Raw genomic sequence first — 54,530 nt, 5'->3', positions numbered from 1 at the left:
AGAGTTCACCTTTATCTGTGCGCTTAATTGTCCCCTTTACGCCTAAAATGTCCCCAATGTCTGTGAATTGCTTGAGATTGTTGAAGGGATTTGGCAGATCAGTCATTGTTGCCGTAATCCGCTTTTTGTCTAGATAAAGTTGAATCGTTCCGGTTTCGTCTTGGAGATTGAAGAATGCCAACTTGCCAAAGACACGACGCGCTAGAATACGACCTGCGATCGCGACTTCAAAATCGACTTCTTCACCATTCCCCAGAGCCGCGAATTTCTCTTGCAGTTCAGTCGCGTGGTGAGTAGACTGCCAGTGATACGCATACGGCTCAATTCCCAACGCTTTAAGCTGTTGGACTTTTTCCAAACGGGTAGCACGAATTTCTTCCAGAGTGTTTTGGCGTTCGGGTGGGGACTGCTCAGGGGACATAGTAGGGAACTGCTCGATGCTAATCTTGTATGATCTCGGAAATCTATCTTAACATTGGACACAACAGATGACCGGAGCCTCACGCGATCGCAGCGAACAACCTGATTCTCGCCATGCTGTAACCAAACGCGGCAAATGTTACAAGATGGAAAAGAAATACGGCTGGACGTTGCTGCGAATCGAACGGACTGGAGATAATACACTCAAATATGATTGTGTGTTTGAGCGCAAAACGGAATTTCCTAATTACCTGGAGGATTAACCATGGGCAGAAAATACATCATCTTTCGTGCTGACTGGAGTGAGGAAGAAGGCGCTGAAAACCGGATACTTGCCCATACGGGAGCCATCACAGATATCCTAGCCGAACACTTTGACTCTTCGAGTAAACCGATTCCTGAACCAGGTTATCGCCTGAGGGAATACCACCGGATTGACAAGTTCGCCCAAAAACAATTCCCAGATGCTAGCACCCACAGCCGCATCGGAGATTGGGAAGTAACCAAGGTTGAAGAGTACAAGACAAAATCCCCCAGCAGTGATTTTGATGCAATTGTCGTCTGTTATTGCCAATACTCTCCCATCAGTACGGCGTTAGAACCATTGCCAAATATTCAAGGTTCCCAGAAATTGCAGGAAGTTTAGTAAGGGTGATTCTATCGCCAAACCAACCATAACTTGTTGAAGTTACTGTTTTTACTGCGTTTTTTATAGTTATGGTAGATGTGTACTAATTCCAGTTAGTTTAACAAAACTTATTCAGTTGAAAGTATAAATTTGATCACAATTGAGTTTATTTTCAGCCGTAAGCGGATAGAATAAGGGAATATCTGAAGCAGAATTACCGCCATCGTTGGGGCAGTTGGCAATGTCTTCTCACGAACACCTCTGGAAAAAAGGCTTCATTAAGCCCAATTCGACACCTGTGCCGAATCCTTTCAAGACACAGAGGCGTCGTGTCAAAGCATTACCACCACCTTTATCGCAAAAGGAAACACTACAGCTCAAACGACAAGCTGATCAAATCTCCCAGTTAGGTTACAACTCCCACAACATTCCGATTACAGCTCAAAACCCCACAACCGTCGCCAATCCGAGTTCGTCAAAATCCGGTGAGGTTGCGAATCAACCGACAACGCCAGCCGCCGATGCTGTAGACATTCAGACGGATGCGTTAGATGAGCAAGATCAAGAAGAGACGAAAGAGCGCGAAGAGATTTCTTTAGCAGCCGCCTCCGATGATTCCGCCTCAGATGATACTAGAGAGCGTCAGGAAATATCCGATAGTGAAGCCGAGGGAATCGCCGAACCCCAGGTAAACAGCGTAGAGAATCCAGAAGAAGACACTGAAATCCAAGCGAAAGCGCAACAACCAACTCGTAATTTCCTAGAACTCCCCATCAACGCTCCGGGTACATCGCCATCTTCTATACAAAGACAAGTTAACTTCAGGGGATTAGGCAATTCGATTCAACAACAGTCAGTTGAAACTGAGGAAAAAATAGAGCCAGAAGCTGAGGAAGAGTTACAGGAATCGGATGAAACTATCCAGCGACAGGAAATACCAAACGCTGAAGAAGATAAGATATCATCAACTGAACCTCCAACCATTCAACGTCAATCTGACACACCAGCTCAAGAGACAGAAAAATCAAAAGATAATCACAATTTCCTCGAAATTCCGGTAAACGTTCCAGATACACCGTCATCCTCAATCCCCAGACAGGTGAATCTGGGCAAGTTCACCAATTCCTATTCTCAGCAAATTAAACCCGCCTCTCACCCCCGATTAAATCAACTCAATGCTTTTAAAACTGGCGAATTCGTTCAGCCGCAGCGGATTCAGTCGCCTGTTAAACCAGTCAATCCTATATTGAATCAGCGACAAACTCAAACAAATACAGAAACGGTTCAGAAAAAAGGTACACTGCCGCAATCCTCTGACACCAGTGAAGTCGAGGCTGCACCAAATATAGAGCAGGATATTGAACAGCAACGGGGAAGCGGACAGCCAATTTCCAATAAAATACGCCAGCCAATGGAGCAGGCATTCGGCGCAGATTTTAGTCAAGTTCAGGTTCACACCGATAGTAAGTCGAACAAACTGAATCAGTCAATCCAAGCCAAGGCATTTACCACAGGTACGGATATCTTCTTTAAACAGGGAGAATATCAACCGGATAATCAGCCAGGACAGGAATTATTGGCACATGAATTAACTCATGTTGTTCAGCAAAATGGTAGTAAACTTCAGGCGAAAACCGATAGCCAAGTCGGGACAAAGGGAAATAAGCTACAGACAAAAGAACGCCTGGTATCCGGTTTTCCAGCACAACTGAAAATCCAACGAAAAGAAAATCTCCAAGAACAAACAGTAAAAGAGAATAAGCCCCAACCCGTACAACCCACTCCCGCACCAGCGCCAGCATCCGGTGGTAACGCGGCTCCAGCCACTCCCCTAGTCAATGAAGGTGGGGGTGCAGCAGCCGCCCCAGAGATGGTAGAAAGTGGGGGTGCCGCAGCAGCACCTGAAATGGCAGCAGGTGGCAGTACAGCCGCAACACAGGCAGGCACTCAGCCAGCCGCTTCTGGCGGTGCAGCACCGGGGGCTGGTGGCGGAGCAACATCTCCCGCTTCCCCAGAAGCAGATCCCGGATTCCAAGCCGTGGTGAGTCAGGTGGAGGGGGTTGCCGAACAAGAGCGACAACATGATCCAGCCGAATCCGAGTCTCAGGAAGCCCAAGATGCAGCGCAATCACCCGATAATGAGGTAGAGAGCCAAGCTCAAGACGCCCAGGTTCAGCAAATGGAGCAGCAGGAGCCAGGAACCTTCAATGCAGAAGCGTTCAAGGCGGCGTTGCTGGAACGAATTGCCGCGATTACTCCCACCAATCAAGAAGAAGCCGAACAATTCCAAAACAATAATCAAATCGATTCAGTTAGGCAAGAGGTATCCTCACAAGTTACCCAGGAACAGGAACAAGCCGCAGGAGGTATTCAAGAGACAGTCGAGGCAGAACCGGATACCAGTAGTATTGACGCAAGAGAAGCGACACCGCTAGAGCAGCCAGAGGCGGGAGAGCCAACCGATGTCGATGCCGAGGGAGCTGTTCCCCAACCGAGGAGTGAGGCTGAGGTATCCGCACCGCTACAGGCAAATAGCCAAGAACTCGACCAGCAGATGGCGGCAGAAAATGTCACCGAGGAACAACTGGCGAATTCTAATGAACCCGAATTTATTGCCGCCTTAGATGCCAAGAGACAAGCACAGGATCATGCGGCGACAGCACCCACCGCCTATCGCGCCGAGGAGCAGGGGATATTAACTCAGGGGCAAACTGAGGCTCAAACCATGGCTCAAACCCAATTAGGGGAAATGCATGGTCAGCGGGATCAACAGTTAAATGAGGTGATGGGGCTTCAAAGTGACACCCAAAGCCGAGACGAACAGGAACGGACTAGGGTTGCTAATGAAATTAATGGCATTTATGAGCAAACAAAGACAGATGTTGAAACGATACTCAGTGATTTAGATACAGAAGTCACTAATAAATTTGACGCTGGTGCTGCAACAGCAAAGCAGAAGTTTGAGGCTTACGTCGGTGAAAAAGTGGACGCCTACAAACAGGAACGTTACGGTGAATGGTGGGATGTTACAGGCTGGGATGAACGGGCGAGTGATGCGGTATTTGGCTTACCGCCAGAGGTGAATCAATTCTTTGTGGATGGACGGCAATTATATATCGATGAGATGGATATCGCGCTCACCGATATTGCTAATTATGTTGCTGAAAAGCTCAATGAGGCAAAAGAACGAATTAATCAAGGGAAGCAGGATATTCAGGATTATGTGGCTGGGTTGCCAGACAATCTCCGACAGGTTGGAGAAGACGCAGCACAAAATATTCAGAGCCAATTTGATCAGTTAGAGGAGAGTGTTAATAATAAGCAAAATGAGTTAATTGATTCATTGGCACAGCAGTACAGCACGAGTCTGCAAGAGGTTGACGCTCGCATTGAGGAGATGCAAGCGGAAAATCGGGGTTTAGTCAGCCAATTCACGGATATGATGGGTGGGGTTTTCAACACGATGGGGCAAATCCGCTCCATGCTCGAAGGCGTGTTGGCAGGTGCGGCGGGTGCTATTGGCGCGATTCTATCAGACCCGATTGGGTTCTTGGGTAATTTAATTAGTGGGGTGAAGCAGGGCTTAGATAAGTTTGTTGGTAATATTGCCACCCACTTGCAAGGCGGACTGGTTGCCTGGTTGACTGGAACGATGGGAGGCTTGGGGATTCAGATTCCCGATGATCTGTTCAGCTTAGAGGGTATTTTTAATTTAGTCGCGCAAATACTGGGTCTGACGTGGGATTATATCCGTTCCAAGGCAGTGAGGATGTTTGGAGATCCAGTCGTAGCGGCGATGGAACAAGGGTTAGAAATGTTCCAAGTCTTCCAGTCTCAAGGAGCGATCGCGTTATGGGAACAGGTTCAAGATCAGTTTACTGACTTGAAAGAGCAGGTGATTGACCAGATTAAGGATATGGTGATTACCCAAGTGATTCAGTCCGGTGTGAGCTGGATGCTGGGTCTGTTGACACCAGCCGGGGCGTTTGTCAAGGCGGCGCAGACGATTTATAACATTGTTATGTTCTTCGTCAACCGAGGTAGCCAGGTTGTCGAACTGGTGCAGGCGATAAGCGAATCGATTGGTGCGATCGCATCGGGTTCACTGGGTCAAGCGGCGAGTTTGATTGAGTCGGCGCTGGCTAAAGCCTTGCCTGTGGCGATTGGCTTCTTGGCTTCGTTGATTGGTGTCAGTGGATTGGCTCGGAAGGTACAGGATGTTGTTGAAGGGATTCGCAAGCGGATTGATGACGCGATCGAGTTTGTACTTAACAAAGCCAAGCAGATGGCGGCTAGTCTGTTAAGGCGACTGGGTATTGGCAGAGGTGAGGAAGATCAGCAGAATGCAGAACAGCAGGGTGACGGTCAACCTGGGGATGGTGAAGTTGGTAAAACGATAAATTTCAGGGCTGCTGATGAAAGTCATCGTCTGTGGATAAACACCCAAGGAACTTCAACCACAGTTATGGTTGCCAGTACCCCGACTCCAGTTGAGGCGAAGCTCAATGAGTGGCAAGGAAAGCTGGATTCTGTGCCAGAAGATAAGCGTCCACAGGCTCAATCGTTGCTGGGTACTGCCCGTCAGCATCTGGGTACAACTGAACAGAAAGCCCAAAATACTGCTAAAGAAATGGAGGAGGCGAAGCAAAACTCAGCGGATGAGGCAGCTATTAATGAGGCGGAACAGGCGGATAATCAGACGGAGGCGGCGCAAGAGACTCTAGCAGATGTACTCAAGCAGCTATGTGATTTGTTTGGTGATACTCTCGATGGCGTTAATCTAGTCGAACGTTTCTCCAGCCAGCTACAAGCAGCCGCTCCTCAAGCTAAGGCAGGCTTGCAGGCTGGACTAGAGCAACTGCAAGAAACGGGAGGAAACTATGCAGATTGGAATGCCGTTAAGAACACTCTTATCACATCGGGAGCTTCTAATAAGGCAGGCAAGATGCTACAGAGTCCGCTGAATTTAGACCATGATTACGGTACCTACGGGCATAACAATATGGCTGTTCCAGCACTTGGACTAGCGGTTGAAGAAGTGGAAAACCAGGGTAAGCCAGTGCCAGAGAAAGCGAAAAACAATCCCGGTGGGTATGTGAGCGATCATAAAGGTTCCTTACACAACCACCAAGGGAGTTTTCCAGAATCGAAAGCTCGTCTCCAAGAACACATCTTCGACGCGGGCAGACGGAACCAAGCTGAAGATATTCTCATAGATGAGTTCTTGGATAATCTACTCAGCGACAAAGAATCTACCCACAATCTGTATGAGCCGAAAAACTTAACTAGGTATGACGTAGGAGATGATGGCTCAACGGCGATCGAGTATGATACCCATGGTGGCGCTCATTTCCGGGTAGAGCTTGATCCAAACGCTATGGTCAAGTCTGTTCAGGGCACAAGTCTCAAACTAAAGGCTGATGCTGGAGTAACAGGGCGGGGTTATACTGGCAGGTCACCTGGATACGAAAGAAATGAGGATCTTAATGCCAGTCACTTGATTGCTGACCAGTTTTTGGGTTCAGGATATAAGAATAGTGCCAACCTGATCACCACGAGTGCCCACTATAACCAGGTGGTTATGAAAAGAGCAGAAGACCAGATTATACGGTTTGTCCAGAGAAACAAGGCTGTTGAGTTTAATATGGAGGTCAATGTTACTTGGGGTGAATTAAACTCTCCGGAGGTTATAGAGGAAATTCTTCAGGAACTACCCGAAGAGGGTAAGGATGAAGTCAGGAATGAAGTACAAGCTTTTGTGAACCGAGTGCAGCCTAGCTTTAAGCGTTGTATGAATGTTAATTACTACGTTACTGTTACTAATGAACAGACAGGGAAAGAAGTAGCATTTGACCGTGACATTGGACCAGATGCTTGGCTCGGTCTTGCTCGTCGATAGGTAGGTTGAATTATGGAAACTATAGATCAAGCAGTTGCGTTTATACGTACTTATATTGAGAAGGAGTATGACACGGAAGTTGCACATTACACCGAACGGGACGACAGTGTATTCAAGGCAAAGCTAACTGAACTTAACAAGATGTATGCTGCTGGCTTAACTTCGGAAATCTATCGACCTAAAGGTGTTCCGGAATCTCGGTTCAAGCGCTGGCAAAAGCAGTTAGAGCAAACGCAAAAGCGGGTATTATTTCAGGTAAAGAAATACAATCATCCAGACCACGAGAGTCTATACCGTTTCTATCTCAGCAGTACTCAGTTAGGCGACGATACCTACTTCACCTGTTTCTATCTTGCCAACACAGAAAATGGGTTGAAAATCGTATCCCAGTATAATGTCTCCAGCGATCAAGGTAACGGCATCAGTTGGAATTGGCGAGGTGGTCTCAAATTGGATAAGTTAGGCGAACTCGTTGAAGTTCGCCAATTTCAGACACCCACAGACCCAGAGCATCTGAAGGAATATGAGGCTGAGTAGGCAGAATTAACTTCTTACTTTTATTCCTTCCAAGGAGATGAAATTATGTCAAATGAGTTCCACCAAACCGATGAACGACTAGCTCAACTTCAAATGATTCTGAACCAGGAACCCAGCGACAAAACTTGGAATGAGCTGTGTGAGTTCTTGGATAGTTGGTCTGAAAATGAGGGGCTAGCTGAAGCACTTGACTATACCGAGCAACAGTTGACGAACTGGCTTGATTTTTACCGCAAAGCACCCTGGTCTTGGCGAAAAAACATTCTTAAGCAGGCTAATCCCCGCTTGAGGATTGTGCGAGAATTGAGCTTGTTTGCTCGTAAGATTGGTGATGAGGGAGTATCAGAACTTGCCCAATTGCCTTACCTGAAAAGTCTGACCATACTCTCTCTGGGGGATAACGAAATTAGTGATGTTGGTGCGATCGCACTAGCACAATCCCCTTACCTGACTAACCTGACAAAACTGGAATTGCCTGACAACCAAATTGGTGTAAAAGGAATACAGGCACTGGCTCAATCAACTAACTTCTCCAAGCTTGCCAAACTAAATCTGTATAACAACAAGGTGGGTGATGAAGGGATAATAGCACTGGCGCAATCACCTTACTTAACCACTCTTACCTACCTGGAGTTATTTGATAACGCAATTACGACGACAGGTGTAACCGCATTAGCCCAATCTCCAAATCTCTCAAAATTGACTATGTTGGATCTATCCAAAAACTTAATTGGAGATGAGGGTGCTGTGGCGCTTGCTCAGTCTACCCACCTTGTCAGTTTGGAAGGACTTTATTTAGCTTTTGCACAGATTGGGGATGAGGGTGTGGTAGCTCTTGCACAATCCACTCATCTCTCAAAACTTGTCGAGTTAGATTTACAAGGTAATATCTTTGGTCGTGAAGGTAACGTCGCTTTGAGAAATGCGGGTTTTAGCCTAGACAATCAAATATGGTGTCGCCCCGACTAAACATGACTATTAAGACTGGAACTTGTCACCTAAATAGGGAGTTAATCCTACGCGATCGCACCACTACCCCCCTACCCATCCACGCAATAACCCTAGCCCTAACCACCCAAGACGACGAACTCATTGAATGTCGTCTTACTTTCCAAGTCAACCCCGCACTCTACCAGCGCATCGACACCCAAGCTTTATTCAACCTTAAACCAGAAATACGGGGTAATTTCTCCTTGGGTAAATTCCTCCCTGAACCCGACATCACCATCGAAACCAGTCTAAAACCCGACTTACTTCAACACCTAACAGAATACGCCACCGATGCGAACCAAGCTACAACCTATCTCCTAAATCTCAGCAAAGAACAATCTAATCACCCGCTACTTTTCACGGAAACTTGGTTAGGCTTATCTGTCAAACAGCAACAGGAATTAGGCGAAATAGGTTACAGTACAATCTGGGCTTATATTAATCCTTCCACACTGGCTTCTGGTGCAACATCTAGTGAAGAAATGAATCAAGCCGTTGCTAACTTCTTCAAAGAATGGACTGAAACTAACTTATCTGCAGTCACTCAAAAAGCAACATCTCAGATGCTTGATGGAATGCTCAATTTCTTCAAAGAATTAGCTGATGTCAGCCTGGATGCCCTAGAAAAGCAAGTACCGAGCACCATCGCCGAACCTGAATCATCCAGTGTCTCAATTTTTGCGGAAATGGTCAATTTCTTCAAACAAGATGACTGGTCTTTTTACCAAATAAAAGGACAACCTGTATTACAAATGGGATTTCAGGGTAAAAATGGTCAATGGACTTGCTACGCTAGAGCCAGAGAAAACGAACAGCAATTCGTTTTTTACTCAATTTGCCCAGTTACAGTACCAAAATCAAAGCGTCGAGCGTTAGCCGAATTCATCGCTAGAGCCAATTATGGCATGATTATCGGCAATTTTGAGTTAGACTTTGCTGAGGGAGAAATTGCCTACAAAACCAGCATTGATGTTGAAGGGTCAACTCTCACGTTTACTCAAATGAAGCGCTTAGTTGACACCAACGTGGCAATGATGGATCAATATCTACCGGGAATCAAGTCTGTGATTCAGGGAGATGCATCACCAGAAGAGGCGATTCGCTAACGCGATAGCTTCGCTTCACGCCCAAATCGAAAAGCCGTAATCCGCGATCGCTGATTCACTGATTATGACAGGTTTTGCCGAACTTCCCTTGTATCATCCAACACAACCAATCTCCCTCAACATATCTAAATGCTTCTGTACAGGTGCAAGGGTATTCGCCGCAATCATCCCACTCGCAGCCACCGCCGGTAAACCAATTCCAGGAAAGGTGGAATCGCCACAGCAGTATAATCCCCCTAGAGGTGTACCAACTCCAGGAAAGAAACCCACCCCCGCTTGAATCGCTGGTCCATAGGAACCCCGATAACGTCGCAAAAAACGTTCATGGGTTAACGGTGTACCAACTAACGTCACATCACACCGCGATCGCACGTCGGGTATAATTCGCTCTAAGGCTTGCCACATCACTTGCGATCGCACCTGCTTTTGCTGTAAATAAGTATCACTATGGCGATCAAGTCCCTGCCAAAGTTCGTAAGGTTCATTCCCCGGTGTATACACATGAATCAGATGCTTTCCCGGTGGCGCCAGGGAAGGGTCAAGAATCGAAGGAATTGAGATCAACACCACATTTTGCGGCGCACTCACCCCTTTATCCCAATCGTTGACCACAATATGGTGACAGGCTAAATCTGAAGGTAATCCTTCGGCGTCAATCCCCAGATGCAGATGCATGAAACTCTCACAAGTGGGTGTCGCTTGTCGAGACATACGAAACGCTTTAGGAACTGCATCGTCGGGTATCAGTTTCAGCGTATCCCAAACCGAGGCATTGGACACAACCCCCTGACGCGCCCGGATTTCCTCACCCCCGCGCAATCGCACACCAACCGCCCGATTATTTTCCACCAAAACTTGTTCAACATGAGCATTTAGCCTCAGTTGACCCCCGTGTTTTTTCAGCCCCCGTATCAAGGCTTCCACGAGTGCGCCACTTCCCCCCACAGGATAATCTAAGACAACACCCGGTTGATACCAGTCAGCAAACATAAACGCCATCTCGGCTGCACTTGTTCCATTCGCCGGAAGTCCAGATAGCAGGAAACAGAGTAGATTTAACCAGTTGCGTAAGAAGGGGTCAAACACCACATCATCCATAATCTGGCTAAAGGGTCCCGTCAGCTTCATGACCGCAAGCCCATGTTGCCACATCGATGGCGCAAATCGCCCCACCGTCAACGCGACCCCCAAATCCCAGCGTACCGCCGCCGGGGGAATTGCGATCGCAGCTTGTCCCAACGGTGCCATTACCCGTTGTAATGAACGCCATTCAGCCACCGCCTGATTCCCGCGCAGCTTGGCGAGTACGTCACTAAATTGCAACGCCCCAACCGAAGTATCAAAATCCCCCTCTGGTAAACAGCATCCCCAGGTATCATAAGTCAGACAGGGAAGTTCCTCACCAATCGCATCCAGAACTTGACGCAGGGGGTTCGGGGAAGGACTGTAGGATAAGCCAGAGTATAGCGAAGGACCCGAATCAAAGGTATAACCATTGCGGATAAAACTGTGTGCAGCCCCACCAGGAATCGAGTGGCTTTCACAGACTGTTACATCAAAGCCATAGCGGGAAAGCATTGCGGCGCAACTTAGACCGCCGATACCACTACCAACAACAATAATATCTGGAAAACTCATTGTATATTGTGTTCACAAACTAATTGAGGGACTGGATACATAGGAGCAAAAGGTTCGTTTGTAAATATAATTAGGTATCTACGTGCTGAAAATCACGATTCACCTAATCCTTAAGTGATTATACCCAAACCAGATGTTTATATTTAAATTAAACTAGATTTTCAGGATATATCCTGAAGATTTGGTGGGTTTTTATCCTGTTTAATTTTCGGTATGATGTATGCTACATAAAGTAATTTTTATTCGATTAAACTTATTAAATTTTATATCGTTCTCTCTGATTAGCTTAGTAACTTTTTGGCAAGCTTCAGTTTTAGCATTTCCACTTGAGGAAATAGACGATATTCTAGAGACTATAAATGATGGAATTGAGCAAATTAATCGCACCGGGGAAACGATAGAGCAAATAACAGATTTTTTGGGGATTGATGGAGACGATGATGAAGATGATGATGAAGACGATGATCCTGAGTCAAAGACCGAAAAAGTCTTTAGACTATATGCAACGTGGTATAAAGGCTTATCTCCATCAGAACAACAACTTGTTTCCTGGCTGACCTTAGAATATGCCAAGAATCAAGACGTTACTTTCAACACAATTGCTTCCCGTGAAGGGTTTTCAAAAAAAACGCTTCAAGAACAAGCGAAAATTGGTCACATTTACTATAAGTTTGATGCCATTTATAAGGCTGTAGAAGCAGAGAAAAGTATTTTTTTTACATTTGCTTTTTGTGTAAATAGTGGTTCCGATAGTTGCCCAGTCAATGAATTATTGTTTTGAAGTCTGTCAGAGTCCCCCTTTTTAAGGCTTACTTTTCACAGGATCTGGAAAACCTCTCTCCAAACCTCTCTCCTTCTCTTGAGAAAGCTTTGAATTCTCCCCCTGCTTCCCCTGCTTCCCCTGCTTCCCCTGCTTTCCCTGCTTCCCCTGCTCCCCCTGCTTCCCCTGCTTCCCCTGCTTCCTTCGATGGACAACCTTCCTTAACCGAGCAGTATTGCCTTCCCACCCCTCTCGTTCTCCCGTGGAATAAAAGGCTTCGTCCTCTGGCTTCCCCGTGCAAAAAAAGCTCCCGCATCCTTATGGCGTGAAAAGTCAGAATCTTTATCAATGGATAATTAATAATTGATAATTGACAATTGATTAATTGGATCTAAGACCTCTTCGTTTACGAAGAAATTAAAAAAGATTTTTCTTAATTTCAATCCTCTTCTTTTAAGGAGAGGTCATTATCCATTGTTCATTATCCATTGTCAATTTGTGAAATAAACTAGAAAAAATAACCCGACAATTTTTGTGTAAAGACGTAGCCTGCTACGTCTCTACAGGTTTATGAGGTGTAGCAAATCTTGTGGATACGATGTCAGATTGTATTTGTCGATAATTCAGTCCAATTAAGTTTTTAAAATAAATAGATGTTGGTTCTTTCAAGACAGACCTATAGTCTTTATGGAGTTGAGGAATAACAGAGGTACTATCGCTGAAAAACAGAGAATTTCCAAGTACGAATATAGACTTTTTATTAAGAGACTGAATTAAAGCCGATAAAGTTATCTTTTTTTGCTGATAAATTTGATTCAAAGCGGCTTGATCTTCCGCCAAAATTGCTTTAAATGCCATTAGCTCATCCTCGTTAAGCTGTTGAACGAATGCCATTAAATTCAACCATTTTTGAGGTAAGATTCGAGATAAATTACGTTCAAGTGTTGGCAAAGCCGTTTCAGTTGATGTTAAATTCTGCACCCGTAGGGTTTGCATTTGCTGTTGCAGAGCGGCATAATCGAATTCTAACTGATGTTTAAGCTGTTCTAATCGTGCCAAGTCTTGATTCAGTTGCTTTTGTTGATGATGCTTTTCTGTAAGTTGCTGCTGCATTTGATCCAGTTCCGATTTTAGCGGAGTTAAATTTTCCTGAACCCGTTGTTGCTGTATCCGTAAGGACAAAAATGCTTGATTCAGTTGCTCTAAACGCTGCTTTAATGCCTGAATCTGGGTATGTAAGTCGTAAGCTTCTCCACCTAAGTATTGCTTACGGCGTTCGAGTTCAGCTAAGTCTTGATGAAGATGTTCGTGTTGATGGAGTTTATCCGCAATTTCGGTTTGAAGCTGTTCGAGTTCAGAATGTAAGTGATTTAAGCGAGTTTCCGCTGGCTGAATTTGGGCAGTTTTTGCCCAGAGGGATTGATTGAGTTCACTTTGGTGTTTCTCTAGCTGCTGAATTTGCGATCGCAGGGTATCTATCTCCTCTAGGTGCTGCTGTTTGTGCTGTTGAACTTCACTGATTTCCTGGTACAAGGTATTTCGTTGATTATGCAATTCAGACACGCGACTCAGAAGCTGACTCCGTTCAGTTTGTAAAGCATTAATGCTGGCTTCGAGTTGGTGTTGTGTTTCCCTTCCCTGCATCAGTGATTCATACAGCAGGCTTTCTTCTTCCTCAAATTCTTGGATTTGATGGAGTAAAGCGTTTTTGCGCTGTTTTTCCCCTTGGAGGCGTCGCCGATCCGCTACAATAACGCCAGTATAACTTGCCACAACGGTAACGACTCCATTAACCAAGGCTTTGTTCGGGTTAATGAATAATCCCACACCCACGCTGACGGTAAAAGCAACTGTACCAAGAAGCATTTGATTAACAAGTTGGTTCATGGGTCATTTGTCATTCGTCATTCGTTATTTGTCATTCGTTATTTGTCATACTGGCGCAGCGATAAGTAAGCTACATCCTTTGTCAAAAATTAGTGAACTCATAATTTATCATTCACAGGATGAATCCCTAAATCAGCGCTGAGAAAATCAACAAACTGGCGGGCGCTGCGCCCAGAACGTCCATTGTGGCGGGTTGCCCACTGAATTGCACGGGATTTTAAGTCATTTTGTGGTAAGTGTATGTCTGCTTGCTGGGCTAAATGATAGACTATGTTGAGATAAGTGTCTTGGTTTGCTGGTTCAAAGGTTAAGGTTAAGCCGAAGCGATCGCTAAAGGATAATTTTTCCTGTAAGGTATCCCAGGCATGGATTTCATCATTATCGCTGGGACGAGGGCGATCGGCAAAAAATTCCCGTACCAAGTGGCGTCGATTGGAGGTTGCATAAACGACTACATTTGGGGGACGGGCGGTGACACTTCCTTCTAAGACGACTTTTAATGCCTTAAACGCATCATCATCTTCTTCAAAGGAGAGGTCATCCACAAAGATGATAAACCTCTGTGGTACGTCTCGCAATTGCTCCACAATCATAGCTAGTTCTTTTAAGTCAGATTTAGCCACTTCAATCAACCGCAGTCCCTGATGCTTATACTTTTGTAATAAACCCTTGACTAATGACGACTTACCTGAACCACGACTGCCATAAAGTAAGACATGTAAAGCCGGATAACCCGCGAGTAAGAATTCTGTATTTTTAACTAACGTGGCTTGTTGAGACTCATATCCCACCAATTGAGTTAACTCAATCGGATCAGGGCGGGCGATACCAACTAATTGACCCGACTGCCAACGCAGGGCATGATATTGAGCAAATAACCCAGTACCATGTTGCCGATAGTAGGTGGCTAATTCTTCTATAGATTCTGTCCAATCACTATGTTGGTGTAGAAATGTGGGCTTTACCGTTTCCAGACTCCAGGAAACAGGCTGTAATTCTAACTGAGAGGCTTTTTGCACCCACCGACTTAGCTGTTCGGCGCTGCATTGATACAGATGGTACAAGGCGCGTAAATCCTGTTTTGCCGCCATGACTAGGGCTTCTGGTAAATCTTGCAGGGCTACCTGTTGCACTTGCTGAGTAAAGGGATTATCATCCTGGAGAATTTGCCGAATCAGATAATCTTGCCAGCTTTCTCCGTGGGCGGCTAAAATTTTGAACCAGCTACCATAAGCCACCAAGCAAGCCGTTTGCTCGGCTTCACCCTTGCTTAAGGTTTGCAAAGTATGGATAAAAGCTTGTCCCACGTCGTTATGGAGAACGGATTGATACAGCAGCAGCGACGCGGCTTGGCGTTTGAGAAATTGGCTGGAGGCGTTGGCAGTTGTCTTTGATGATGGCATGACGCCTATTGTAGCGGATTACAGAGGGCAGATGACACAAGGAAAGAGACTCGGCAATACAGCAAAGGATTCCATTGCCTGTTACCAGGGTTTTGCTGTCAGGACTAAAGGCAAAATCCTGCACCTGTTCTGGGTCAAAGGTTGACAGTTAATAGTAGTCAAACCCACCCATACACAAAACTAAAAACTATTTACTCAACGTTAAATAAACTGCCCAAATTGCCATCGCCCGCAGATAATGACCTGCCCGAAATGTACCAGCGCTCGTAATCGCTTCCGGGGTACGGAATTGTAATCCATTCTCATACACCTGTCGCACCACGGATTCTGTCACTTTTAATGCTTCATCCTTCATTCCCAATTGAATTAAAAATGCGGCTATGCCAAAATTAATCCCTGTCCACACTTCTAGGGGATGAGTTGCATCTGGATGTTCGGGAGAACCGTCGGGTTTTACCCCATTCGCTGCACCAAATTGGGCATTATGGAACTTTAAAAAACAAGATTCATAAACAGTTTTCAACGCTGACTGGGTGCATTCTGCTGGAACAATATCCGGCAATCCTAGTAATTGGGCATAGAACTGACCACAGAGTTGATCTGCCATCACCACATCAGAATCACTTTCGCTATCCAGGCGATAATATTGACCATTCCAGAGTTTTCGCTGATAAATCGGTTTCGCCTGTTGCAGCCATTGCTGATAGTCGTTCAGGGTTTGTTGAATCGACTCCGGATCAGGCAGATCAATTGAAAAAACTAGGGTGTAGTTGTCCAGGAGAATTTGTGCGATCGCGCTTCCGGCTTCTAAGGCGGCTAACCATAACCCACCACAGTACGCGCTAACTCCCTGCAACTGCCAATCATCAAAGGTTTGATCCGGTGCGCCTGAGTTTTCCGGAATCCCATCACCATCGTGATCAAAGGTTTTCAGATACGCCAGCGCCCTAACAATTGCTGACCAACATTCGGCTAAAAATTCAATATCCTTCGACCCCGTAAACACAAACGTCCGATACACCTGCAAGACAAAATCACAGGGTAAATCTTTCCACTGATTACAATCTTGATAACTGGTATAGTTTGTCTTTTCCCAAGGATGTTCATTGGGTGCGCCTAAATCGTGAGGTGTCGCATTGGCGGCTTTGCGAATCGCTGTCCCTTGGTTGTATCCAATAATCCGAGGCGTATCATCACTGGTGGGAATCGCCCGGGCAAAGGCTTCCAGTACCGCTTTATCCAATCGCGACCACAACATCGCTAGGGCAAAAGACCCATAAAGCCGCACATCTAAACTTTCGTACCAACGATAATCCAAGGATTCCAAAACCCCGAACTGACCCACCGGATCACCTTCATCGGCGGCACTCCAAATTGTCCCCCCAGCCGATAATAAATAGAGCTCATTAAACAGTGCCATTTTGAACCAATTGGGTAAATCCTGACGCTGTAAAATAGGGTTTTGCCAGGAGGAAATTCGCTCTTGCCAAAGGTCAGTATGTTTGAGGGCAGTGCGGACAATTGACCAGGCATTATTGCCTGTGCGACCAAAGAAATCCGTATAACGGCGGTAATATTTAACCCCCCCAGAAAACTCCGTCACCGGAAAATCCCAGGCGAGGATAAATGGGATTTTGCGCGTTCTTCCTGGGCGCAGTCTTACCCGTACTGCGATCGCGCCAGCAATTTGTTCTCCGGGTTCGGCGGGAGTTTCGTCTTGCACATCACTGAGACTCCCGTCACTGGCAAACGTATTCCACACGTCTGCTCCATCCCCTGTGGGATTCCAGCGACAGTGATAGAATACCTCCTGACTTGGATTCGTCACCGTGGCAAAACAGAGTTGTCCTTCGCCTTCCTCAATCTCATCCCGCAGCCTAACTCGGTCTAACAGACAACCCACCCGGAAATTATCCACAATCCATTGATTATAATTCCCGGTGCTATTTCCCCAACGCGGTTGATACTCGTAAACCGGACTCCCATCATCCCTTACCCGAACTTGGGGATGCTTAATCGCATTGGTAAACCAGCCCACCATATTCTGCCAGGTGAGCATAATACTTAAAATAATCGGCTGATCTGTGGGATTATGGGCAGTCCATTCAAACACCGCCACCGGATAACTGCTTTCTTGATAACAATCTGCCCAAATCGGGGAAAACTGTTGGCAGGTTAATTCGGTTTGAAACACATTCTCGTAGACAAACCAACTGCGGGGATAAAGGGCGTGATAGGTTCCCGTTGGTAGAGACGCGCCATTTTTGGTCTCTACATTAGGCGACGTGGGATACCATTGCCATTTGCCCAGGCTGCCATCCTCTGGGGGTTCGGTACAAAGGGCATAGGCTTGGGCGTCTTGGTTTTCTGGCTGTTCAAAGACGCTAAACTGACAAGCTGGCAGACGTTTGAATGTATGTTCTCCCCCATCCAGATGCCATAGATTAAAGTCTCCCCGTGAAGAGCGCCCCAAACAACCTGCGCCAAATCCGCCAAGGGGCATACCATGCCAGGGTCCATCATCCAGATTACTGGCATAGCGAACTTTGTAGGGATTCTCCCAGCCCTGTCCAATCGGACGTTGCCAGGTACTCTCAGGAATCGTTGGGCGCGGTGATTGATAGATCATGCTTTCGATCTTACGGCGTAGTTGGTCGCTTGCACTATTTTGGATCAATCTCACATCTTGCACCATGTAGGGGCAGGTTTTACGACTATTTTTTCGGTTCCACCCCTATCCAACTAAACCCGCCCCTTTCCAAGGTTGAGGGATTTCCCGTGAAACCATGTAGGGGCGGGTTTTACGACTATCTTTTCGGTTGCACCCCTATCCAAATAAACCCGCCCCTTTCCAAGGTTGAGGGATTTCCCGTGAAACCATGTAGGGGCAGGTTTTACGACTATCTTTTCGGTTGCACCCCTATCCAAATAAACCCGCCCCTTTCCAACCGGGAAACTCTGATGCTATTTGTTCAGGAAGTAGCGCCGCAAGAGGTTATTCAACTACTACTGATTTGACCGGAGCAAACCTGAGTAATGCGTATTTACACGAAGCCCTATTAGATAGCGCCAATTTGAGTCAAGCTAATTTAAGTAATGCCTATCTGCGAGAAGTGGTCATTATTGATGCTCGGTTGGATAATGCAAACTTGGAGGGAGTGAATCTGAACCGAACAGATTTGAGTGGGGTCAATTTAGAGAACATTAATTTAAGTAATGCTAATCTGAGTCATTCGGTTTTCATGGGTGTTAATCAACGAAATTTAAACTCTATGATGGGTTTTTCTAGGCTCTCCCGTACTTGTGGTGGAAAAGCCTATATTAGTGATAGCTTTCCTAAAAACATTGTTTTGAAAGCCTTGCCCCACAAAGTTTCCAACAATAATCAGGTTTGCTTATCACCCTAGGTACGGGAGAGCCACTATTTTTTCATCAATTTTACTCGCAACAGTTCAGAACCCCCACTGACATGGATGTGCGATCGCATCTAGCAAAGACAGCGCCACGACTAACCTCGCTCGATAGTCTGTGTCCTTTTATCCCTGTCTACCAGAATTGCCAATATTATGTGTCTACATGCACCCCATTAACTATATGACACTGAGTGTATTTTTGCCCAGATTGATTTAAACGTAAAGTTTTGTGAATAATATTTAGAGCAACCACTTCTATGAATGTAAATAAATGTAAAGTAAATTGAGCAAATTCCTATCGAATTGTGTCAAACGAGGGCTAAAACGCTGCATGGGTCAGCATTTTCTGGTAAAACCACTAAAGTTGCCCTAACTGTAACGCCAAGCCGATTGTTCCAAGCGGAAGCCAAGCTAACCTTCCCTGGAACCCTACTAATGAGAAGAGAACAAGGATCAAAAGGAGCTAGAACCGCATGTTCACTCACGTCAAGTCCACCATTCGTCACATCACCCCCGATGACCCCAAGAATCGTCACGTACTGAAGGTGGTCTATGTCGTGCTAGAGCCACAATACCAAAGTGCTTTATCGGCGGCTGTCCATTCAATTAATCAAAATCAGCCGGATATCGCCATTGAAATCAGTGGCTACTTAATCGAAGAACTCCGGGACCCCCAAAACTATGAGGCATTTCAGCAGGATATTGCCAAAGCGAATATCTTTATCGCCTCTCTAATCTTTATCGAAGACTTAGCGGATAAGGTTGTCGCCGCCGTCCAACCTCATCGCGATCGCTTAGATGCGGCGGTGGTATTCCCCTCTATGCCTCAGGTGATGCGCCTGAATAAATTAGGCAGTTTCTCCATGGCACAACTGGGTCAATCCAAGAGTGCCATCGCCCAGTTCATGAAGAAGCGTAAAGAAAAGTCAGGCTCATCCTTCCAAGATGGGATGCTGAAGCTATTGCAGACGCTGCCCAAAGTCCTGAAATATATGCCCATCGACAAGGCACAGGACGCCCGTAACTTTATGCTTTCGTTCCAGTATTGGCTAGGGGGTTCCTCCCAGAACCTGGAAAACTTCCTGTTAATGCTGGCAGATAAATATGTGCTTAAGGGAAGAACCCTAGAATTTAAAGATCCGGTGGTTTACCCAGACATGGGACTTTGGCATCCCCTGTCTACGAAAATGTTTGAGGATGTCAAAGATTATCTCACCTGGTATAACAATCGCGACGATATCTCCGAGGATTTAAAAGATCCCTTCGCCCCCTGTGTCGGTTTAGTCCTGCAACGTACTCACCTCGTCACCGGGGATGATGCCCATTATGTGGCAATGGTACAGGAACTAGAAGCCATGGGCGCACGAGTTCTGCCCGTATTTGCTGGGGGACTAGATTTCTCCAAACCCGTGGATGCCTTTTTCTATGACACACCCACGAGTAAGGGACAAGCCAATGTAACTCTGGTGGATGCGGTGGTGTCTCTGACTGGATTTGCCCTAGTTGGGGGTCCGGCGCGACAAGATCATCCCAAGGCGATCGAATCCTTAAAACGCCTCAACCGTCCCTATATGGTGGCATTGCCCTTAGTCTTCCAAACCACAGAAGAGTGGGAAGGGAGTGATTTAGGATTACACCCGATTCAGGTAGCACTGCAAATTGCCATCCCAGAATTAGACGGCGCGATCGAACCAATTATCCTATCTGGACGAGATGGCACCACCGGGAAAGCGATCGCACTTCAGGATCGGATTGAAGCCGTGGCAAAGCGGGCGCTGAAATGGGCAAGCCTGCGCCGCAAGCCGAAACTGGATAAGAAGGTGGCGATTACCGTGTTTAGTTTCCCGCCGGATAAGGGAAATGTAGGCACCGCCGCCTATCTGGATGTCTTCGGGTCGATTTATAAGGTAATGGAAGCCCTCAAGCATAACGGCTACGACGTGGAAGACTTACCCGAATCCGCCGAAGCGCTGATGCAACAAGTCATCCATGACGCCCAGGCACAATATGCTAGTCCCGAACTGAATATTGCCTACCGCATGTCGGTGATGGAGTATGAACGGTTTACCCCTTACTCCACCCGTTTAGAAGAAAACTGGGGTCCACCGCCGGGACATTTAAATAGTGATGGACAAAACCTGCTGATTTATGGTAAGCAATTCGGTAACGTGTTTATTGGGGTGCAGCCCACGTTCGGCTATGAAGGCGATCCAATGCGGCTTCTCTTCTCCCGTTCCGCCAGCCCCCACCACGGATTTGCGGCTTACTACACCTATTTAGAACATCTCTGGCAAGCGGATGCCGTATTGCATTTCGGGACTCACGGGTCATTGGAATTTATGCCCGGTAAGCAAATGGGGATGTCGGGGGATTGTTACCCGGATAATTTAATTGGTTCGATTCCCAATCTCTACTATTACGCTGCCAATAATCCCAGTGAAGCGACAATCGCCAAGCGTCGCAGTTACGCCGAAACCATTTCCTACCTGACCCCTCCGGCGGAGAATGCAGGGTTATATAAAGGGTTGAAGGAACTGAGTGAATTAATTGGGTCTTATCAAACCCTAAAAGACACCGGACGCGGTATTCCAATTGTGAACACAATTATGGATAAATGCCGCTTGGTGAATCTGGATAAAGATATCGCCTTACCCGAAAAAGACGCCAGTGAACTGAACCCAGAAGAACGGGATACCCTGGTGGGGTTAGTCTACAAAAAGCTGATGGAGATTGAGTCTCGGCTGTTACCCTGTGGGTTGCATGTAATTGGCAAACCGCCCACTGCTGAGGAAGCGATCGCGACATTAGTGAATATTGCTAGTTTGGATCGTCCAGAGGAAGAAATCCAGAGTCTACCGGGGATTATCGCCAACAGCATTAACCGGGATATCGACGAGATTTATCAAAATAACGACCGAGGTGTCTTAGCGGATGTGCAGTTACTCCAAGACATCACCCAAGCCACTCGCAAAGCTGTAGCGGCGTTAGTTCAAGCCCAAACCGATGCAGAGGGGCGGGTGTCCAAGGTGACGAGTCTGAATTTCTTTAATATGCGGAAGCGCACCCCTTGGATAGAAGCATTAATTGATGCGGGGTACTGTCAAGTTGACTCCGATGCAATTAAACCCCTATTTGAGTATCTGGAATTTTGTCTCCAGCAAATTGTCGCCGATAACGAACTTGGGGCGATGCTGAAAGCGTTGGAAGGGGAATATGTGCTTCCCGGACCTGGCGGTGATCCCATCCGCAACCCGGATGTATTACCCACCGGGAAAAATATCCACGCCCTTGACCCCCAATCCATCCCCACCACAGCAGCAGTAAAATCGGCAAAAATCGTCGTAGACCGCTTATTGGCGCGACATCGGGCGGAAAATGGCGGGAATTGGCCCGAAACCATTGCCTGTGTCCTCTGGGGAACGGATAATATCAAAACCTACGGGGAATCCCTGGCACAAATTATGTGGATGGTTGGGGTGAAACCCGTTCCCGATGCGTTGGGACGAGTGAATAAATTAGAATTGATTTCCCTAGAAGAGTTGGGGCGTCCCCGAATTGATGTGGTGATTAACTGTTCTGGGGTATTCCGGGATTTGTTTATCAACCAGATGAATCTGTTGGATCAAGCCGTGAAAATGGCGGCTGAGGCGGATGAACCTGAGGAGATGAACTTTGTCCGCAAACACGCGATGCAACAGGCGGCGGATATGGGAATTAATCTGCGCCAAGCGGCGACGCGGGTGTTCTCCAATGCGTCGGGTTCCTATGCAGCGAATGTGAATCTGGCGGTGGAGAATAGCACTTGGGAAAGCGAATCCGAGTTACAGGATATGTACCTGACACGGAAATCCTTTGCTTTTAGTGCGGATAATCCGGGAACGATGGAACAGAATCGCCAGATTTTCGAGTCTTCGTTGAAAACGGCGGAGGCGACGTTCCAGAATCTGGATTCTTCGGAGATTAGTCTGACGGATGTGTCTCACTATTTTGATTCTGATCCGACGAAGGTGGTATCAACCCTGCGTCAAGATGGTAAGACGCCTGCATCTTATATTGCTGATACGACGACAGCAAACGCCCAGGTAAGGACGTTATCGGAGACGGTGCGTTTAGATGCGCGGACGAAGCTACTCAACCCGAAATGGTATGAGGGAATGCTGAGTCACGGGTATGAGGGAGTGCGAGAACTCTCGAAGCGGTTAGTCAATACCATGGGTTGGAGTGCAACGGCTGGCGCGGTGGATAACTGGGTATACGAGGAAGCCAATGAGACGTTTATCCAGGATGAAGAAATGCGGAAGCGGTTGATGAATTTGAACCCCCATTCTTTCCGCAAGGTGGTGTCCACGTTGTTGGAAGTGAATGGACGCGGGTATTGGGAGACGAGTGAGAGTAATCTGCAGATGTTGCGGGAGTTGTATCAGGAGGTTGAGGATCGGATTGAAGGGATAGAATAGTTCGGTAGATAAAGCCCCTGTAGAGAGATTATCAGTAAAATTTCTACAGGGGTTAAATAATCGGAAAGTCACAATCACCATGACTGCTTTAACCCTCAACCTACACTCGATAATTCAACTAACAGATGAGCAATTTTATCAACTCTGTCAGGACAATGAAACCCTCAGATTTGAGCGTACTGCTACAGGGGAATTAATTATCATGCCACCTGTAGGGGGAGAAACGAGTAACCGTAATGCTGGACTAACTGCTCAACTATGGATCTGGAATGAGCAGAATAAATTAGGTAAAGTTTTTGATTCTTCTGGTGGTTTTAAACTACCGAATGGAGCGGATCGCTCTCCTGACGCTTCCTGGGTAAAATTGGAACGCTGGAATTCTCTAACTCCTGAGCAACAAAAGAGATTTCTTCCTCTTTGTCCTGATTTTGTGATTGAGTTACTTTCTCCAAGTGATAGTTTGAAAGACACTCAGGATAAAATGAAAGAATATTTAGAGAATGGTGTCCGCCTAGGTTGGTTAATTAATCGGAAATTTAGGCAAGTTGAAATTTATCGCCCCGGTCAAGAGATTGAAGTCCTTGAATCTCCGGCTACCCTCTCAGGGGAAACAGTGCTACCTGGATTTGTTCTGAATCTTGAGTCTATTTGGTAATATTCAATCTTTAATTTAATTTAATATCCTTATAGGGGATAGGGATTTCTATGGAGTTTGACTTGCGAAAGGCGATCAACGCAATTTCAGATGTTGTTCAGAACCGACCAATCCCTCTTCGCGAATTTGATCAAATATACATGAAGGTCGCCGATATGGTGATCCAAGCAGAGTACGTGGCTCGTGTTTTTGACAGCAAGGATGTTGTATTTGTCGGGGATGGTGATGGGATTGCCCTGTCTGCTGCTCATTTGAAAGCCCAAAACGTCATCAATTATGGACCAAAGTCAATTACTTTACTTGATTTTGATGAGCGGATCGTCAATTCCGTGCGGCGATTCGGCGAGAAGCTTTACCCTAAGATTGAGATTTCAGCCTATCTTTATAATGTGGCAGACGCGCTCCCCCAAAAGCATTTTGGTATGTACGATGGATTTCATATCAATCCGCCTTGGGGAGCAAGTAACAGTGGAGAAAGTGTTATCGCTTTTTTCGAGCGCGGCAGTCAGGCAACTAAGGAAAAAAGCCTGGGCATCGTTGTTATAGCGGACGATCCTGATCTAATGTGGACTCAGGAAGTATTACGCGATACGCAACGCCGTGCGCTTGAACTTGGATATGTAGTGTCCGAACTGCTGCCACAATTGCACTCTTACCACCTAGACGATGCCCCTGATCTGCGTTCATGTTCTTGTTTGTTTCGTCGTATTGATCCCAGTCTTATGGAAACAACATCAGAACCTCTTGAGTTGGCACGACTTGAAAATTTCTACGGTAAGAATTCTCCATTGCGCTTTCGATATGTGCGTGAGCGGACGAGGCTGAACCCAGGAAGAGAATCGGATCAGCTTTACATACTTGAAAAACTTGAGGTGAACCATGGACGACTCGATTAAAAAAGCCGGTCTGATATTTATGAAAGTCGGTTTGCACGCGCAAGAAAGCATCGAAGATATCGTTAAGCGGAAACAACGCGAGTTTGAAGAGGCAGGTTCAATTTTTTGGGGCTATGGCGGTAATACCTGCCATCCTCTGACTATGGTTCAACCGTTTGCCAAAGAGGTGGAAGAAAGCGGCAACCAAGTTCTCATTGTTATGCAAAAAATAGACTCTAAGCATGCAGCCCCGCCAGAAATTGCTAAGCAGTATTCCGATGACGGTGTGAATTGGCAGCCAATTCCCAAAGGCATAGAAGTTCGCGGGTCTCGTTATGCGTTGGTTCTGGATGAGCTGCGGGTGGAGGAATTCGACTTGGCTCTAGGCGAATTACAGGTTGGAGTGGGTCCTAGCCGTGGGCGTAAAGCCGATAAGTATTTGATTGGTCAGGTAGACAAAGGATGCTTTCATTACAAGCATCGAGAGCTATTAGATTCACACAATGAACAGGTTGTAAAGCACATTGAGCTTGTTGCTCGCGTTAAGGAACCTTATGCAGTTCTCCTGAGAAATTAACTTGATGGTAAATAAAGCAAAGTACCAGTTTTGCTCCGTAAGTCATTGATGTAGGAAGCAAAGCCCTGCTTGACTGATTCAAAATCAGCCGGGGCTTTTACTCCGAAGACTATTTTCAACGTCTTATCAACATCAGGTTTGGCTCTTACACGTTCTTGAATGAGGGCAAATTGATAGTCCGCTAACATAGAGAATAGCACTTCTATCGAGACTACACGACCTGTTAGCGCTTTGGAGATATCAGCAACAGAATCATGAGAACAAAGCGCCTTTAGAGAGCGTTTGTCGCCTGTAGTTATGAGTATGTTGCTATTATTAGCACCCACTGCGAACAATAGAGCTTCTCCAGTATCAATATCAGGAACAGCGTTCAGTGTGTCAAACACATCCGGGTTTGCCAATCCAGCACCCACTGCCAATCCAGCATCCAGTTGATTAGAGGTTCTTAGGAATGCTTCCAATCTAGTAGCACTTTCTTCATCTTTACAAAGCTGCAAGCGATTTTTAGCCGGTAAGAGCTTGTATTTAGCCGTTGCAAGTACACTAACATTGGTGGAGGTACAGTTAAATAGAGCTAAGGCTTCATTCAGCAACCCGTAACGAGCGAGTTTGAGCAAGGCATCATTATCGATTGCAAGTGACTGGTTCATGAGCTACCCTAAAGCAACGTATGAACTAGCCACCCGCTCAAATTCAGCGTAAGAATCAGTAATCCTAGTCAGAAATTCAATAGTATCCATTGGTAGTGCTTCAGGGTTAATGCCGCCCCACATCGCTTCACTAATTACAGCCGAGGCAGGTGGGTTCTCTCCCTGCAAAAACTTTGCAGCCTCAATGCCAATACCCCATTGACGAGACTGATTCGCAAAATTCAATACGATGTGTCCGGGATCGATTTTGTTTGCCGTACCAAAATTATATGCAGTATCCGCCAATTCCCTAAAATTAGCCTGACTTGCCAAAGAATAAGTTGCTTCTGTCCTACCGTTTAATAACTCGATCGCAAAGTTATCTGCTGCACGCTCATCCAAATCATTATCCTTTGAGATATATAAATCTTCACTTAGTTTCTCATCGACTAATATGTCACCCGGTAGTACATGCCCAAGCACTATGTGGGCAATTTCGTGAGCCAAGATAAAGAGTTGCCATGCCCAAAGGGGTGACGCTTTTGATAAGATAATGACTGGTCGATCGCTTGTATAAACCACCATGCCATCCATCTTCGCCACACCTTGACCGAGTTGTGCTAAATAAACCACAGGTACGCCATGAGACCAGCAACTCATCAACAAATTTCTCAGCCCCAGCCATTTACCTGGAAAATCAGCAAGCACCTCTTGGCGGAGATTGGCAGCACTACCTACAAACGGACTGAATTTCACCCTTGCAGCTACTGCTACAGATTCAGCAACGCTAACAGCAATTGATGTGGCAGCCGTTAAGTTCTTTGACTGGTTCGGAATTGATCGCTTATACTTAATTTCTCGTCGCCGAAGCGATTCTACCTGCGGATTGGCAGCGAAAAGAGGACTAGCACGAAGACCCAATCGTTTTGCCAGAATTGCCGCAATCTCCGATGACACTGTGGCATCCGATAAAACTTCTGGTGTCACCCACTCCGGCAGCAAGAGATTTTGCAGGCTGCGTGGGAAACCAGCAGACTCCAGTGACCCCAAAATCATATCAATCTGGCGATCAGGCGTGGTCAAGTGAATCTCCTGCGATGTAATCTGTCTTTTTGTTTAGCCCTTTCAGTCCTTATGATAACCATAAGCAACACTCCTTCACCTGCTGGTATGATTTAAGCACTTGGAGACGCATATGACAATGAGCAAATTGCCGCCGGCATTCTGCTGGACAAAAATGGGTACAGAGGCTAGCGAAGAGTTGACAGCAATTATCCGCAGGAAGGAATGGGAACGGCAATTAGGTAACGGGTACTTTTTATGGGGGATTGGGCAGTCTCTGGGTAAAAATGCTCAAGTTGCTGCCCGTGACATACTGTCTTTGCCTGCGATTTTTTCTCCGATGCCCAGCAAACCAAAGATGATCGACGTGGCACCGGCTGAAGTAGTCTTGTGGAACGCTTATGTTGACGCACAAGGACAAACACGAAAATTACCAATTCACTACTTTGTCACCAGCCGTGCGTCTTTGCCTTCTGGCAGAAAAAAGGAGAGCCATTATGCGTTGGCGTGTTTCTCTGACAGGAAATTAAATGTCCAGCAAGACGATATACGCATCTGTCCGAGTCATCTTCGTAACATTACAACTAATAAGCCTCTTGGCTCATCACAGGTAACGGCTGTTGTACGTGTCTTGAGTCAGGTTGATGATAACTGTAATGCCAAAAGCTATTCCGTTAGCTTTACTACCGAACTCCGTCCACCCTATTGTGTACAACTAGCCCAGCCAGTGCTGCTGGATGCAAGCGAACTCGCTGAAATTAAAGCAATTTCAGACGTGGGTGATATCGAATCGTGGAGTACTTTAGTAAGACGTATGCGTTCCCGTATAGTTGATCAGATAGATTGGGTTCAATGCACGCTGGACTTAGGTGAGATGTCTATGCCCCTTGATTGGGAGGACAGAGTAAATTTTTCAGATATTCAAGAATCTCCTTAAAATGCTCTAATGCAACCCAACAGCTCACAAGCGAAAGTTTATCAGGTAAAGCAAGTCCGTGCCGTGATTCTCAAGTACCAGCTAGGAGGTCAAGATGATGCTTCGCTATGAAATTATCCTCTACTGGAGCCCAGAAGACCAGGCATTTATTGCCGAAGTACCAGAATTACCCGGTTGCGCTGCTGATGGCGAAACTTACCAAGAAGCACTGCAAAATGTAGAAGTTATTATGCTCCGAGTGGATTGAAACAGCCAATGAATTAGGGCGTCCGATTCCTGAACCCAAAAGTCGCTTGATGTTCGCCTAATTGCTCAAGACTGAAGTGCGATCGCGTTTCTGTGTCGATGTATGCGATAGCTTAGTCTTGATTCTTTTCCCCAAATAACGCCCCTAGATCGCGATAGCCGCCCACTACCCGCATCACGTCGATTCCATTTGGAACCAGACGATAAAAAATTAGATAATCCTCTAACGGTACACTCCGCAAGTTGGGATATAGTTCATCTCGTTGACGTCCCATTCGGGGGAACTGAGATAGCATTTTGAACTTCGTGTCAATCTTCTCAAGAAAACGCTCTGCCGTTTCAATACTTCCTCTCTGGGCGATATAGTCCATAATACTCTCTATATCTCGGCTTGCTGTCGGTGTAATTCGGCAAACATTGCTCATCAATTAGCCTAAGCGCGACGCTGTTGCAATTTCTCTTGCAGCCCAATTATAACGGTTTCTGCGTCTAACAATTCGCCTCGTTCAGCCTCTTCAACTCCAACCATAATCTCGCGGCGTAATTCTTCAAACCGTCCTTGATAAAGATTTTCTCGTTCCTGTAGCAGCTTAATACCAGCCAAGAAGACTTCATCAGTAGAGGCATACTTGCCGCTAGCAACCTGATTGTTGATAAACTGTTCCAGTTCCGGTGGCAATGTAATTGGCATACTAAAATCAGCCTCAGATTAACCTGCTGCTATTGTAGCGCGATCGCATCTATACTTTCCCGAAGTGCGATCGCGCTTACTGTTCGACGGTAGGGGCGCACCGACGTGCGGCCTTTATTATTGTCGTGCATCCTATATTTAACCAACTATAAGATCACAGCAATCCTCAGTCTACTAAAATCGCGCGTTGGCGAAGCCTGTTCCGAAGGAACGTATCGCACAATACCCAATCAACAGGCGGTTGCGATCCCTAAATGCCTTATTCTCTCATTTTTTTTGTGATTCATAAGCGTAATCACGGTATTTGCAATTGAATAAACTTTTCTTCCTTTTTAGCTATAAAATGATGATCATTCTCTTCTTCCTGACTACCAAAAAATATTTGTTCCTTTAATTGATGAGCAATTTCAGAAACCATGGGAATGCAGACCGAGTTTCCCACCTGCTTGTAACATTCTCCTAAATTTCCGTGGAGTTTAAAATTCTCTGGAAATCCCATAATTCTATAACATTCTTTAATCGTCAATTTGCGAACGGCATTTTCTTCAGGAATATAAATAAAGAATCGCCCCGATGTCTCTTGAGAAGGTATTGTAGGATGTATGCCTTCTACTGAATAAATTCTATTGGGTTGATGGTGAACCCTAGATAAATGATGAGTATTGGGTCTAACTCCTTTTTTCCAAATACTCTTATTATTCCGATATCCTACAAAAATTAATCCCGATTGCTGTTGTTTGGGTTGATCTATTAAGGTATAGCTGTCCGGCTCTAAATATTCAAATTTTTCAGAATCGGATAGAAAACTTTTTAATTTTGCTCTAGAGTTTATGGTTTTCAACTTATTAAAATTAAATCGTTTGTTTTTGGTGGCAACAATAATTATTCTTTCCCGGTTTTGGGGAACTCCAAAATCTTTAGAATTCAGCAGGCTATAATTGACTTTATATCCCAAATCTTCTAAAGAGTACAAAATTACATTTAGTGTTTTACCTTTATCTTGATGCATTAAATGTTTTACATTTTCCAAGAGAATAACTGGAGGTTTTTTTGCTGCAATTATTTCACAAATGCGAAAAAATAATGTACCTCTTGTATCCTGAAAACCTTTTCTTTTACCACATATACTAAAAGGCTGACAAGGAAAACCCGCCGTTAAAACATCAAAATTAGGAATACTATTAATGTCTATTCTTGTAATGTCACCTGCGGGTCTATCTGAAAAATTATTAAAATATACTTCCTGACACTTGGGATCAATTTCACAAGAATACACGCATTTATAGCCCGTTCTTTCAAAGGCAATTCTAAATCCACCAATTCCAGCAAATAAATCAATAAATTTAACTTTTTCCATTCCTGTTATTCAACAAATTTAATTCTCTTATTATAAAACATAGTCGCACCTTCACGCAGCTCCAAGAGGAAGCCAACACAATTATCGAGTTAACTATGCAAGGCTGCATCCCGATTGCACGTACCGTTTCAGTGGATGCGATCTTTCCCTGTTCGACGGTAGGGGCGCACAGACGTGCGCCTTTTATTATTGTCGTGCGTCCTAATATTTGACCAACTATAAAATAACAGCAATACTCACCCTATAAAATCTCGCGTTGGCGAAGCCTGTTCCGAAGGAACGTATCGCACAATGCTTTGAGCTATATGTTAAATCTGCCGCTTTCTTGCTAGACTCAGACTAATCCCTATCCTGTATGGAATTATGGCTTCTGTCGAGCAAGTAATGAAAGACGCTTTATCCTTACCCAGTCCATTGAGAGCATTGTTGGCAGAGAAATTGGTTGAAAGTCTTGAGTTTGATGTGGACGATACAGTCCAAACGCTTTGGCTCAATGAAGCTAAGAGGCGTCGAGATGAAATCCGAAGTGGTGTAGTTCAACCCATTTCTGGAGAAGAAGCATTAGCTCAAGTGAGACGGCTTCTGGAGTCATGAAATACGTTTTTCACCCAGCAGCTTTGACGGAATATAGTGAAGCGGTGGAATTTTATTCACAGCGTCGGGTTGAATGAGCATCAGGCATTTATTAATGCGGTTGAGGAGACAATTTTTCGTATTGTTGATTCCCCGAATCGTTGGGCGTTTGTTGAAGAAGATATTCGTCGATGTCTGACGCGCAAGTTTCCTTATGGAATTTTATACACTGTCGAGGAGGATTGCATTTTGATTGTAGCGGTTATGCATTGTAGCCGAGAACCTGGATACTGGAAAAAGCGCGTTACACAAAAACCATCTGATGGATAAAATTGAAAATATTCGACAGTAGGGGCGCACCGACGTGCGCCTTTTATTATTGTTGTGCGCCCTATATTTAACTAACTATAAAATAACAGCAATACTCACTCTATAAAATCTCGCGTTGGCGAAGCCTGTTCCGAAGGAACGTATCGCACTCTACCCAATTAACAGACAATTGCGATCGCGCTCCCTGATTACGCTTAATTCTAGTACGATAATTTTAGAGCTGTTATTCCCATGTTCCAATGACTTCTACAATGGGGCGTTTTTACCTGCTCAGGTTCGCTCCCCTGCGGCTAAAGAAAGAGGCGGGTTTAGTCAAGTTAGAGGTTGTTTCCAAAACGTTATGGGTAAAACCCGCCCCTACCACCCAGTTGCCTTAAAATGTCACCACACTGCGAATCGATTCCCCTTTGTGCATTAAATCAAACCCCTCATTTATTTTCTCCAAGGGCATGACATGGGTAATTAAATCATCAATATTAATCTTACCTTCCATATACCAATCCACAATTTTAGGAACATCAGTGCGTCCCCTTGCTCCACCAAACGCGCTTCCTTTCCAAACTCGTCCGGTTACTAATTGAAACGGGCGCGTACTAATTTCTTCCCCAGCACCAGCCACGCCTATAATTACACTCTCGCCCCATCCTTTATGGCAACATTCTAAGGCTTGGCGCATCACATTTACATTCCCAATACACTCAAAACTATAATCAGCGCCCCCTTTGGTTAACTCCACCAAATAAGGAACTAAATCCCCTTCGACTTCACGCGGATTAACAAAATCTGTCATGCCAAACTTTTCTGCCAATTCCCGTTTATCTGGATTAATATCAACGCCAACAATTTGACTCGCGCCCACCATTCGCGCCCCTTGGATCACATTTAAGCCAATCCCACCCAGTCCAAATACCACAACTCTGGAACCAGGTTCAACTTTGGCAGTATTAATCACCGCACCAATCCCCGTAGTTACACCGCAGCCGATGTAACAAACCTTTTCAAAGGGCGCATCGTCCCGAATTTTCGCCACGGCAATTTCGGGCAATACGGTATAGTTAGCAAAGGTAGAGGTTCCCATGTAGTGATGTAGCATTTTGCCACCCATTGAGAACCGACTTGTGCCATCGGGCATGACTCCTCGTCCCTGAGTTGCCCGAATCGCCTGACAGAGATTGGTTTTGAAACTTAAGCAATACTCACAGTTCCGGCATTCGGGTGTGTAGAGAGGAATCACATGATCACCGGGTTTAACGCTGTTTACCCCGTCTCCAACCTCCACGACTACACCTGCACCTTCATGTCCTAAGATAGCCGGGAATAGTCCTTCTGGGTCTTTGCCAGAGAGGGTATAGGCATCGGTATGACAAATACCTGTGGCTTTAATTTCGACTAATACCTCCCCAGCTTTGGGTCCCTCTAGCTGAACCGTTTCAATCGTTAACGGTTTACCTGCTTCGTAGGCGACAGCTGCTTTAACGTCCACTTCTCCCCTCCTGCTTGTGGTCTTAATGCACTATCGTTTAGTGTATCCCTAGAGCGTCAATCGATGTAATCACACTGAGCGCTCAAAAAAAGCTTAGAGTAGGGGCATGACATGTTTCCTACAGATGCAGGTTTCATAAGTGAAGGGTTTCGCGAACCCTGACAGATTACCTCTTTGACTGCAACTTGGTATCACTTCTCCCTTTTTCAGAGTAATTTCCTGATATCTCCCTATCGTGCAACCATTGTTAAGATAAAAGAGACTTAACCCCACCGCAAGGGAGCCAGTCTGTACAATCAAAACTGAAAAACTACCCTAGGGGCAGGTTGAGTCAAATCGGGGCGAAAAAAAACGATAATCGTGAAACCCACCCCTACATCCCTTAAAAACGTTTTCATCCTGATGTACCGATGTAACGGAAAAATCCTGGATTTTCCTTAACTACTAGGGCTAAAAAAAATCCCTAGCCCAAATCAGTGAGCCAGGGAACGTCAATCAGGGTGCATCTACCATTTCACTCTTCGGGAATAGGCGGGGTTCATCCGGAAAAATTCGCCAAGCCGTTCTTCAATTGGAGTTCAGTAACATCCAGAACCGAAAAATTCCAGCGTTTTCAACCAGGATTAACCTCTTGTCCCTCCTCCATCAGGTCAAAATGTCTTATTGAATACCCGTGACTCGCCCTTATGTGCCTAAACTCTCTATGGAAACTTTCACAGAATTAAATCAATCTATATCTAAAGACACTATGAATGCGATAAACCTTGAAAACCCAGTAAAAACCCTTGACATTCAGCAAACTTGACCAGGCAATAGCAGTGGCACAGGAATTCCATCTCTCTGTGACCCCTTTGGGGGACGACCAGCAGCATCTAGTGCGGATTGAACGAGTCGCACCCGGGGTGCCTTTGGCAGAAGAACAAGTCCGTTGGCCCATGGATGAGTGGTTAGCGCAAGCTAAACAACTGATGAATGATCCCCTCCTCGGCTTGTTACAAGGGGGGTCTGGCGGTATGGATGAGCTGTTTTTTTTGCCTAACTCAGATCAGCAAGTGCGTCAATCCTGTAAAAACCTGGTGGCGCTGGGTCAGGAACTTTATAATGCTTTATTTCAAGGGAGCTTGCGTGATAGCTGGATGATGGCACAAGCGATCGCGCAAAATCAACGCACCGTCTTGCGACTGCGCCTGGGACTCAAAGGGAATCGCTTACCCCGCTTACCCTGGGAAGTCCTCCATGCCGGCGATCGCCCTTTGGCAACGGGGACAGATGTCGCCTTCTCCCGTTATCAACTTAGCGCCGGGTTGATGCGACCGATTCATTCCCTTCCCCCTCAACCCAATCCTGTCCTGAAAATTCTCATGGTAATTGCCGGACCAAGTGACCAAGAGAGTTTAGAACTGGCACAGGAAGCCGCACACTTACAAGAAGAACTCAAAAGCCGTTCTCGCCAAGAACCCCCAGCGATTCAACTCACCATTCTCGAACAACCGGGACGAGAACAACTCACCCAAGCCTTAGAACAAGGTCAATATCAAGTCTTCCATTATGCGGGTCACAGTAGTCTGGGGGATTCTGGCGGTGATGTTTATTTGGTCAGTAATAAAACGGGGTTAACGGAAACCTTGAACGGCAATGACTTAGCCGGATTGCTGGCAAATAACGGGGTGCAATTGGCAGTGTTTAACTCCTGTCGTGGCGCCTATACAGCCACATCAAACCCCCTAAACAATGGCAAAGAGCGCAATTTAGCCGAAGCCTTGGTCAAGCGAGGTATTCCCGGTGTCCTGGCAATGGCAGAACGAATTCCTGATGAAGTGGCACTTACCCTGACTCGCCTACTTTATCGGAATCTCAATCAAGGCTATCCCATCGATCTGAGTCTGAGTCGGGCGCGACAGGGGCTAATTTCTGCCTATGGTTCCAACCAATTATATTGGGCGCTGCCCGTGCTTTATCTGCATCCCGAATTTGATGGATTCCTAACTAATGTGGACGATGACTATCACAATCGGGAAGAACGATTACAGTTACCGGAACCACCAGACATGCCTTTAGTCTCTGACGAAAGTGACGCCGAACTATTCACACGACCTATGTTAAACAGAACGTTAGAGAATGAGGATGAATTCCTGCTAGAGGATAAATCTCCCCTAGCTGAGTATGAGTATACATCGAGCCAAAATTTGTTGGATGAGACTCCCTCAGACGATGATGGGGATGATCCATCTAGCTTTATTAAGAGTTTACTCGAACAACTCGATAGTGACCCAGAGATCGAGGAACCCAAGTTACCTCCCTTAGACGCAAAGCATCCACCTACAACGACGCCAGGGAAAGCAAATCAGGACGTATTAATCCCGCCGCCTCAACAACCCACGGTTTTCTCAGAAGCGCCAGTACCGACACCTCCCCCAAAAACAGCTACGTCATCATCTCAAGAGACGGTTAAACCTAAACCCCAGCCAGCGCAACCGAATCAAAAGGGGTGGCGTTCCTGGCGGGTTGCACCTAAATTGGGGATTGGATTAGGCGTCGGTGCTGTCGCGATCGCACTTTTGAGTTTCGCCTTGCTTTGGAACCGTCAGCCGCAACCGGGTGGGTTAATTACATCGCTTGAGTCTCCTGTGCCGAGTGTACCCCAACCCTCAGACTTAGATAGGAGCAACTTAGCGCAAGCCGACACGAGTCGCGTTACAGCTTTAGCGATCGCACAATTAGGTCAAGGGAAGATCGAAGCCGGAACGGAAGCTGTGGAAGCTTTGCTGAATCGAGGTGCATTGTCTCAAGCTGATGCTGCACTAGGGGCTGTTTCTCCCTCCCAATTGGATAATCCAACCATCAGTTTCTTGAGAGGACGTCTGGCTTGGCAGTCGCTTCAAACTGGGGATACAAACTATAATATCAGCGATGTGCGACGGTATTGGGAAACAGCAGTTAAAGCCCAACCTGACTCGGCTAAATATAATAATGCCCTTGGCTTTGCTTACTACGCAGAAGGAGATTTCGAGCGAGCTAACAATGCCTGGTTAGATGCTCTCACCTTAATCGAACAAGAGGAAATCGATGCAGATGTGGCGGGAAACGAGGCGAAGAAAGAAGCGCTAACGGCTTATGCTGGACTGGCTTTAGGATTCTGGAAATCTGCTCAACAACAGCCCGCCGAAAACCGCACCAATCTTTTAAATGAATCGTCGAAACTGCGGCAAAAAGTTCTCCAAGATGACCCCGTAAATTTTCAACCCGACGCCCTGAGCCAGAACTGGCTTTGGTCCGAGCAGGCGATTCAAGATTGGCGATCGCTTTTAGGAGAAACGCCATAAAATCGGCATGGGTGGGTTTCAAAAATTCGATAAAATATGCTGTTGTAATACCTGTATGAATATAGCAACGATTACTCTGCCTTCTCGGATAAAATTGAGTATCGATTTAACCGATGATCAGTTCTTTGAGCTGTGTCAGAGAAACCGAGATTACCGATTTGAGCGGACAACATCAGGGGAATTACTAATCATGTCACCAACGGGTAGTGAAACGGGAAATCGCAATATTGAACTCGCCTATCAACTCCAAGCTTGGAGCCGCCAGAATAATTTAGGGATTGCCTTTGATTCCTCCACTGGCTTCAAACTTCCCAATCGTGCCGAGCGTTCCCCCGATGTCTCTTGGATACGCCGGGAACGATGGGAAGCGTTAACTCCGACACAACGAAAGAAGTTTGCCCCGATTTGTCCAGATTTTGTCGTAGAATTGCGTTCGGAAACCGATTCCCTGAAAGAACTACAAGAAAAAATGAGAGAATATAGGGATAACGAGGCAAAATTGGGATGGTTAATTGACCGGAAAAATAAGCGAGTTGAGATTTATCGTCCAGGAGAGGATGTAGAAATTCTCAACTCTCCGGCTACTTTGTCAGGAGAAAATGTGTTACCGGAATTTGTGTTGAATTTAAAGGGTATTCTGTAGGTGATTGTTGCCAGTGATCAATCAATTTACTCGGGAGCATCCCATTTTAGAAACACCATCCCAAAAAGCCACAATATTTCAAATCTGACAAAAAGATAATGATAGAGGAGCAATCATCTCTTGTTGTGTGATCGCTCCCCATGACCAAAGACTCAGAACTTCAAAATGTTGCGAACTCTATTAATCGTGTCTACCGTGCGACCCACCGTATCCAATACACTATTAATGTTATCAATAGTGTCGCGGGGGTCAGGTTCAGCACTTGCCACATAAGGTGCGCCTAATTCCGGTGCTGGTGAATTATCGACTTGTAACCCCAAATACAGTCCAGCTTGGGGCGCTCCCTGCAAAAATGAATTAATCGGAATTGCATAGTTAAAACCCGGTTTAATCAAACCCGCGATGCTACTTGCCGCTTCCTGACTGATTCCTTCTCGCATTAGACGCCTTGGATCTTCCGTATCCCCCAACCCATGAATACCAACCACACGCCCGCCTGGATCTAAAACAGGTCCACCACTCATTCCACCTAGAGTAGTATTGGTATAAATCATCTTGTATCCGTGCAAAGATTGAGTCAGAAACCCAGATACTCGCCCATCGGTAAACTGACGCACCAGTTGCCCACCTGCGGCATTACCGACAGCGGTTAAACGTGGCCATCCAGAGACAAAAACAGGTTTGCCTTCTTTTACGGTGTCCGAATTCGCTAACTTGGCAACCTGATAACTTTGATCGCTAGTAAACTCAACCACAGCTAGATCAACCCCAGGCAAAGGTTTAACCTTGCTGTAATCCACTTGATAGGCTTGTTGATCCGCCGTCACAATTTTGTAGTCATCCTCAGACGAAACAACATGGTGAGCGGTAAGGACATAATAAGTACTGCCACTTTGGGAAACAATTACCCCTGATCCGTGTCCACGATTCCCTTTGATTAAAACGGTAACCTCACGAGCAATGTCATTTACTTGTTCCCCCGTTAAAGCCATTGCCGCTGAGGGTAAGGTAATGACAATGGCACTTGCAATCGCACTTCCGGCTAGTATTGCTGAAACGTTGTGATTAAACTTCATTCTTTAACCTCCAAAATTATCGTTCTATCGAATATGAGCGTTTTCATTTGAGATGTAAAGAAGCAACCCTTGCCCAGTAAGGCTTTCAGTACTTTGGCTGTACACGAATCATCTGTAAACACTATATGATCGTTAACGATGAACAAAGCCAATCATTAAATGGTACAATACTTAGGTAATGTTAGCTCAACTCTAATCCGTAAGTATCGGAGAGGCACTTACACTTACAATCCTTACCACTAGGAGAGGTAACGACGAATTGTCTCGACGCTGTCCTAGTAGTAAACCCCGCCCCTGCTTCCAAAAAAACGTGTGCGCGATCGCATCTTCCCATATCGCCTTAATCTATTAGAGGAAAGGTATCAAGGGAAAATAGTAACCATGACAAAAGTGATTGTGATTACAGGTGTCAGCCGGGGTTTAGGTCGAGCAATGACTGAGGGATTTATCGCTCAAGGACATACAGTTTTGGGTTGCGCTCGAAACGAGGCAGCAATTAAGGATCTCAATCAAGCCTTTGGTCCTCCCCATAATTTTACCGTGGTCGATGTTGCCGATGAAGATCAGGTCATGGCTTGGGCAAAACTCCTCCTCAATGAGTTCACTCCACCGGATCTGCTGATTAATAATGCGGCAATTATTAATGATTTGGCGCCTTTTTGGGAGATTCCCAGCGAGGATTTTTCCCGTCTGATTGATGTCAATATCAAGGGAGTCGCCAATGTAATTCGCCATTTTATCCCAGCAATGATTGACAGGGGAAGCGGTATAATTGTCAATTTGAGTTCGGGTTGGGGACGCTCAACCTCTCCTCAAGTCTCATCCTATTGTGCCTCTAAATGGGCAATTGAAGGCATGACGCGATCGCTAGCTCAAGAATTGCCCAAAGGAATGGCGGCAATTCCCCTGAGTCCCGGCATGATCCATACTGATATGCTGGAAGTTTGCTATGGCGAAGAGGCGGCGTCTTATACGGCTATCCAAGATTGGGTGAAACAAGCAATTCCCTTCCTGCTGCAATTGACTCCTGCTGATAATGGTCAACCCTTGAGTGTCCCTGTATGATATAATGATGGGTTCGACTCTGTGTTTGGGTGAGACCACAATTATCTCGCTTAAGCTGAAAAACAACAGGCAGCCCACAAAAGCGGGAGCTATATAAAGTTTAACAAATAAAGGCTTGGGAAACCTCGCCCAAATCAGCTAAAATCGACTAATCATGTCAAAAATCTGATAGTACGACGAAAGCAAAAAGGCGAGATTGCCTTTCCTTAAGCTATGGGGAAATTACCGTTCAAAGAAAAACCCTGGACTCTAAACCAGGGTTTAGTGAAGCATCAAGAATCAGGGAGGATTGAAAAGTAGTGGACAACGTTTATAAACGCCACTCTTATAAGGCAAACTTTGATCAAGCCGAACGTTACCATACCCATTGGGATGAATATTTAATTATTCCAATATGGGAACGGAAAACAGGGCGTTGGACAGTAACGTGGCTAGAATCAGAACAGTTGCTTGAACCGACAATTATTGATCCCTTTGGCGGTTTTGATTTCCCCACAGCTCAAGCCGCGATATCGGCGGCAAAATCTCTCATTGATCATTGTTCAGATGTGGCGGCTCGGAATGCCATGGAAGATAGGCTGATAGAAATCTTAGAAGGGAAGGGATAAGCTTACTTTTCACAGCATATAGCCCAATCAAGGGAGGTGTTCCCTGCCTATGAGTTCCCGAAAACTAGGGTTTTCAGTAACCTACTGCCTAGAGGTTCAAGGTAATTGTACCTGGGATAGACGCCAAGACTCTGCCAAAACTTAGAAGATTTGGTGGGATTAGCTTATCGGTTAATCCCTGGGCTAATTACAGTTAAAATTGTCTACATCAAAGGAATTTGTTATGGAAACGCGACCTTTAGGCACTTCCGATATCAAAATCACACCGATTATAATGGGCACCTGGCAGGCGGGTAAGAGTGCCTGGGTGGGGATTGAAGACGCTGAAACGATTAAAGCCATCCGAGCCGCTTTTGATGCGGGTATCACGACGGTGGATACCGCAGAAATCTATGGTAATGGGCATTCCGAGCAGATTGTTGCCCAGGCATTATCAGATGTGCGCGATCAGGTGGTTTATGCGTCCAAAGTATGGGTAGGGAATCTGAAACATGATAAAGTTATCGAAGCCTGCGATCGCTCTCTGAAAAATCTCCAGACGGACTATATTGACCTGTATCAAATTCATTGGTCCCCTGGGGCTTTTAATACTGAGGTGGTGCCGATTGAGGAGCCAATGAGCGCCTTGAACAAACTTAAGGAACAAGGCAAAATTCGGGCAATTGGTGTCTCTAATTTCTCCCGTACACAGTTAGAAGAAGCGGCTCAGTATGGGAAGATTGACAGTTTACAGCCCCCCTACTCCTTGTTTTGGCGGAAAGTTGAGCAAGATGCTCAACCCTACTGCATTGAGAATAATATATCAATCCTGGCATATTCATCCCTTGCTCAAGGATTGCTCACGGGTAAATTTAAACCCGATCATCAATTCCCAGAAGGCGATAATCGTGCCAACAATCGTCTTTTTCAAGGGGAAAACTATAAACGAGCGCAGCAAGCTTTAGATAAACTGCGCCCCATTGCTGAACGCCATGATTGCAGTCTTGCCCAATTATCCCTCGCCTGGTTAATTGCCCAACCGCAAACGAATGCGATCGCGGGGGCGCGTCATGAAGGACAATCCTCTAGTAATGCTAAGGCTGCTGAGGTAAAGCTATCCCCAGAGGAAGTGCAAGAAATTGACGCGATCGGGCGTATTGTTACTGATCCCCTGGACGATAATCCTGTGATGTGGGATTGGAATTCATAATAGATAAATAAGCAAGTTCTCGATTAAGAGAAGTAAGCCCAGATACCCGCCAGGAGTTCAAACTCCGGGCTAATAGCTTAAGTCCATTAAAATGGACTAAAACTCTGATCCAATCCTATGCCAGACGAGCTTGTTAAAAGATATAATTGCTGTGTGTTATTGGGATTCATTTGCCGGGGATGAGTTTTGTCGTTAGACTAGGGTGTAGAACCTTAAAACCTGCATTATTTATAGTGAAGACCAGTGCCCAAGACTGCCTATTCTCAGCGATTCAAACGGGAGTTACACCCTGAGCAGTTGTTATAACTGCTTGGATATGACTTGAAATCTGATCCTGACCTCAAGAATTTATCAGGAGAACTGCGTGATGAAATTCATCGCGATTTGCTGTGTCCGGAATGCGGTGTAAGTGGTGGCGTGATAGTGTCGCGCTCAAAGTCTACGAAGAGCAACAAAGCGCTGAGACAGCCTCACTTTCGCTTTTTGGCGGGCGACAATACTAGTGCCCATCATCCACTATGTGACCACTACGACGATTCCAGTATCAAGAGTAAAAAAGAACAATTAATCGACTTCGGCAATGATAGATCGTTTGAAACCAGGATAATCAGATTCAACCTTGATGAGGACTAGCCACAGGTTCCGACAAAAGCCCTGACATCTCCAACACGCGCTCCATCCAAACCCTTGCTTGTTCAGCAACATTGATGCGTTTTGCATCATCTGCCCAAATCTTTGACCAATGGAATTGCCACCGAGCGAGTTGAACTTGCAACTCAACCAACTCAGCTGCATGATCCATTCCAGCATCCATAGCTGTCCACTCAATAAAGTTTACCTGCTCACTCCCGTCTTCGAGTAGCACTGTTTCACAATCAGCGTGGAACTCTCCACCACCAGCGAGAATTCCACGCTGAATATCTACTGCTAGCTTAATGGTGTGGCAAGACTAAATTTTCAGGCTTTCTTGCGCCTAGAATCCTCAACCGCTTAATTATCATCCAGAGGCAATTCATGTTCGGGTGGTTCTAGTGAAAGTGGAGCATCTGTACTCGGAGGAACCACGACAAGGGGAGGGGGTGGTTCTAAAATCTTTTGCCATCCTTGAATTTGCACTTGAGCCGCATTATAGGCTTCGGTTCCCGAAGGAATCATTTTAGCCAGTCGAATCGCTTCAGTTAAGCTAAAAGCGGCTCGATCTTGAGCTAAAGCCAACAGTTGATAACTCCAGCGATTAACCGCCGAGACAGCATCACCTCTAACCTTGGCTGAACTGGGAACTTGTCTGGCTAAGCGAATTGCCTCTGCAACGGCTTCAGGAGTGCCGGGAGTGGCAGCTTGATAGGCTTGTTGCAAGCGCTGTTGTCCCAAAACTTCTGTTTTCCAGCCCTTAATTAGGCTTTGTGCTTCCCCATAGAGTACCCGTCCCGATTTAATTTGTTCAGCCGCTGCGATCGCGGCGGGAAGATTGCCGGAGTTGGCAAGGGTGCGAGCATTATCAAGATAGGGTTGGTCTTGCAAACGTTGAACTGTGCGCGTCCAGTCATTAATCTTACTTTGCGCCTCTGGGTAAAGAGTGCGATTGGGAGCAATGCGACGGGCTTCTTGGATTGCTTCTTGTAACGATTCTGCCCCGCCAAAGCTGGCAAGTTGGGTGGCGCGGTCAAGATAGGGCTGATCTTCGATGGTTTGAATGCGACGAGTCCATTGGCTAATCTCAGCCCTCGCTTCCTGGTAGCGGGGATTGCGGCTGGGAATCAGTTGAGCTTCTGCGATCGCAATCTGTAAATCGCTAATTAGCCCAGAACTGGCAAACGCCCTTGCCCGTTCCAGTCGAGCCACATCCTCAATTTCCCGTTGCCATCGATCAATTAATTCTTGACCTTTATCATACAGAGGACGATCAGTACCCAGTTTCTGAACTGAGGCGATCGCGATTTCTAAATCCCCAACGCTTCCCGATTCAGCACTGGATAGGGCATTGGCTAAGTCAATCAAATCTGCCTTGACGTCTGGTAATTTTACACTAGCGGGCAACTTATTGGCAATCTCTAACACCCCTTGCCAATTCCGCTGTTCTAAGCGACTTGTAGCCAGTTTGAGTAACTTATTTCCAGACTCAGCAATCAAATCTTGAGCCTCTTTGTAGGCAAAACTCTTGGGTGTGATTTTCTCAGCGGCTTCAATCGCCTTTAAAATATCATCGACTCGACCCGTTTTACTCAACCGATAGGCTTCATCCAACTTCTGACTATCGTCTCGTCCGATTTGAATCAAATCCACGAGTTGGTTGTATTTAACGGCTGCCCAATACTGATTATCTATCGTTGTCAGCTTAACCGCTTCTCGAAACGCTAATGTCCAATTCGACTGTCTGAGTTGTTCCTCGGCTTGTTCATAAATCCCTGAAGCCTTTTGCCACAGAGTTTGCCACGCCTCAATTTGTTCTTTGACCAATTTGAACGCGGGAACATCTCTCGGAATCCGGTTCGCAATCTCAATCGCTTCCTCTAGCTGACCGGCTTGAAACTTTTCTTCTCCAATCGCTAAAATCTCCACTGACCACTCTTCGATATGGCGGTTAATTTCCGGGCGCAAGGGGTGGTCTTTAGGTAAAGCGTCTATGAGCGCGATCGCTTCTAACAAATCTTTGGTGGTGCGTTTATTTGCCGCAAGCTGAGCGCAATAGAGACGCACTGATGCCGAAGCTGTGGGCCAAAAAATCGATGGACAATTTGGCAAAGCAGGTAGCTTCAGCAAAAGGGCAACGGCGGAAAATCCTATCCCACCCGAAACCAGAATAATCACCGCCACCCAAAATGCCCAGCCGCCGAACGTAAAGCGTCGTCTTGGTTCTTTGGGCTGTTTGGGAGAGGGTGGGGCTGGCTTCGTCGCCACCTTTTGGGGAGTGGTTTGACGATAAGACGCTGAATGTCCGACCTGATGAGGATTGACAGCACTCCTCTGGTGTTGCAAATCTTGACTCCAACTGGGTTGGGCAGACCAGGTAGCATGCCAATGATCGGGCACTTCTCGTTTTCTACTCATAACTCACTCCACCACTCGCTACGCCTAATGCTGTGGGTTTTATAGCACCCTCAGTTCTTGCCATCCTACTCTCGTTAGACAGAAAAATCCATACTCTTTTTGAGACTTTATCGGGAATGGGAGCAAGGGCAACCGCTGTTACGATGAGGAAGATTGGTCATAAGTTTGATGGCTAATGCCATACCTCCTTTAGAGAAAACTATCAAAATTGGGGTTCAGATATAGACAGACTAGAGGTGGTCAACTCTCACCTTTCCCATTCCCAATTCCCCTAACCCAATCTCGATTAAACGGACTCAGCCCTTAAATCATCAATCAGTCGAGCCAGTTCATCTCCACTCGCTTGGTAAACTTCTCCACAGAAATGGCAAGTCGCTTCAGCGCCTTCGTCTTTTTCAATCATATCCCGAAGTTCGGCTTCACCTAGCATCTTCAGCGCTCCCAACACCCGATCAAACGAGCAACCGCAGTCAAAACGTACCATTTGGATTTCTGGCAGAATGACCAAGCCCAAATCACCCAAAATCTGTTCAAAGATAGCCGGTAACGTTTTACCTTCCTGCAACAGGGGTGTGAATCCGGATAGTTTAGCAATGCGAGATTCCAAAATTTGCACCAAGGACTCGTCTCTAGCCGCTTTGGGTAAGATTTGGATTAATAGCCCTCCAGCGGCTGTTACACCTTCAGCACCGACAAATACACCCACCATCAGTGCTGATGGGGTTTGTTCGGACTTAAGCAGGTAATGAGCAATGTCGTCACCAATTTCTCCCGAAACCAGTTCTACGGTACTGGAGTAGGGATAGCCATACCCCACATCCCGGATTACATAGAGAAAACCGTCATGCCCAACTGCACCGCCAACATCGAGTTTGCCAGATTCGTTGGGCGGTAGTTCAATGGCAGGGTTATCCACATATCCTCTAACCGTACCATCTAATCCTGCATCGACCAAAATCCCGCCCAAAGGACCCTTTCCCTTCACCCGAATATTTACTCTTGACCCTTCACGCTTCATACTAGATGCCAACAATAAGCCGGATGACATGGTGCGCCCTAGGGCAGCCGTGGCGACATAAGAGAGCTGATGGCGCTGGCGGGCTTCTTCGGTGAGGCGTGTGGTAATCACACCGACGGCACGAATACCTCCTTCTGCTGCTGTGGCGCGAATTAACTGATCAGCCATGGAAAAACCTTACACTTCTTAACATACTCCTTTTTTATTTTAGCCAGACCGTGAGAAGCCTTACGTCTCTACCCGAAGGACTTTTTGCTAGAAAAATCTCTAGGTTTTGTGCGTTTATCCTAGAGACGTTCCGCCGGAACTAAATTCTTCTGTGTCCTAACCGATGTCAGAGGTTGCTATAGTTAAGGTTTACACTCAACAGCAACAGACCTATCGTTTTTGGACAAAGATTATGTTGGGAACCTTTCAACAAAGTCACCTCCGCATTGAACTCGAAGCCCCCCATAATGTGATCCGAGACAGTCTGCTGCATTCACAGAAACTGCGCCAGTGGTTGCCGACTCAGCGCCTTTCCCCCGGACTACCGGAACAACTCCATCCAGGATTAACCTTCACCAGTTGGATTGGTCCAGTTTCCATCCAACATCAGGTGGAGGTGGCTGAGTCTAACGGGTTGCGACTGCTATTGAGCCAGGGAATCGATGGCTATCACGAATGGTGCTGGGGTGAAGGATGGGTACAGTCTCGTTTAGAAGGTGTGTCTCTGTTGCCGTTAAATCTCGCTCAAACCCTGAATTTGCTGCGACTACGGGAATTTATCGCCGCCGAGCAAGGACGATAGGAGCAGGGGAAGCAGGGGGAGCAGGGGGAGCAGGGGGAGCAGGGGGAGCAGGGGGAGCAGGGGAAGCAGGGGGAGGGAATTACCAATGAACCATGAACAATCAACAAATGACATCCCCACCGCTAGCTTGAGTTTTTCTCCCGACTCAACGTCGCTTTAATTTTTTGGGGATCACGATATTCATCCGATTGTGAAAGTCTTCCTGTACCTTGTGACTCAAGCGGCGAGACACTTGTCGGACGATTTGCCCCAATAGGCGATCGCCTGTACTCTGGATCAAGGATTGGGGTAATTTTTGGATAAACTTGGGAAACCGCACACCGACAGTTAAATCAAGGTCCCACTCGATACGGGTAATGGTGGGGGGAAGTTCTATCCCTTCAAGCTGTTGCTCAGAAAAATACTCGTGAGTTGGAATCGACACAAACCCTTGAGTTGCCTGAAAGTCAACCTCATAGCCGGGAGGATTGTAACCGGGAACGGGGATCGTCTGAATTTTATAGATCCCATCCCGGCGCGGGAGTAGTTCTAGTCCAATTTTTGGCTCAACTTCGTAGCCGAATGACCCAAAGCGCCCTATCGCTAAAGCATAACCATTGGCTCCAATTGGTTCAGCCTTCATCGGCTGAGCGCAGTGACGAAACCACTCCTGGTGAGTATCCAGATAAGCCGTTACTTGTTCCGGTTCGGCATACATCTCTACACCATTTTGGAAGTGACCGTAAAACTGAGTCAACTCAGGCGCTAATTGGCATGATTGGGACTCGTCCCTCTCATCCTCGGTAAAAGTGGATTGGGTATCTAGATGCACTGGCTCGATTGCGATGGGTTGCTGGTTAAGGAATTGGGACTGCATAATTGCTCCACGGTGTCAGTTAGGGTTGGTGCCTATTGCTAGGATGCCCACTGGCGATTGTTCATTCTCTCTTTCATCTTCACGAATTTACGGTATAAATCTGCACATCTGGCAAAACTTCATTGATAATTTATAGAATTGAAAAGAGAATGTTAAGGAATCGAATCAAAAAATACAGGCTCTTTACAGCATAACTTGTGTATCTTGCCGTCAACTCTCACTGTTGAAGGAAATTTCTAGATGAAAGCATTGGTCGCCGGAGCGACAGGTCAAACAGGACGCCGAATCGTCAACGAACTGGTCAAACGCAATATCCCCGTCCGTGCTTTGGTGCGGAACTTGGAGAAAGGGCAGGAAATTTTACCCCCTGAAGCTGAGTTAGTCGTTGGGGATGTATTGAAGCCTGAGAGTCTCAGCGCTGCTGTGGGAGATAGCACTGTCGTTTTTTGTGCGACAGGTGCTACACCCAGCTTCAACCCCCTAGAACCCTACCAAGTAGACTATGAGGGGACGAAGAACCTGATCGATGTTGCCAAAGCCAAGGGCATTGAGCATTTTGTCATGGTTTCCTCACTTTGTGTCTCCCAACTGTTACATCCCCTAAATCTGTTTTGGCTGATTTTGGTGTGGAAAAAGCAGGCTGAGGAGTACCTCCAGAAAAGTGGATTGACCTATACCATTGTGCGACCAGGGGGGCTGAAAAATGAAGATACTCCTGATCCTGTGGTCATGTCATCAGCGGATACACTATTTGATGGGAGTATCCCGCGCACGAAAGTGGCACAGGTTTGTGTCGAGGCGCTATTTCAAGCCGAGGCGCGTAATAAGATTGTAGAAGTAATTGCCCGTCCACAAGCGAGCGATCGCACTTGGCAAGAACTATTTGCTAATGTTGCCTAATCCAACTGTAGAGACGTTCCCGGGAACGTCTCTACAGTCTATGGGAGCGAATTTTAAGCCTTATGTTATGAAACGTCTAATTCAGTGGATTAATATCCTAATTTTGATGATCCTATTCCTAGAACTGCGTGAAGGATATCAACAAGGGGAATGGAGTTTTCACAATCCCAGAGGAGACAAGGGGACTCAGCCGTTAGTTATGCGAGGCGGTGATCCTTATATTCGGGCGCTGATGCGAACAATTTCGGCAAGTGAGGCAAATGTTTCTCAACCTTATTCGGTACTGTATGGAGGGGAGCATGTTTGGGATTTGAGTGATCATCCCAATCGCTGTGTGCCGATTGTGGCAGGTCCCAATGTGGGCAATTGTACCACCGCCGCCGGACGGTATCAGTTTATTAACACGACTTGGTATGACAAAGCCAAACGCTATCACCCTCAGCATTGGCAATTTTTGTGGTGGAGTAACTATAGCTTTGAGCCACAATATCAGGATGCAGTCGTTTATGCTTGGCTGAGTGATCCGCAAGCGTGGGGAATGGATATTTCCCAACAATTGCGCCAAGGTCAAGTGGATCAAGTCTTGCGGCGGTTATCGGGAACTTGGACGAGTTTAGGTTATGGTATAGAAACGAATTCAATGACTCGATATTTACCGGGGATTTATCAGCGGATTCTTCAGGAAGAACTACAACAAAGCTGAAGCAAAGTCAACAATAAGGTTAGATTTATAAATCATAAGTCAAGTGCTAGAGCGGGTTTAGCCCGGTCAATTTAACCGAAAACTGCTAAACAAACTGCTCTTATTTAGAGTATAATAACCTCCTAAATAGTTTTTATTTTATTGAAGCATTCTGCCCTATCTCTAGTAAGTATTCAATCGAACTTGATATAAAATGCAGAATCAATCACAGGAACAAATCCGCGCCCGCGTTTTCATTTCTGGAAAAGTTCAAGGCGTTGGCTATCGTCTTTCAACAGTCAATGAAGCTCGTCGATGGGGTATAAATGGTTGGGTGCGAAATTTGCTCGATGGTCGAGTGGAAGCGGTGTTTGAAGGGAATAAATCAGGAGTTGAGGAAATGATTAATTGGTGCCATCGGGGTCCTGCTGCTGCTGTGGTGAAAGATGTGGCGGTGGAGTATGAGGAACCGGAAGGGTTAAATCATTTTGGATATAGAAACAGCTATCCGGCTCAATAAAACGAGTTAAATCGTCGCGCTTCAAGCTCAATGCACCAAGACTTCTAAGAGGGATTTTCGCGATCGCACACCTGTGATTTACACACGCTGTCCCAGTTTCAGCCAGGAGAATACCTGTTCAACGGTTAGCTGTAGACTTAGGAAATCTGGCACAGGTAGTCTATCCTCTGGGTGTCGCATAATTTCTGGTAATTGGTTGGGGTAAAAACAAATTACGGCTTTCTCATCGGGGTCAATCAACCACCCCAATCTGGTTTGATGTCTGAGACAGAATAAAATGTTATCTGTTACCCTGGTTTGTGACTGGTCTGGTGAGAGGATTTCAATTGTCCAATCTGGAGAACATTCAAATACGTTTGCCACTTCTCCATCAGCATCGAAGGGAATTCTCTCCCATTGAAATACCGCAACATCTGGCACAATAGAGCGTCCGCCAAACGTGCAGCGTAATTCGGGGAAAGCGTAAGCGATTTTTTCAGGAAATCCCACCTCGTTTACTGTGTTTGCGAGGCATATTTGGAGAGTGCTGTGTTTCCCTTGTGGCATGGGTTTTTGATAGATTTTACCGTCAATAAATTCGCTAGCAGGTTTGGTTTCGGGAAGTTTGAGAAAGTCAGCTAGAGTGAGTGGTTTAGTTGCTAGGGTCATAGTTACTTGTTTATACGTGGGTTGACGTGCACCCGTGACTCGCGCCCACCCCGACGTAGGTTTCTAGACTTCCGGTGAAAAACTAGGGGCGTTAGTGCTATTCCTCTTAATCCAAACTTTGATTTGCCAAAATTTCTTGAATTCGCTGGCGAAATAAACGCACGACTGCTCGTTGTCCCATTGTCTTACTCTGCTCAATTAATCCAGGAATTTCAGCAATGGGTAGAAATGAAAACGTCGGACTTTGCTGAGTTTTTTCGTATTGTCCCTCTATCAGTTGATAAACCTCAAGCCTATTCTGGTGATATCGCCAAATTTCTGGAACACCAAGCTCGGCATAGAGTTTAAATTTATTGATGGAAGAATTTTTATAATCGGACTCGACTACTAAGTCAGGCGGTGGGTCATCGGGTAGATTAATTTTGTCTTGACCTCTGACCCTACTTTCATTTTGAATGTAAAAACAGGTGTCAGGTTCAACAGCACGGGTTAAGTCTTCCCGTTCCAATGTTAAAGCACCAAGACTTCTCAACTCAATGCCGAGTTCGTCTACTATAACTTCAATAAAACTCTCTAGCAGTCGTTTAGGTTCTTCGTGTTTGGGTAGGGGCATCCTAATTTCTAATATTCCCTGGTCATAAGCTATCCTCCAAGCCCGATTATCTCCTACATCGTGCATTAAGGCTTGATAGGTTTGCCAACTAACCCCTCTGAGTGTAACGATTGGTTCAGCGCGAACTTGCGGTTGTTCTGTTGTTGATGTTGTTGTCACCGTCTAACCCACCATTATTAACTGTTTTAATTGTAGTGGCGTGATATACCTCATTTGATAGATTAACCTTGTAGGGGCACCATCCTTGCGCCCAGAAAATCGGCAAGGCTGGGTATCATGCCAGTAGTTCTATCCTACAGCGAAAGGAATAATGATGGCACAGACGTTCCGCCGGAACGTCTCTACTAAATAATCATCATTTTAATAGTCACAGGACTTACGCAGCTACACCATCTATAGCGGCAATGGTGCGTTACGCAAGCGCTTTCACACCCTACCAATAGAGGCTGTGCGTAAGTCCTAAGTCAAAAAAATTAGGCTGATACTGACTACAGCATTTTTTCATAAATTCGATACGTCTTATAAATTGTCCCCCCCGATGCTTCAATCAACTTACGAGACGGAAAATTATCTTCCCATACCCAACCTAGTTCTGCTCGCTTATAGGGCTTGCCTTTCTTAATTCCCCCTTGCATTCCCAAATAAATTAACGCCAGAGGCACCATTTTACGGCGATATTCTGGCAATGATGCAATCGCAATTACCCGTCCTTGGTCAATCTGGCGACGATACCAAAGAAACTTAAGAATTCCTAGCCAGTTTAGTTTCCCCTTAACGTGTTTTAGGGGAATATTATAGTCCGGTAATCCCATAAAAAAGCCGATCATTTCACCCTTGTCTTCGGCTATGGGAAAAACATCTGGATCAACTAAACTCTGTAATGACTTCGCTTCTTCTAGAAATTCGGCTTCCGTTCTCGGCGCAGAACTCCAGTTGTTGGCAAAGGCACGGTTAAAAAGGTGATAAAGGCTGATACAATCTTGTTCAAATCCCTCGCCTTTGGTTCTAATCGGACGAAAGGTGATACCCGATTTACAAGCAATCTGATAGGCTTTCTTGAACTTATCCGATAAAGGCTTATCTAGGGGAAAATCATAAGAGTATGTATCCTTGGCTTTCTGCCAACCCTCTTTTTCCAGAAATTCGGGATAGTAGGGGGGATTATAGGGCATCATCACCATGGGCGGTGTATCAAAGCCATCGACCAAAAATAAACAATTATTGTGGGTTGACAAATCAATCGGTCCCCGCGCCACAGTCATCCCTTGTTCCCGCAGCCACTGACAAGCCGCATTTAGGAGAGATTGCGCGATCGCAAAATCTTTGACACACTCAAAAAACCCAACTAAACCAACCCTTTTGCCCTCTCGTTCAATTAAGCGTTGATTCACCGCCGCCACAATTCGCCCCACCGCTTGGGAAGGGTGGGACGAGTCCATGGCAATAAATTGCTGTAATTTTCCGTAGCTAAAAAAAGGATTATCGGGGGCAAACTGCTTCGCCACATCGCTACGCAGGGGTGGCACCCAATTAGGGTCATTCCCATAGACTCGTGCGGGTACATCCAGAAACAATTCCTGGTCTGCTGGAGTTGCTACAGCCCGAATTTTATCCTTTGTCATTTTTCATTTGTCCCAGGACAAGTTAGGCACTAATCATGGGTTTATATAATAAATCCCGTGTTGCCACCATCGCGGCGACTAATTTATCCATTTCCTCCTTGGTATGCAGGGCATTTGCCGTCATCCGGATGCGAGGTTTGGCAATAAACCAGATGGGTGACACCCAAATCCCATGGTTCTCTAACATGTAACGACCAAATAATTTTGGATTAATTTCTGAGGGTAAAATTACCGGGATAACATTAGTTTCACCAATGGCATCAAATCCCGCTTCAACTAAGCGCGATCGCAAGTAGCGAGTATTTGCCTGAAGCTTTTTCACCATATCGGGATGACGGCGCACCTGACGAACGCTCTCTAAAGCAGCGGCGGTTAGGGGTGGCGACAAGGAAACGGTGCCGATAGACGTGGGAGAAACATTTAACAGAGGAATCAATTCTGGCACATGGCTACTAATTGCCGCCCCCGCTGACGCGGCAAACTTGGAGAATGTAGTCATAATCAGCGGCACAACACCTTGCTCAATCGCGTATTGGGGTAGGATGCCAAAATGTTCGTAAACACCGCCACCCGTCGCCCCTATCGCCCCACTTGCATGTGCCTCATCCATAACCAAGACACTGCCTTCGTAATGTCGCAGCACCTCGATCATATCGGGGAGTGGGGCAATATCCCCATCCATCGAAAACACTGCATCAGAAATCACCATAATCCGATCATGGGGGCGAGCATAACGACGCAGTTTACGGGATAAGTCCTCTGTATCACAGTGGCGATAGGCTCTCACCCGCACACGCGGACTATGACCAAATAACTTTCCTGAACGAGTTCCCGCGTTGACGACTGCTGAGAGAATACAGCCATGGTTAAGGACATCGGTCAAAATCAGCGTCTCACGGGTATGCTGAAAACCAGCAACCGGGATAGCCAGATGGCAGAATGCATCCATCAAGGCTTGCATCGCCATCCAAGCATTTAAAAAGAGTTGGGTATGGGGCAGGTGCTTAAACTCAGAAATCTCTTGTTCGAGCTGTCGATGTAAATCAATGCGACCACTCAGGACTGAGGTTGAACTGTTGGACGTACCGTATTGAAAGATAGCATCAACCGCTGCTTGGCGAACCGCCTCGTTTTGAACCAAACCTAAGACATCATTCGTACAGAACGTCAGAACCGTCTGACACTTTCCTGTGGCAACTGATTCTATCTCGACTAAATTCCCTTGCTTTTGATGACAGACATATTCGTCGGGCGCTAATCCACTTTCGTACCACCGCTGAACGTACTCTTTGACAACTTCCACAACCTTACTCCTCTCACCTTTTCCTAGATAGACTACCGCTTCTAGATAAAAACGTGTGTTTTTCTCTTAAATTTAAGTGATTATCCCGACTGAATATCAAGCTCCATGTTGGCGGTTTTATAGAGTACACGGTAATCCTACATAATACATGGTGATTGGACTGAGCGGCTTATGACAGACAATAACGCTGGCACATTGGCGAACGCTGTTGTTGGTGCGTTTTTAATTTCTGCTCTAGCAGGGTAACATAAAATTCAACCCCCTGCTGGATTTGTTTTCATCTCCAGCTCTATGTCTAGGGTTTGGTTGCTAAAGCCCGTTCATCGTATACCTCGTGAGACTCCGGGTGAGCGCGAAGCAACTAGCTTAAACAACTCTTTGACCGTTTTAAACGGTAAGACTAGATGCCCCATCCAAAGGGTAAAGAAACCTGATTGAACCCCGATCCCTGAGTAGCGCTTGCCAGGATCTATACCCACGGCTATAGGTTGAGTATTCTCCTGTGTGTCAAAGGTTAGCTGGATGGCAAAGCATTCTAAGTGGTTGTGTACAACTTTCGCTTTACCGTCTCTCAGCCAACGCCTAGCACGGCTAGGTTTTGTGGGCATCAATGGCTTGCCCAATTTTGATAAAACTGGTACTCGTAACATGGGTGATAAACCTCACGAGTGAAAGTATTTAGTCCCTTCCCGCCATCTCGGTTAAGATGTCTTGGAAAGACGTAGCATGCTACGTCTCTACCAACAGCCTGACAAAAGGCTTTAGATTTGATCCGGACTAGGGAAGTATCCGGGTGTCTGTACCAAACAGAGACTCTATGCGGATATTCAACGGTTTAAATTGTCGTTTGTCCGACAATCCCTGACTTCAAGCGATAGCTAAGTCAGGGTTGTTGAAATTGACGCATAATCAGCCGCTGTATGGCAATGATCGCGGGATTGACTTCCACATAGCGACGCTGAGGATTTGCCAGATAGGTTCGCTGCTCACTTTCCATCATTTCGATATCTTGGTTGAGAAATCGCATAAATACAAACCGTTCCAGTACGGTAGACAAGATGGGATCAAAGAGCTGGCGGAACCATTGGGGTAGGGGAACCTTAAAAAAGAATAGAGCAAAGGAGCGACTTTCCGTAAGTCCTATAGGGAGGCGCATCAGGTAGAGGTTGGAGACGCCTTCTAGAGAACTGTAATAATGGGGATAGCGATACTGTACCGATATGGTGCGCCGAGTCACTTGATCCGCGCGATCGCTCAACCCTAACCATTGAGCCATACGCCCTTTATAGGAGACATCGTACTCCGCACAGACAGTATTTTCCGTTTCCTGCAAACGTTTAAGAACCGGATCAAACCATCCTTGAAGGTTTTGGTGCAAAAATCCATGAAAAACATCCATGGTATTTTCATTACAAATAGAAAAATGAGACTTCATCCTGGCACTCACGGGAACCATAAACCAATCCGGATGGTCAAATTCTGGCATATCTGGCGGTTGGCAGGTTGTTGCTAGGGCTGGATCTCCCGCAAAGATCCAAATTAGCTTGTATTTTTCCTGAATCGGGTAGGTACGGACTTGGGCGCAGGGCAGTTTCTGTTGTGGGGGAAAGTAGGGAATGCCTACACAATTGCCCGCACCATCAAACTGCCAGCCGTGATAAGGACAGGCTAAATACTCATCCTGAACAATGCCTTTGTGCAGTTCCACACCTTTATGAGGACAAGCATTTTCTAAAGCATGGAGTTGACCCTTGGGAGTCCGGTAAACGGCGATGGATTGTTGCCAAATCTTGACAGGGAAGATTTGACCGGGTTTGATTTGATTTGCCCAAGCCACTGGATACCAGTAGTTGGGGTTAATCCCTACTTCTCTAATCGCGTTTTGAACGTTTTGGCTGGTTAGGGTTGTCGCCAGTTCCATATCGGAGCCTCTGTTGTCGATTCATTTGACATATTTATCCTGTTATTTTTTGGCAGTCAATGCATAGGGGGAGAAGGGTTAGAAACTGTAACATAATCCCCGATCATACCTACTCATGTCTATTCAAAAATGAGTAGGTATTTTAGTCGGAA

Annotated in this window: 44 protein-coding genes and 4 pseudogenes; 26 read left to right on the top strand and 22 right to left on the bottom strand. The window is 46.1% G+C overall.

The window, feature by feature from the left end; translation table 11 throughout:
* Positions 1–421: OB-fold nucleic acid binding domain-containing protein (locus ACLGGO_RS19670; protein ID WP_446420576.1), on the bottom strand; the 421-nt coding region annotated here is incomplete at its 3' end.
* 67 nt (positions 422–488) lie between these two features.
* Between ACLGGO_RS19670 and ACLGGO_RS19665 the strand changes: the two genes are divergently transcribed.
* The 6 genes from ACLGGO_RS19665 (at position 489) to ACLGGO_RS19640 (ending at position 9,580) form a co-directional block, all read left to right on the top strand.
* Positions 489–683: a hypothetical protein gene (locus ACLGGO_RS19665; protein WP_446338476.1), complete on the top strand. Its 195-nt coding sequence runs from the start codon at positions 489–491 to the stop codon at positions 681–683.
* Positions 684–685: 2 nt separating this feature from the next.
* The gene (locus ACLGGO_RS19660) at positions 686–1,066 is read left to right on the top strand and encodes a hypothetical protein (RefSeq protein ID WP_446338475.1); all 381 of its coding nucleotides are present in this window, start codon (positions 686–688) and stop codon (positions 1,064–1,066) included.
* Positions 1,067–1,289: 223 nt separating this feature from the next.
* Entirely contained in the window at positions 1,290–6,947 is a 5,658-nt protein-coding gene (locus tag ACLGGO_RS19655) for an eCIS core domain-containing protein (RefSeq protein WP_446420575.1), read from the top strand.
* A gap of 12 nt (positions 6,948–6,959) precedes the next feature.
* Positions 6,960–7,484 carry a hypothetical protein gene (locus ACLGGO_RS19650; protein WP_446420574.1) on the top strand — a complete coding sequence of 175 codons (525 nt, stop codon included), beginning with the start codon at positions 6,960–6,962 and terminating at the stop codon, positions 7,482–7,484.
* A 45-nt stretch (positions 7,485–7,529) separates the two neighbouring features.
* The gene (locus ACLGGO_RS19645; RefSeq protein WP_446420573.1) at positions 7,530–8,453 is read left to right on the top strand and encodes a hypothetical protein; all 924 of its coding nucleotides are present in this window, start codon (positions 7,530–7,532) and stop codon (positions 8,451–8,453) included.
* Between the two features lie 2 nt (positions 8,454–8,455).
* The gene (locus tag ACLGGO_RS19640; RefSeq protein WP_446420572.1) at positions 8,456–9,580 is read left to right on the top strand and encodes a YbjN domain-containing protein; all 1,125 of its coding nucleotides are present in this window, start codon (positions 8,456–8,458) and stop codon (positions 9,578–9,580) included.
* Positions 9,581–9,673: 93 nt separating this feature from the next.
* On the opposite strand, the gene ACLGGO_RS19635 is transcribed toward ACLGGO_RS19640, so the two are convergent.
* Complete coding sequence (locus ACLGGO_RS19635) at positions 9,674–11,218, bottom strand: phytoene desaturase family protein (RefSeq protein ID WP_446420571.1); 1,545 nt, start codon at positions 11,216–11,218, stop codon at positions 9,674–9,676.
* Between the two features lie 220 nt (positions 11,219–11,438).
* Between ACLGGO_RS19635 and ACLGGO_RS19630 the strand changes: the two genes are divergently transcribed.
* On the top strand, positions 11,439–11,999 hold the full coding sequence (locus ACLGGO_RS19630; protein ID WP_446338469.1) for a hypothetical protein: 561 nt from the start codon (positions 11,439–11,441) through the stop codon (positions 11,997–11,999).
* A 531-nt stretch (positions 12,000–12,530) separates the two neighbouring features.
* Here ACLGGO_RS19630 and ACLGGO_RS19625 read toward each other — a convergent pair.
* From ACLGGO_RS19625 to ACLGGO_RS19615, 3 genes are all read right to left on the bottom strand, one after another.
* Complete coding sequence (locus tag ACLGGO_RS19625; RefSeq protein ID WP_446420570.1) at positions 12,531–13,865, bottom strand: hypothetical protein; 1,335 nt, start codon at positions 13,863–13,865, stop codon at positions 12,531–12,533.
* A 98-nt stretch (positions 13,866–13,963) separates the two neighbouring features.
* Positions 13,964–15,268: an ATP-binding protein gene (locus ACLGGO_RS19620; RefSeq protein ID WP_446420569.1), complete on the bottom strand. Its 1,305-nt coding sequence runs from the start codon at positions 15,266–15,268 to the stop codon at positions 13,964–13,966.
* A 187-nt stretch (positions 15,269–15,455) separates the two neighbouring features.
* Complete coding sequence (locus tag ACLGGO_RS19615; RefSeq protein ID WP_446420568.1) at positions 15,456–17,897, bottom strand: GH116 family glycosyl hydrolase; 2,442 nt, start codon at positions 17,895–17,897, stop codon at positions 15,456–15,458.
* A 385-nt stretch (positions 17,898–18,282) separates the two neighbouring features.
* Here ACLGGO_RS19615 and ACLGGO_RS19610 point away from each other — a divergent pair, with 385 nt between their 5' ends.
* The 5 genes from ACLGGO_RS19610 to ACLGGO_RS19590 all read left to right on the top strand — a co-directional run bounded on the left by ACLGGO_RS19610 (position 18,283) and on the right by ACLGGO_RS19590 (position 25,245).
* On the top strand, positions 18,283–18,675 hold the full coding sequence (locus tag ACLGGO_RS19610; protein ID WP_446420567.1) for a pentapeptide repeat-containing protein: 393 nt from the start codon (positions 18,283–18,285) through the stop codon (positions 18,673–18,675).
* Between the two features lie 479 nt (positions 18,676–19,154).
* Positions 19,155–23,138, top strand: a complete 3,984-nt coding sequence (locus tag ACLGGO_RS19605) for a magnesium chelatase subunit H (protein WP_446420566.1) — start codon at positions 19,155–19,157, stop codon at positions 23,136–23,138.
* A 79-nt stretch (positions 23,139–23,217) separates the two neighbouring features.
* Positions 23,218–23,793 carry a Uma2 family endonuclease gene (locus tag ACLGGO_RS19600; RefSeq protein ID WP_446420565.1) on the top strand — a complete coding sequence of 192 codons (576 nt, stop codon included), beginning with the start codon at positions 23,218–23,220 and terminating at the stop codon, positions 23,791–23,793.
* A 50-nt stretch (positions 23,794–23,843) separates the two neighbouring features.
* Positions 23,844–24,689 (top strand): bis-aminopropyl spermidine synthase family protein, encoded by an 846-nt coding sequence (locus tag ACLGGO_RS19595; RefSeq protein ID WP_446345351.1) that lies wholly within the window; start codon positions 23,844–23,846, stop codon positions 24,687–24,689.
* Complete coding sequence (locus ACLGGO_RS19590; RefSeq protein ID WP_446345349.1) at positions 24,673–25,245, top strand: hypothetical protein; 573 nt, start codon at positions 24,673–24,675, stop codon at positions 25,243–25,245. The genes ACLGGO_RS19595 and ACLGGO_RS19590 overlap by 17 nt, the downstream gene beginning before the upstream one ends.
* Here the strand turns inward: ACLGGO_RS19590 and ACLGGO_RS19585 are convergent.
* Together ACLGGO_RS19585 and ACLGGO_RS19580 are read right to left on the bottom strand one after the other, a co-directional pair.
* The gene (locus ACLGGO_RS19585; protein ID WP_446345347.1) at positions 25,242–25,895 is read right to left on the bottom strand and encodes a hypothetical protein; all 654 of its coding nucleotides are present in this window, start codon (positions 25,893–25,895) and stop codon (positions 25,242–25,244) included. The genes ACLGGO_RS19590 and ACLGGO_RS19585 overlap by 4 nt on opposite strands.
* Before the next feature lie 3 nt (positions 25,896–25,898).
* Positions 25,899–26,957 carry an ImmA/IrrE family metallo-endopeptidase gene (locus ACLGGO_RS19580; RefSeq protein WP_446420564.1) on the bottom strand — a complete coding sequence of 353 codons (1,059 nt, stop codon included), beginning with the start codon at positions 26,955–26,957 and terminating at the stop codon, positions 25,899–25,901.
* A 118-nt stretch (positions 26,958–27,075) separates the two neighbouring features.
* On the opposite strand from ACLGGO_RS19580, the gene ACLGGO_RS19575 reads away from it, so the two are divergent.
* The 3 genes and pseudogenes from ACLGGO_RS19575 to ACLGGO_RS19565 all read left to right on the top strand — a co-directional run bounded on the left by ACLGGO_RS19575 (position 27,076) and on the right by ACLGGO_RS19565 (position 28,181).
* Positions 27,076–27,873 (top strand): hypothetical protein, encoded by a 798-nt coding sequence (locus ACLGGO_RS19575; protein ID WP_446420563.1) that lies wholly within the window; start codon positions 27,076–27,078, stop codon positions 27,871–27,873.
* Positions 27,874–27,882: 9 nt separating this feature from the next.
* Positions 27,883–27,984: pseudogene (locus ACLGGO_RS19570) on the top strand (type II toxin-antitoxin system HicA family toxin); the annotation flags it as partial.
* Positions 27,968–28,181 (top strand): annotated as a pseudogene (locus ACLGGO_RS19565) (type II toxin-antitoxin system HicB family antitoxin). The pseudogenes ACLGGO_RS19570 and ACLGGO_RS19565, both read left to right, overlap by 17 nt.
* A gap of 51 nt (positions 28,182–28,232) precedes the next feature.
* Here ACLGGO_RS19565 and ACLGGO_RS19560 read toward each other — a convergent pair.
* The 3 genes from ACLGGO_RS19560 to ACLGGO_RS19550 all read right to left on the bottom strand — a co-directional run bounded on the left by ACLGGO_RS19560 (position 28,233) and on the right by ACLGGO_RS19550 (position 30,167).
* Positions 28,233–28,544 carry a type II toxin-antitoxin system RelE/ParE family toxin gene (locus tag ACLGGO_RS19560; RefSeq protein ID WP_446420562.1) on the bottom strand — a complete coding sequence of 104 codons (312 nt, stop codon included), beginning with the start codon at positions 28,542–28,544 and terminating at the stop codon, positions 28,233–28,235.
* Positions 28,545–28,552: 8 nt separating this feature from the next.
* Positions 28,553–28,810 (bottom strand): type II toxin-antitoxin system ParD family antitoxin, encoded by a 258-nt coding sequence (locus ACLGGO_RS19555; RefSeq protein ID WP_446338456.1) that lies wholly within the window; start codon positions 28,808–28,810, stop codon positions 28,553–28,555.
* Between the two features lie 295 nt (positions 28,811–29,105).
* Complete coding sequence (locus ACLGGO_RS19550; protein ID WP_446420561.1) at positions 29,106–30,167, bottom strand: DNA cytosine methyltransferase; 1,062 nt, start codon at positions 30,165–30,167, stop codon at positions 29,106–29,108.
* Positions 30,168–30,530: 363 nt separating this feature from the next.
* Here ACLGGO_RS19550 and ACLGGO_RS19545 point away from each other — a divergent pair, with 363 nt between their 5' ends.
* A complete protein-coding gene (locus tag ACLGGO_RS19545; RefSeq protein ID WP_446420560.1) occupies positions 30,531–30,761 on the top strand; it encodes an addiction module protein in 231 nt (76 codons plus the stop codon).
* Positions 30,758–31,070 (top strand): annotated as a pseudogene (locus ACLGGO_RS19540) (type II toxin-antitoxin system RelE/ParE family toxin). The gene ACLGGO_RS19545 and the pseudogene ACLGGO_RS19540 overlap by 4 nt, the downstream one beginning before the upstream one ends.
* Before the next feature lie 373 nt (positions 31,071–31,443).
* On the opposite strand, the gene ACLGGO_RS19535 reads toward ACLGGO_RS19540, so the two are convergent.
* Positions 31,444–32,553, bottom strand: coding sequence for an S-(hydroxymethyl)glutathione dehydrogenase/class III alcohol dehydrogenase (locus ACLGGO_RS19535; RefSeq protein ID WP_446420559.1), 1,110 nt, complete (start codon positions 32,551–32,553; stop codon positions 31,444–31,446).
* A gap of 785 nt (positions 32,554–33,338) precedes the next feature.
* Between ACLGGO_RS19535 and ACLGGO_RS19530 the strand changes: the two genes are divergently transcribed.
* Both ACLGGO_RS19530 and ACLGGO_RS19525 read left to right on the top strand, forming a co-directional pair.
* On the top strand, positions 33,339–35,876 hold the full coding sequence (locus ACLGGO_RS19530) for a CHAT domain-containing protein (RefSeq protein ID WP_446420558.1): 2,538 nt from the start codon (positions 33,339–33,341) through the stop codon (positions 35,874–35,876).
* A gap of 55 nt (positions 35,877–35,931) precedes the next feature.
* A complete protein-coding gene (locus ACLGGO_RS19525; protein ID WP_446420557.1) occupies positions 35,932–36,519 on the top strand; it encodes a Uma2 family endonuclease in 588 nt (195 codons plus the stop codon).
* Between the two features lie 152 nt (positions 36,520–36,671).
* Here ACLGGO_RS19525 and ACLGGO_RS19520 read toward each other — a convergent pair whose 3' ends face one another.
* The gene (locus ACLGGO_RS19520; RefSeq protein WP_446420556.1) at positions 36,672–37,595 is read right to left on the bottom strand and encodes a S1 family peptidase; all 924 of its coding nucleotides are present in this window, start codon (positions 37,593–37,595) and stop codon (positions 36,672–36,674) included.
* Between the two features lie 381 nt (positions 37,596–37,976).
* Here ACLGGO_RS19520 and ACLGGO_RS19515 point away from each other — a divergent pair, with 381 nt between their 5' ends.
* From ACLGGO_RS19515 to ACLGGO_RS19505, 3 genes are all read left to right on the top strand, one after another.
* Positions 37,977–38,660, top strand: coding sequence for an SDR family oxidoreductase (locus ACLGGO_RS19515; protein WP_446335753.1), 684 nt, complete (start codon positions 37,977–37,979; stop codon positions 38,658–38,660).
* Positions 38,661–38,959: 299 nt separating this feature from the next.
* Positions 38,960–39,268: a hypothetical protein gene (locus ACLGGO_RS19510; RefSeq protein WP_446335749.1), complete on the top strand. Its 309-nt coding sequence runs from the start codon at positions 38,960–38,962 to the stop codon at positions 39,266–39,268.
* A 223-nt stretch (positions 39,269–39,491) separates the two neighbouring features.
* Complete coding sequence (locus ACLGGO_RS19505; protein ID WP_446420555.1) at positions 39,492–40,457, top strand: aldo/keto reductase; 966 nt, start codon at positions 39,492–39,494, stop codon at positions 40,455–40,457.
* Between the two features lie 613 nt (positions 40,458–41,070).
* Here the strand turns inward: ACLGGO_RS19505 and ACLGGO_RS19500 are convergent.
* The 3 genes from ACLGGO_RS19500 to hslO all read right to left on the bottom strand — a co-directional run bounded on the left by ACLGGO_RS19500 (position 41,071) and on the right by hslO (position 44,691).
* Positions 41,071–41,394 carry a DUF5674 family protein gene (locus ACLGGO_RS19500; protein WP_446420577.1) on the bottom strand — a complete coding sequence of 108 codons (324 nt, stop codon included), beginning with the start codon at positions 41,392–41,394 and terminating at the stop codon, positions 41,071–41,073.
* 53 nt (positions 41,395–41,447) lie between these two features.
* A complete protein-coding gene (locus ACLGGO_RS19495; RefSeq protein WP_446335743.1) occupies positions 41,448–43,505 on the bottom strand; it encodes a chromosome segregation ATPase in 2,058 nt (685 codons plus the stop codon).
* 286 nt (positions 43,506–43,791) lie between these two features.
* Positions 43,792–44,691 (bottom strand): Hsp33 family molecular chaperone HslO, encoded by a 900-nt coding sequence (gene hslO / locus ACLGGO_RS19490; protein WP_446420554.1) that lies wholly within the window; start codon positions 44,689–44,691, stop codon positions 43,792–43,794.
* Between the two features lie 232 nt (positions 44,692–44,923).
* Between hslO and ACLGGO_RS19485 the strand changes: the two genes are divergently transcribed.
* A complete protein-coding gene (locus ACLGGO_RS19485) occupies positions 44,924–45,313 on the top strand; it encodes a hypothetical protein (RefSeq protein WP_446357614.1) in 390 nt (129 codons plus the stop codon).
* A gap of 145 nt (positions 45,314–45,458) precedes the next feature.
* Here ACLGGO_RS19485 and ACLGGO_RS19480 read toward each other — a convergent pair whose 3' ends face one another.
* The gene (locus ACLGGO_RS19480; RefSeq protein ID WP_446335741.1) at positions 45,459–46,169 is read right to left on the bottom strand and encodes a DUF1997 domain-containing protein; all 711 of its coding nucleotides are present in this window, start codon (positions 46,167–46,169) and stop codon (positions 45,459–45,461) included.
* 240 nt (positions 46,170–46,409) lie between these two features.
* Between ACLGGO_RS19480 and ACLGGO_RS19475 the strand changes: the two genes are divergently transcribed.
* The 3 genes from ACLGGO_RS19475 (at position 46,410) to ACLGGO_RS19465 (ending at position 48,271) form a co-directional block, all read left to right on the top strand.
* Positions 46,410–47,069 carry an SDR family oxidoreductase gene (locus ACLGGO_RS19475; RefSeq protein ID WP_446420553.1) on the top strand — a complete coding sequence of 220 codons (660 nt, stop codon included), beginning with the start codon at positions 46,410–46,412 and terminating at the stop codon, positions 47,067–47,069.
* Positions 47,070–47,136: 67 nt separating this feature from the next.
* Positions 47,137–47,772, top strand: a complete 636-nt coding sequence (locus ACLGGO_RS19470; RefSeq protein ID WP_446335739.1) for a glycoside hydrolase family 24 protein — start codon at positions 47,137–47,139, stop codon at positions 47,770–47,772.
* A gap of 193 nt (positions 47,773–47,965) precedes the next feature.
* Entirely contained in the window at positions 47,966–48,271 is a 306-nt protein-coding gene (locus tag ACLGGO_RS19465; protein ID WP_446420552.1) for an acylphosphatase, read from the top strand.
* A 78-nt stretch (positions 48,272–48,349) separates the two neighbouring features.
* Here the strand turns inward: ACLGGO_RS19465 and ACLGGO_RS19460 are convergent, their stop codons facing one another.
* The 6 genes and pseudogenes from ACLGGO_RS19460 to ACLGGO_RS19435 form a co-directional block, all read right to left on the bottom strand.
* On the bottom strand, positions 48,350–48,919 hold the full coding sequence (locus ACLGGO_RS19460; RefSeq protein ID WP_446420551.1) for a Uma2 family endonuclease: 570 nt from the start codon (positions 48,917–48,919) through the stop codon (positions 48,350–48,352).
* Positions 48,920–49,025: 106 nt separating this feature from the next.
* On the bottom strand, positions 49,026–49,691 hold the full coding sequence (locus ACLGGO_RS19455) for a Uma2 family endonuclease (protein WP_446420550.1): 666 nt from the start codon (positions 49,689–49,691) through the stop codon (positions 49,026–49,028).
* Positions 49,692–50,020: 329 nt separating this feature from the next.
* Positions 50,021–51,154, bottom strand: a complete 1,134-nt coding sequence (locus tag ACLGGO_RS19450) for a hypothetical protein (RefSeq protein ID WP_446420549.1) — start codon at positions 51,152–51,154, stop codon at positions 50,021–50,023.
* 22 nt (positions 51,155–51,176) lie between these two features.
* Positions 51,177–52,457 (bottom strand): aminotransferase class I/II-fold pyridoxal phosphate-dependent enzyme, encoded by a 1,281-nt coding sequence (locus ACLGGO_RS19445; RefSeq protein WP_446335734.1) that lies wholly within the window; start codon positions 52,455–52,457, stop codon positions 51,177–51,179.
* A 374-nt stretch (positions 52,458–52,831) separates the two neighbouring features.
* Positions 52,832–53,107 (bottom strand): annotated as a pseudogene (locus ACLGGO_RS19440) (RRXRR domain-containing protein); the annotation flags it as partial.
* A gap of 233 nt (positions 53,108–53,340) precedes the next feature.
* Positions 53,341–54,378, bottom strand: a complete 1,038-nt coding sequence (locus ACLGGO_RS19435) for an aromatic ring-hydroxylating dioxygenase subunit alpha (RefSeq protein WP_446420548.1) — start codon at positions 54,376–54,378, stop codon at positions 53,341–53,343.
* Positions 54,379–54,530: the final 152 nt, after the last annotated feature.

Origin of the sequence: Coleofasciculus sp. (assembly GCF_046565525.1) — a bacterium.
Lineage (GTDB): Bacteria > Cyanobacteriota > Cyanobacteriia > Cyanobacteriales > Coleofasciculaceae > Coleofasciculus.
This window is presented reverse-complemented; position numbering and strand designations above follow the sequence as displayed.

What these genes read in the sequence shown, in the direction of transcription:
- ACLGGO_RS19665 (WP_446338476.1), top strand. Translation starts at nt 489, where the DNA reads ATGACCGGAGCCTCACGCGATCGCAGCGAACAACCTGATTCTCGCCAT.
- ACLGGO_RS19660 (WP_446338475.1), top strand. Translation starts at nt 686, where the DNA reads ATGGGCAGAAAATACATCATCTTTCGTGCTGACTGGAGTGAGGAAGAA.
- ACLGGO_RS19655 (WP_446420575.1), top strand. Translation starts at nt 1,290, where the DNA reads ATGTCTTCTCACGAACACCTCTGGAAAAAAGGCTTCATTAAGCCCAAT.
- ACLGGO_RS19650 (WP_446420574.1), top strand. Translation starts at nt 6,960, where the DNA reads ATGGAAACTATAGATCAAGCAGTTGCGTTTATACGTACTTATATTGAG.
- ACLGGO_RS19645 (WP_446420573.1), top strand. Translation starts at nt 7,530, where the DNA reads ATGTCAAATGAGTTCCACCAAACCGATGAACGACTAGCTCAACTTCAA.
- ACLGGO_RS19640 (WP_446420572.1), top strand. Translation starts at nt 8,456, where the DNA reads ATGACTATTAAGACTGGAACTTGTCACCTAAATAGGGAGTTAATCCTA.
- ACLGGO_RS19635 (WP_446420571.1), bottom strand. Translation starts at nt 11,218, where the DNA reads ATGAGTTTTCCAGATATTATTGTTGTTGGTAGTGGTATCGGCGGTCTA.
- ACLGGO_RS19630 (WP_446338469.1), top strand. Translation starts at nt 11,439, where the DNA reads ATGCTACATAAAGTAATTTTTATTCGATTAAACTTATTAAATTTTATA.
- ACLGGO_RS19625 (WP_446420570.1), bottom strand. Translation starts at nt 13,865, where the DNA reads ATGAACCAACTTGTTAATCAAATGCTTCTTGGTACAGTTGCTTTTACC.
- ACLGGO_RS19620 (WP_446420569.1), bottom strand. Translation starts at nt 15,268, where the DNA reads ATGCCATCATCAAAGACAACTGCCAACGCCTCCAGCCAATTTCTCAAA.
- ACLGGO_RS19615 (WP_446420568.1), bottom strand. Translation starts at nt 17,897, where the DNA reads ATGATCTATCAATCACCGCGCCCAACGATTCCTGAGAGTACCTGGCAA.
- ACLGGO_RS19605 (WP_446420566.1), top strand. Translation starts at nt 19,155, where the DNA reads ATGTTCACTCACGTCAAGTCCACCATTCGTCACATCACCCCCGATGAC.
- ACLGGO_RS19600 (WP_446420565.1), top strand. Translation starts at nt 23,218, where the DNA reads ATGACTGCTTTAACCCTCAACCTACACTCGATAATTCAACTAACAGAT.
- ACLGGO_RS19595 (WP_446345351.1), top strand. Translation starts at nt 23,844, where the DNA reads ATGGAGTTTGACTTGCGAAAGGCGATCAACGCAATTTCAGATGTTGTT.
- ACLGGO_RS19590 (WP_446345349.1), top strand. Translation starts at nt 24,673, where the DNA reads ATGGACGACTCGATTAAAAAAGCCGGTCTGATATTTATGAAAGTCGGT.
- ACLGGO_RS19585 (WP_446345347.1), bottom strand. Translation starts at nt 25,895, where the DNA reads ATGAACCAGTCACTTGCAATCGATAATGATGCCTTGCTCAAACTCGCT.
- ACLGGO_RS19575 (WP_446420563.1), top strand. Translation starts at nt 27,076, where the DNA reads ATGAGCAAATTGCCGCCGGCATTCTGCTGGACAAAAATGGGTACAGAG.
- ACLGGO_RS19560 (WP_446420562.1), bottom strand. Translation starts at nt 28,544, where the DNA reads ATGAGCAATGTTTGCCGAATTACACCGACAGCAAGCCGAGATATAGAG.
- ACLGGO_RS19555 (WP_446338456.1), bottom strand. Translation starts at nt 28,810, where the DNA reads ATGCCAATTACATTGCCACCGGAACTGGAACAGTTTATCAACAATCAG.
- ACLGGO_RS19550 (WP_446420561.1), bottom strand. Translation starts at nt 30,167, where the DNA reads ATGGAAAAAGTTAAATTTATTGATTTATTTGCTGGAATTGGTGGATTT.
- ACLGGO_RS19545 (WP_446420560.1), top strand. Translation starts at nt 30,531, where the DNA reads ATGGCTTCTGTCGAGCAAGTAATGAAAGACGCTTTATCCTTACCCAGT.
- ACLGGO_RS19525 (WP_446420557.1), top strand. Translation starts at nt 35,932, where the DNA reads ATGAATATAGCAACGATTACTCTGCCTTCTCGGATAAAATTGAGTATC.
- ACLGGO_RS19520 (WP_446420556.1), bottom strand. Translation starts at nt 37,595, where the DNA reads ATGAAGTTTAATCACAACGTTTCAGCAATACTAGCCGGAAGTGCGATT.
- ACLGGO_RS19515 (WP_446335753.1), top strand. Translation starts at nt 37,977, where the DNA reads ATGACAAAAGTGATTGTGATTACAGGTGTCAGCCGGGGTTTAGGTCGA.
- ACLGGO_RS19505 (WP_446420555.1), top strand. Translation starts at nt 39,492, where the DNA reads ATGGAAACGCGACCTTTAGGCACTTCCGATATCAAAATCACACCGATT.
- ACLGGO_RS19495 (WP_446335743.1), bottom strand. Translation starts at nt 43,505, where the DNA reads ATGAGTAGAAAACGAGAAGTGCCCGATCATTGGCATGCTACCTGGTCT.
- hslO (WP_446420554.1), bottom strand. Translation starts at nt 44,691, where the DNA reads ATGGCTGATCAGTTAATTCGCGCCACAGCAGCAGAAGGAGGTATTCGT.
- ACLGGO_RS19485 (WP_446357614.1), top strand. Translation starts at nt 44,924, where the DNA reads ATGTTGGGAACCTTTCAACAAAGTCACCTCCGCATTGAACTCGAAGCC.
- ACLGGO_RS19480 (WP_446335741.1), bottom strand. Translation starts at nt 46,169, where the DNA reads ATGCAGTCCCAATTCCTTAACCAGCAACCCATCGCAATCGAGCCAGTG.
- ACLGGO_RS19475 (WP_446420553.1), top strand. Translation starts at nt 46,410, where the DNA reads ATGAAAGCATTGGTCGCCGGAGCGACAGGTCAAACAGGACGCCGAATC.
- ACLGGO_RS19470 (WP_446335739.1), top strand. Translation starts at nt 47,137, where the DNA reads ATGAAACGTCTAATTCAGTGGATTAATATCCTAATTTTGATGATCCTA.
- ACLGGO_RS19465 (WP_446420552.1), top strand. Translation starts at nt 47,966, where the DNA reads ATGCAGAATCAATCACAGGAACAAATCCGCGCCCGCGTTTTCATTTCT.
- ACLGGO_RS19460 (WP_446420551.1), bottom strand. Translation starts at nt 48,919, where the DNA reads ATGACCCTAGCAACTAAACCACTCACTCTAGCTGACTTTCTCAAACTT.
- ACLGGO_RS19450 (WP_446420549.1), bottom strand. Translation starts at nt 51,154, where the DNA reads ATGACAAAGGATAAAATTCGGGCTGTAGCAACTCCAGCAGACCAGGAA.
- ACLGGO_RS19435 (WP_446420548.1), bottom strand. Translation starts at nt 54,378, where the DNA reads ATGGAACTGGCGACAACCCTAACCAGCCAAAACGTTCAAAACGCGATT.